This is a genomic window from Pectobacterium aroidearum (assembly GCF_015689195.1).
Classification (GTDB): Bacteria; Pseudomonadota; Gammaproteobacteria; order Enterobacterales; family Enterobacteriaceae; genus Pectobacterium; species Pectobacterium aroidearum.
In genome coordinates, this window is the sequence record NZ_CP065044.1 from 3,687,330 (window position 1) to 3,745,000 (window position 57,671).

47 protein-coding genes and 1 other RNA gene (1 of these 48 only partly in view) are annotated in these 57,671 nt (G+C 50.3%); 18 read left to right on the forward strand and 30 right to left on the reverse strand.

The features are described 5' to 3' along the window. Nucleotides 1-46: 46 nt before the first annotated feature. From I2D83_RS16525 to ushA, 5 genes are all read right to left on the reverse strand, one after another. Entirely contained in the window at nucleotides 47-2,200 is a 2,154-nt protein-coding gene (locus I2D83_RS16525) for a carbon starvation CstA family protein (RefSeq protein WP_015839379.1), read from the reverse strand. 292 nt (nucleotides 2,201-2,492) lie between these two features. Next, a complete protein-coding gene (locus I2D83_RS16530; protein WP_205946939.1) occupies nucleotides 2,493-4,502 on the reverse strand; it encodes a discoidin domain-containing protein in 2,010 nt (669 codons plus the stop codon). Between the two features lie 163 nt (nucleotides 4,503-4,665). Next, nucleotides 4,666-6,702 carry a discoidin domain-containing protein gene (locus I2D83_RS16535; protein WP_205946940.1) on the reverse strand — a complete coding sequence of 679 codons (2,037 nt, stop codon included), beginning with the start codon at nucleotides 6,700-6,702 and terminating at the stop codon, nucleotides 4,666-4,668. Nucleotides 6,703-6,865: 163 nt separating this feature from the next. Next, nucleotides 6,866-8,893, reverse strand: coding sequence for a discoidin domain-containing protein (locus I2D83_RS16540; RefSeq protein ID WP_205946941.1), 2,028 nt, complete (start codon nucleotides 8,891-8,893; stop codon nucleotides 6,866-6,868). A 236-nt stretch (nucleotides 8,894-9,129) separates the two neighbouring features. Beyond that, nucleotides 9,130-10,779 (reverse strand): bifunctional UDP-sugar hydrolase/5'-nucleotidase UshA, encoded by a 1,650-nt coding sequence (ushA, locus tag I2D83_RS16545; RefSeq protein ID WP_205946942.1) that lies wholly within the window; start codon nucleotides 10,777-10,779, stop codon nucleotides 9,130-9,132. A gap of 667 nt (nucleotides 10,780-11,446) precedes the next feature. Between ushA and ybaL the strand changes: the two genes are divergently transcribed. Further along, a complete protein-coding gene (gene ybaL / locus I2D83_RS16550) occupies nucleotides 11,447-13,132 on the forward strand; it encodes a YbaL family putative K(+) efflux transporter (protein WP_015839373.1) in 1,686 nt (561 codons plus the stop codon). Nucleotides 13,133-13,235: 103 nt separating this feature from the next. Here the strand turns inward: ybaL and hemH are convergent, their stop codons facing one another. From hemH to I2D83_RS16590, 8 genes are all read right to left on the reverse strand, one after another. Beyond that, nucleotides 13,236-14,198 (reverse strand): ferrochelatase, encoded by a 963-nt coding sequence (hemH, locus tag I2D83_RS16555; RefSeq protein WP_205948211.1) that lies wholly within the window; start codon nucleotides 14,196-14,198, stop codon nucleotides 13,236-13,238. A 347-nt stretch (nucleotides 14,199-14,545) separates the two neighbouring features. Next, nucleotides 14,546-15,190, reverse strand: coding sequence for an adenylate kinase (gene adk, locus I2D83_RS16560; RefSeq protein WP_180778298.1), 645 nt, complete (start codon nucleotides 15,188-15,190; stop codon nucleotides 14,546-14,548). Nucleotides 15,191-15,453: 263 nt separating this feature from the next. Then, nucleotides 15,454-17,337, reverse strand: a complete 1,884-nt coding sequence (gene htpG / locus I2D83_RS16565) for a molecular chaperone HtpG (protein WP_181830076.1) — start codon at nucleotides 17,335-17,337, stop codon at nucleotides 15,454-15,456. Between the two features lie 180 nt (nucleotides 17,338-17,517). Continuing rightward, nucleotides 17,518-18,123 carry a recombination mediator RecR gene (gene recR / locus I2D83_RS16570; RefSeq protein WP_014914551.1) on the reverse strand — a complete coding sequence of 202 codons (606 nt, stop codon included), beginning with the start codon at nucleotides 18,121-18,123 and terminating at the stop codon, nucleotides 17,518-17,520. Further along, nucleotides 18,123-18,452, reverse strand: a complete 330-nt coding sequence (locus tag I2D83_RS16575; RefSeq protein ID WP_010286242.1) for a YbaB/EbfC family nucleoid-associated protein — start codon at nucleotides 18,450-18,452, stop codon at nucleotides 18,123-18,125. The genes recR and I2D83_RS16575 overlap by 1 nt, the downstream gene beginning before the upstream one ends. 40 nt (nucleotides 18,453-18,492) lie before the next feature. Then, nucleotides 18,493-20,550 carry a DNA polymerase III subunit gamma/tau gene (dnaX, locus tag I2D83_RS16580; RefSeq protein WP_205946943.1) on the reverse strand — a complete coding sequence of 686 codons (2,058 nt, stop codon included), beginning with the start codon at nucleotides 20,548-20,550 and terminating at the stop codon, nucleotides 18,493-18,495. A gap of 74 nt (nucleotides 20,551-20,624) precedes the next feature. Beyond that, complete coding sequence (gene apt, locus I2D83_RS16585; protein ID WP_205948212.1) at nucleotides 20,625-21,179, reverse strand: adenine phosphoribosyltransferase; 555 nt, start codon at nucleotides 21,177-21,179, stop codon at nucleotides 20,625-20,627. 216 nt (nucleotides 21,180-21,395) lie between these two features. Beyond that, nucleotides 21,396-21,791 (reverse strand): DUF454 family protein, encoded by a 396-nt coding sequence (locus I2D83_RS16590; RefSeq protein ID WP_015839367.1) that lies wholly within the window; start codon nucleotides 21,789-21,791, stop codon nucleotides 21,396-21,398. 199 nt (nucleotides 21,792-21,990) lie between these two features. Here I2D83_RS16590 and priC point away from each other — a divergent pair, with 199 nt between their 5' ends. After that, a complete protein-coding gene (gene priC, locus I2D83_RS16595; RefSeq protein ID WP_205946944.1) occupies nucleotides 21,991-22,527 on the forward strand; it encodes a primosomal replication protein PriC in 537 nt (178 codons plus the stop codon). 36 nt (nucleotides 22,528-22,563) lie between these two features. Then, nucleotides 22,564-22,752: a pleiotropic regulatory protein RsmS gene (rsmS, locus tag I2D83_RS16600; protein WP_015839365.1), complete on the forward strand. Its 189-nt coding sequence runs from the start codon at nucleotides 22,564-22,566 to the stop codon at nucleotides 22,750-22,752. Nucleotides 22,753-22,789: 37 nt separating this feature from the next. Here rsmS and acrR read toward each other — a convergent pair whose 3' ends face one another. Next, nucleotides 22,790-23,431, reverse strand: coding sequence for a multidrug efflux transporter transcriptional repressor AcrR (gene acrR, locus I2D83_RS16605; protein ID WP_181844585.1), 642 nt, complete (start codon nucleotides 23,429-23,431; stop codon nucleotides 22,790-22,792). A 165-nt stretch (nucleotides 23,432-23,596) separates the two neighbouring features. Here acrR and I2D83_RS16610 point away from each other — a divergent pair, with 165 nt between their 5' ends. From I2D83_RS16610 to I2D83_RS16635, 6 genes are all read left to right on the forward strand, one after another. Further along, nucleotides 23,597-24,790, forward strand: coding sequence for an efflux RND transporter periplasmic adaptor subunit (locus I2D83_RS16610; protein WP_205946945.1), 1,194 nt, complete (start codon nucleotides 23,597-23,599; stop codon nucleotides 24,788-24,790). 28 nt (nucleotides 24,791-24,818) lie between these two features. Further along, nucleotides 24,819-27,947 carry an efflux RND transporter permease subunit gene (locus I2D83_RS16615; RefSeq protein ID WP_015839362.1) on the forward strand — a complete coding sequence of 1,043 codons (3,129 nt, stop codon included), beginning with the start codon at nucleotides 24,819-24,821 and terminating at the stop codon, nucleotides 27,945-27,947. A 234-nt stretch (nucleotides 27,948-28,181) separates the two neighbouring features. Continuing rightward, nucleotides 28,182-28,430, forward strand: a complete 249-nt coding sequence (locus tag I2D83_RS16620; protein WP_015839361.1) for a type B 50S ribosomal protein L31 — start codon at nucleotides 28,182-28,184, stop codon at nucleotides 28,428-28,430. Nucleotides 28,431-28,447: 17 nt separating this feature from the next. Beyond that, nucleotides 28,448-28,591, forward strand: a complete 144-nt coding sequence (gene ykgO, locus I2D83_RS16625) for a type B 50S ribosomal protein L36 (protein WP_005976091.1) — start codon at nucleotides 28,448-28,450, stop codon at nucleotides 28,589-28,591. Between the two features lie 596 nt (nucleotides 28,592-29,187). After that, nucleotides 29,188-29,556, forward strand: a complete 369-nt coding sequence (tomB, locus tag I2D83_RS16630; protein ID WP_005976089.1) for an Hha toxicity modulator TomB — start codon at nucleotides 29,188-29,190, stop codon at nucleotides 29,554-29,556. A 53-nt stretch (nucleotides 29,557-29,609) separates the two neighbouring features. Continuing rightward, nucleotides 29,610-29,813 carry an HHA domain-containing protein gene (locus I2D83_RS16635; RefSeq protein ID WP_005976087.1) on the forward strand — a complete coding sequence of 68 codons (204 nt, stop codon included), beginning with the start codon at nucleotides 29,610-29,612 and terminating at the stop codon, nucleotides 29,811-29,813. 463 nt (nucleotides 29,814-30,276) lie between these two features. Here I2D83_RS16635 and ffs read toward each other — a convergent pair. Next, an RNA gene (ffs, locus tag I2D83_RS16640) (signal recognition particle sRNA small type) lies at nucleotides 30,277-30,373 on the reverse strand. Nucleotides 30,374-30,559: 186 nt separating this feature from the next. On the opposite strand from ffs, the gene I2D83_RS16645 reads away from it, so the two are divergent. Beyond that, nucleotides 30,560-30,880, forward strand: coding sequence for an MGMT family protein (locus tag I2D83_RS16645; RefSeq protein ID WP_015839360.1), 321 nt, complete (start codon nucleotides 30,560-30,562; stop codon nucleotides 30,878-30,880). Nucleotides 30,881-30,899: 19 nt separating this feature from the next. Here I2D83_RS16645 and I2D83_RS16650 read toward each other — a convergent pair whose 3' ends face one another. Beyond that, nucleotides 30,900-31,481 (reverse strand): YbaY family lipoprotein, encoded by a 582-nt coding sequence (locus I2D83_RS16650; protein ID WP_015839359.1) that lies wholly within the window; start codon nucleotides 31,479-31,481, stop codon nucleotides 30,900-30,902. A 211-nt stretch (nucleotides 31,482-31,692) separates the two neighbouring features. On the opposite strand from I2D83_RS16650, the gene tesB reads away from it, so the two are divergent. Further along, the gene (tesB, locus tag I2D83_RS16655) at nucleotides 31,693-32,556 is read left to right on the forward strand and encodes an acyl-CoA thioesterase II (protein WP_015839358.1); all 864 of its coding nucleotides are present in this window, start codon (nucleotides 31,693-31,695) and stop codon (nucleotides 32,554-32,556) included. A 152-nt stretch (nucleotides 32,557-32,708) separates the two neighbouring features. Here tesB and amtB read toward each other — a convergent pair whose 3' ends face one another. From amtB to I2D83_RS16680, 5 genes are all read right to left on the reverse strand, one after another. Further along, nucleotides 32,709-33,995 carry an ammonium transporter AmtB gene (gene amtB, locus I2D83_RS16660; RefSeq protein WP_015839357.1) on the reverse strand — a complete coding sequence of 429 codons (1,287 nt, stop codon included), beginning with the start codon at nucleotides 33,993-33,995 and terminating at the stop codon, nucleotides 32,709-32,711. Nucleotides 33,996-34,032: 37 nt separating this feature from the next. Next, nucleotides 34,033-34,371 (reverse strand): P-II family nitrogen regulator, encoded by a 339-nt coding sequence (gene glnK, locus I2D83_RS16665; RefSeq protein WP_002208627.1) that lies wholly within the window; start codon nucleotides 34,369-34,371, stop codon nucleotides 34,033-34,035. A 359-nt stretch (nucleotides 34,372-34,730) separates the two neighbouring features. Continuing rightward, entirely contained in the window at nucleotides 34,731-36,506 is a 1,776-nt protein-coding gene (locus I2D83_RS16670; protein WP_205946946.1) for a SmdB family multidrug efflux ABC transporter permease/ATP-binding protein, read from the reverse strand. Continuing rightward, nucleotides 36,503-38,269 (reverse strand): SmdA family multidrug ABC transporter permease/ATP-binding protein, encoded by a 1,767-nt coding sequence (locus I2D83_RS16675; RefSeq protein WP_205946947.1) that lies wholly within the window; start codon nucleotides 38,267-38,269, stop codon nucleotides 36,503-36,505. Before I2D83_RS16675 ends, I2D83_RS16670 begins: the two co-directional genes overlap by 4 nt. Before the next feature lie 78 nt (nucleotides 38,270-38,347). Beyond that, nucleotides 38,348-38,809, reverse strand: coding sequence for an Lrp/AsnC family transcriptional regulator (locus I2D83_RS16680; protein ID WP_015839354.1), 462 nt, complete (start codon nucleotides 38,807-38,809; stop codon nucleotides 38,348-38,350). A 269-nt stretch (nucleotides 38,810-39,078) separates the two neighbouring features. On the opposite strand from I2D83_RS16680, the gene I2D83_RS16685 reads away from it, so the two are divergent. From I2D83_RS16685 to queC, 3 genes are all read left to right on the forward strand, one after another. Further along, nucleotides 39,079-39,522: a hypothetical protein gene (locus I2D83_RS16685; RefSeq protein WP_181844588.1), complete on the forward strand. Its 444-nt coding sequence runs from the start codon at nucleotides 39,079-39,081 to the stop codon at nucleotides 39,520-39,522. A 154-nt stretch (nucleotides 39,523-39,676) separates the two neighbouring features. Then, nucleotides 39,677-40,753, forward strand: coding sequence for a PLP-dependent cysteine synthase family protein (locus tag I2D83_RS16690; protein ID WP_205946948.1), 1,077 nt, complete (start codon nucleotides 39,677-39,679; stop codon nucleotides 40,751-40,753). Between the two features lie 125 nt (nucleotides 40,754-40,878). Next, nucleotides 40,879-41,574 carry a 7-cyano-7-deazaguanine synthase QueC gene (gene queC / locus I2D83_RS16695; RefSeq protein WP_205946949.1) on the forward strand — a complete coding sequence of 232 codons (696 nt, stop codon included), beginning with the start codon at nucleotides 40,879-40,881 and terminating at the stop codon, nucleotides 41,572-41,574. A 76-nt stretch (nucleotides 41,575-41,650) separates the two neighbouring features. Here queC and I2D83_RS16700 read toward each other — a convergent pair whose 3' ends face one another. The 9 genes from I2D83_RS16700 to bolA all read right to left on the reverse strand — a co-directional run bounded on the left by I2D83_RS16700 (nucleotide 41,651) and on the right by bolA (nucleotide 52,438). Continuing rightward, nucleotides 41,651-42,049 carry an acyl-CoA thioesterase gene (locus tag I2D83_RS16700; protein ID WP_015839351.1) on the reverse strand — a complete coding sequence of 133 codons (399 nt, stop codon included), beginning with the start codon at nucleotides 42,047-42,049 and terminating at the stop codon, nucleotides 41,651-41,653. A gap of 105 nt (nucleotides 42,050-42,154) precedes the next feature. Further along, complete coding sequence (locus I2D83_RS16705) at nucleotides 42,155-42,520, reverse strand: helix-hairpin-helix domain-containing protein (RefSeq protein ID WP_181844590.1); 366 nt, start codon at nucleotides 42,518-42,520, stop codon at nucleotides 42,155-42,157. A gap of 138 nt (nucleotides 42,521-42,658) precedes the next feature. Then, on the reverse strand, nucleotides 42,659-44,539 hold the full coding sequence (ppiD, locus tag I2D83_RS16710; protein ID WP_205946950.1) for a peptidylprolyl isomerase: 1,881 nt from the start codon (nucleotides 44,537-44,539) through the stop codon (nucleotides 42,659-42,661). Between the two features lie 355 nt (nucleotides 44,540-44,894). Next, the gene (gene hupB / locus I2D83_RS16715; protein ID WP_005976031.1) at nucleotides 44,895-45,167 is read right to left on the reverse strand and encodes a nucleoid-associated protein HU-beta; all 273 of its coding nucleotides are present in this window, start codon (nucleotides 45,165-45,167) and stop codon (nucleotides 44,895-44,897) included. Nucleotides 45,168-45,364: 197 nt separating this feature from the next. Then, nucleotides 45,365-47,746, reverse strand: a complete 2,382-nt coding sequence (gene lon / locus I2D83_RS16720) for an endopeptidase La (RefSeq protein ID WP_180778287.1) — start codon at nucleotides 47,744-47,746, stop codon at nucleotides 45,365-45,367. Between the two features lie 191 nt (nucleotides 47,747-47,937). Beyond that, the gene (gene clpX / locus I2D83_RS16725; protein WP_015839347.1) at nucleotides 47,938-49,212 is read right to left on the reverse strand and encodes an ATP-dependent protease ATP-binding subunit ClpX; all 1,275 of its coding nucleotides are present in this window, start codon (nucleotides 49,210-49,212) and stop codon (nucleotides 47,938-47,940) included. A gap of 163 nt (nucleotides 49,213-49,375) precedes the next feature. Next, entirely contained in the window at nucleotides 49,376-49,999 is a 624-nt protein-coding gene (clpP, locus tag I2D83_RS16730) for an ATP-dependent Clp endopeptidase proteolytic subunit ClpP (RefSeq protein WP_010282141.1), read from the reverse strand. A gap of 503 nt (nucleotides 50,000-50,502) precedes the next feature. Beyond that, nucleotides 50,503-51,807, reverse strand: a complete 1,305-nt coding sequence (gene tig / locus I2D83_RS16735) for a trigger factor (RefSeq protein ID WP_015839346.1) — start codon at nucleotides 51,805-51,807, stop codon at nucleotides 50,503-50,505. Between the two features lie 316 nt (nucleotides 51,808-52,123). Then, a complete protein-coding gene (gene bolA, locus I2D83_RS16740) occupies nucleotides 52,124-52,438 on the reverse strand; it encodes a transcriptional regulator BolA (RefSeq protein ID WP_015839345.1) in 315 nt (104 codons plus the stop codon). A gap of 337 nt (nucleotides 52,439-52,775) precedes the next feature. Between bolA and I2D83_RS16745 the strand changes: the two genes are divergently transcribed. The 4 genes from I2D83_RS16745 to cyoB all read left to right on the forward strand — a co-directional run. Then, on the forward strand, nucleotides 52,776-53,354 hold the full coding sequence (locus I2D83_RS16745; RefSeq protein WP_015839344.1) for a lipoprotein: 579 nt from the start codon (nucleotides 52,776-52,778) through the stop codon (nucleotides 53,352-53,354). Between the two features lie 59 nt (nucleotides 53,355-53,413). Further along, a complete protein-coding gene (gene ampG / locus I2D83_RS16750) occupies nucleotides 53,414-54,901 on the forward strand; it encodes a muropeptide MFS transporter AmpG (protein ID WP_015839343.1) in 1,488 nt (495 codons plus the stop codon). Nucleotides 54,902-55,323: 422 nt separating this feature from the next. Then, nucleotides 55,324-56,286, forward strand: coding sequence for a cytochrome o ubiquinol oxidase subunit II (cyoA, locus tag I2D83_RS16755; RefSeq protein WP_015839342.1), 963 nt, complete (start codon nucleotides 55,324-55,326; stop codon nucleotides 56,284-56,286). A 4-nt stretch (nucleotides 56,287-56,290) separates the two neighbouring features. After that, nucleotides 56,291-57,671, forward strand: partial view of a cytochrome o ubiquinol oxidase subunit I gene (cyoB, locus tag I2D83_RS16760; RefSeq protein ID WP_015839341.1) — the 5' portion only. 611 nt of this gene lie beyond the right edge of the window; only the first 1,381 of its 1,992 coding nucleotides appear in the window; the start codon lies at nucleotides 56,291-56,293; its stop codon lies off the right edge, out of view.

Below are 57,671 nucleotides of genomic sequence, written 5' to 3' on the forward strand. Positions count from 1 at the left end.
CGTTCAACCTTGCTAGCTGTCTCGCAAAATCAGACGGGCATGTGGCTTAGTGGCCGGAAGAGACTTTCACGCCACCTTCAGGAACCGGAACATACGGCGTTTCCTGATCGGTACGTTCAGCCACTTTACGTGCAGCCAGTGCCGCTTTGATACCGTACGCGATAATGCTGTACACCACGATCAGGAACAGAATGCTCAGACCGGCGTTGGTATAGTTGTTTGTCACGATATGGTTCATATTCGAAATCTGCTGTGCGCTCAGATCGGCACCGCCTTCTGCAATTTTGCCCTTGAACATGTTCGCCATGTAGAAGAAGCCTTCCAACTGTGGGTTGTCGCTGAACAATTTCAGCCCCAGCGCCCAAGTCGTACAGATCAGCAGCCAAATCGCCGGAAGCAGCGTGACCCAGATGTACTGTGTACGTTTCATCTTAATCAGAATTACTGTACCCAGAATCAGCGCGACGGCAGCCAGCATCTGGTTAGAGATACCGAACAGCGGCCATAGGCTCTTCACGCCGCCCAGCGGATCGACCACGCCTTGATACAGCAGGTAGCCCCACAGACCGACGCAGCCCGCCGTACCGATGATACCAGCAATCAGCGAGTCAGTTTTCTTCAGGAACGGAACAAAGTTACCCAACAGATCCTGCAACATGAAGCGGCCCGCACGCGTACCCGCATCCAGTGCGGTCAGAATGAACAGCGCCTCAAACAGAATACCGAAGTGATACCAGAAGCCCATGTCGGCACCAGGAATGATCTGGTGGAACACGTGTGCGATACCAACAGCCAGCGTTGGTGCACCGCCTGCACGGTTCAGAACGGAAGGTTCACCGATGTCTTTCGCCGTTTGCAGAATCTGCTCAGGAGAAATCACGAAGCCCCAGGAGCTAACGGTCGCCGCCGCGTGGGCGGACACATCCTGCAGTTGCGCCAGAATCATCGGCGCATCCGCCGTGCCCAGTCGGTGCAGGTCTGGCATCGTAATCCCCAGCGCCGCTGGTGGCGTGTTCATCGCGAAGTACAGACCGGGTTCGATAATTGATGCCGCAACCAGCGCCATCACCGCAACGAAAGATTCCATCAGCATGGCACCGTAACCGATGAAACGCGCATCGTTTTCGTTAGCCAGCAGTTTCGGTGTGGTACCGGATGCAATCAGCGCGTGGAAGCCGGATACGGCACCACAGGCGATAGTAATAAACAGGAACGGGAACAGCGTACCTTTCCAGACCGGGCCGGTGCCATCCACAAACTGCGTGACCGCTGGCATTTTCAGATCCGGGTTCAGGATCACGATACCAATCGCCAGACCGACGATGACACCGATTTTCAGGAAGGTTGCCAGATAGTCACGCGGAGCCAGAATCAACCATACTGGCAGCAGTGCCGACACGAAAGCATAGCCAATCAGCGTATAGGTAATCGTCGTATCTTTGAAGGTCAGCGCCGGGCCCCAGTACGGATCGTGGGCAACCACGCCACCGAACCAGATCGCCAATACCAACAGCACGATCCCCATCACCGAGACTTCACCGACTTTACCCGGACGGATAAAGCGCATGTAGATGCCCATAAACAGCGCGATCGGCACCGTCGAACAAACGGTAAAGACGCCCCATGGGCTTTCTGCCAGTGCTTTCACCACGATCAGCGCCAGTACGGCAAGAATAATGATCATGATCAGGAAGCAACCGAACAGCGCAATCGTACCCGGTACAGGCCCCAGCTCTTTCTTGACGATTTCGCCTAGCGACGTGCCATTACGACGGGTTGAAATAAACAGAACCATGAAGTCCTGTACTGCCCCCGCCAGCACCACCCCCGCCAGAAGCCATAAGGTGCCCGGCAAGTAGCCGACCTGCGCGGCCAGTACCGGCCCAACCAGCGGACCCGCACCTGCGATAGCGGCAAAGTGGTGTCCGAACAGGACGTTACGGTTCGTCGGCACATAGTTGAGGCCGTCGTTATTAACAACGGCAGGGGTTGCTCTGGTCGGATCCAACTGCATGACTTTTTGTGCGATATACAGGCTGTAGTATCGATAGGCCACGAGGTAAACGGCGACAGAAGCAACAATAATCCATAATGCACTGACATGCTCACCGCGACGTAGTGCGACTACGCCGAGGCAGGCAGCCCCAATGATTCCAAGAATCATCCAGGGGATGTGTTTAAGAATGGAACTGCTCTTCATAAGACATCCTTCAATTAAAAATGATAATCGTTTGATTTTGTTAGCTGTGGAAAAAGAAACCCTGGTAAAGCGTCGTGCGATCACGTGAGTCATCGCGTATTTCAGATAAGGAAGATAGTGGCGGCACAGTACGTCATCGCGTACGCGCGTGGGGCGGGTATTTGGGTAGGCGGCAGAATAGCGTGCTAAGCGGTTAGAATGACGCAGTGAGTGGCTGGGGAAAAATTGGGCTACATCAAAAAGAAAAGGCCGCGACATTCGCGGCCAGTAAAATGTTGAGTATCGTGAGCGATTACGGAACCTGATACGCCAGCTTGTAATTACCTGCCGTTACGGTGCGGAATGTCACACTGTCCGTGCGCCAGCGGATTTCTACTTCCGCGGGGGACTGCAGTTTCCAACTGGACGCATCGTTGACGTTCAACACCAGTCGGTCAATGGTCGCGACATCGGCCGCTGGATCGGTGATATCAAGCGCGAAGGCAAAGGCAAGCGAATCCGGCACGCCGTTATTGGATGAGAACAGTTGCGTCCACTGTGCCGCCGTAATAGCACCGAGTTCAGTTGGCGTCATGCCGTCTGCAATCAACGCCGTAGCCCCTGCCGTATTGGCTGACAGCGCGCCAATATCCACCCACGCCCCGTTGCGCAAGACATGCCAGTTCACCAAATCCCGCGTCACGGCAACACGCACTTTACCGTTGCCCGTCTGCGTTGCCGTTAACGTTGCGGCATTGATTTTTACCCATGCAGCGGACGTCAGTGATTTTTGAATGGCAATTTGTGTATAAGGAATATACGACGACAGTAAATCAAGTTGAGCATTACCAACAATCTTGATTGGTAACAAACCAGAGATTGATTCATTTGATATCCAACCTGAATTAATGAATCCGCTGTCAAAATCAGCCGAGGAAATCTCAGTCAATTCTCCATTATTTGCAGAATACCATTTATCATTGCTGCTAATTAAAACCTTTCCAGCCTGGAATAAGTTAAGTTTCTTTAATGTCAGGTAGTTATTGTTGTTGCCACCAGCGGTAACAAACAGTCGAAAGCTCTTATATTCTCCAGCGGGAGAGAAACTATAATTACGGACAGCACCGAGCGTATTATTGACATCATTATTTACAACATGTAAATCATCCCAACTTGCCCCCCCATCATTAGACCCCTGAAAAATCCAGTTTTTCGGGCCATTATTATAAATGACCGTCCTGTTAGCAAAGCTATAACCGGAAATTTTCGTCGGGACTGGTAGGTCAACTCTAATCCAATGGGGATTATCTACGGTCGCGGCATTTAACGCCCCCCAACAATCATATTCATTACTAGATAGATTATTGTCATTATCAAATGCAAAGTAGGGTAAAAATTGAGGTCTGGACATATCACTGGCACTAATAACATAGCCGACTGGATTTGTATTTGATGTCATTTTCGGAACAACAGATTTTTCAACAACGGAAAGATTAATCAACTTTCCATCAGCTCGAACTGGTGCAGAATAAATGCCGTCATGATTATCAAGTGTAAATATACCGCCGGTATATTCATGCATTGCGCCGTCCAAAACAACCGCACTCGTCGCGTTATAATTAGGCTCACTCGACGCATTAAAGTCATCAACGACATAAGTTTGGTTTGCTGCACCTGCTTCTTCTTTCAGCGCGTACGCCGCGAGATTAAACGTGCTTTGTGGGCTAATGCTGAACGCGTGATTTTGCCCTGCCGTTGCCCCCTGACGATCGGCAACGACATAGCCAGAGCCACCGCTACCGGAACCACCACCCGTAGCACTGATTACCGTTTTCTCACTCGCAGGGTTATAGCTCAGCGTGACGCCCGCCCCCGCTTCCAGCGAGGAATGAATAAGCTGTTTTGTTTTTTGTGTGTAATCGGTGATTTCCGCTGTGGTATGGGTGTGCCCGACAGCCGCAACACCCATTTGTGCTGGCGTTGGTGAAACATCACCGCTGCCCAGTAGCGACTGACCAAAGAGCGTGCGGATAGTGGTGCCAGAAATTAACTCACCCTGCTTTGCATTCCAGACCGCTTTTTCATCCGGCGTGGCAAATTTTCTGGTGGCCGTTTCAGTAATCTGATCGGCCGTATAGTCGCCAGGCTGTGCAGTGACGACCCCCGTCCGCCCAAATACGGAAGCAACGCCAGAAATTCCTGGCTCTTGCCCATTACCAGAATGACAGCAAGAGTGAGGATTAACCTGAATAGGAGGATGAGCGATACATGTTGATTTGCCTGTGCTGTCACAAACATTGATTTCAATATTGATGTCTTTCATGGTGTTGATGACTCCGTTAATAAAAGGCATAAGGAGTATCACTTATTTGACCGGGGTATTATTTTAAAGCGCTTTACTAATCTGCTATGTCCTTTTCTATAAAAGTCAGCATAAAAAAGGCCGCGATATACGCGGCCAGTGAAATAGGTAATCGGAAGACAAATTACGGAACCTGATACGCCAGTTTGTAATTGCCTGCCGTTACGGTACGGAATGTCACGCTGTCCGTGCGCCAGCGGATTTCCACTTCCGCGGGGGACTGCACTTTCCAGTTGGACGCATCGTTGACGTTCAGCACCAGTCGGTCAATGGTCGCGACATCGGCCGCTGGATCGGTGATATCAAGCGCGAAGGCAAAGGCAAGCGAATCCGGCACGCCGTTACTGGATGCAAACAGTTGCGTCCACTGTGCCGCCGTAATAGCGCCGAGTTCAGTTGGCGTCATACCATCTGCAATCAACGCCGTAGCCCCTGCCGTATTGGCTGACAGCGCTCCAATATCAACCCACGCCCCGTTGCGCAAGACATGCCAGTTCACCAAATCCCGCGTCACCGCAACACGGACTTTACCGTTGCCCGTCTGCGTTGCCGTTAACGTTGCGGCATTGATCTGGCTATAACTGGCTAATGACGTCAACGCTGACTGGGTCAGAATCTGTGAGTATGGCGTGTATTTCGTCTCAATATTCATTTCCGAATTGGAGATGACTTTCACAGGGCTAGTGAATAATGATGGCAGGTTATTAACGCCGCCAATTCCCTGTGAACTAATTTTTTCCGCGGTTAATTCACCGACAATCTCTTCCAATAATCCATTATTGACACCGTAATTTTTACCGCCGTAATTAATTACAAACTTATCCAAGGATTCATAAATTTCCAATTCATCAACACCGACGAATGATGATAATACTCCATAGTTCGCTAGCGTGATATGAATACGATAATATTGATAACTGATATCGTTATTAATAACATACGTACGTTTCTGCCCAGGAACATTCTGGGTATCATTTGTAATAGAGTGTAATACCGTCCATGTCACCCCATCATGACTCCCCTGAAACGTCCAGGTACGCGGCGAATTGGAATACCCGGACTGATTACGGGTCACAACGGAATAGCCTTTAGCAAGCACGGACGCAGGGAGCTTTACGCCGACCCATTGTGGCGATGACACGGAAGGTGCGCCATCGCTAGTCCATGAATCAGTCCCCCCAACCTGAGATCGGTTAAACGCTTTATATATTGCAGATCCGGCCTGCGGGTCTCTACTGTTTGAGCTTGCGATTGCTTCATAGCCCGATGGCGCGTTATTCGCTGTCATTACAGGAATGATGCTTTCCGCTGTAACTGGTGTTGTCGATGTTTTCTGAAGAATGCTTATCAACTCTCCATCCGCTTTTATTTCGGCAGAGTAAAATTCTCCATCTGGTGTTAACTGGTAATTTGAACCAGTATAAAGGCTGGCTATACCGTCAAAAATAACATCATTTGTTGCGTTGTAATTGGGCTCACTTGAGGCATTAAAGTCATCAACAACATAAGTTTGGTTTGCTGCACCAGCGACTTCTTTCAGCGCGTACGCCGCGAGATTAAACGTGCTTTGTGGGCTAATGCTGAACGCGTGATTTTGCCCTGCCGTTGCGCCCTGACGATCGGCAACGATATAGCCAGAACCACCGTTACCGGAACCACCGCCTGCAGCGCTGATAATGGTTTTCTCATTCACCGGGTTATAGCTCAGCGTGACACCCGCCCCAGCCTCCAGCGAGGAATGGATAAGCTGTTTTGTTTTTTGTGTGTAGTCGGAGATGTCCGCTGTGGTATGTGTGTGTCCAATCGCAGCAGCACCCATTTGCGCTGGCGTGGGTGAAACATCACCGCTGCCCAGCAGCGACTGACCAAAGAGCGTGCGGATAGTGGTGCCAGAAATTAACTCATCCTGCTTCGCATTCCAGACCGCTTTTTCATCCGGCGTGGCAAATTCTCTGGTGGCGGTTTCGGTGATCTGATCGGCCGTGTAGTCACCGGATTGTGCGGTTACGACACCGGTTCGCCCGAATACGGAGGCAACACCCGAAACACCGGGCTCTTGACCGCTTCCGTTATCTGAATGACAACAAACAGGGGGATGAACGGTACATGTTGCTTTACCTGTACTGTCACAAACATTGATTTCAATATTAATGTCTTTCATGGTATTGATGACTCCGTTAATAAAGGGCATAGGGAGTATCGCTTATTTGACAGGAGCATTATTTTAAAGCGCTTTACTAATCTGCTATATCTTTTTCTATAAACATCAGAATAAAAAAGGCCGCGATATATACGGCCTGTGGAATAGGTAATCGGAAGACAAATTACGGAACCTGATACGCCAGTTTGTAATTGCCTGCCGTTACGGTGCGGAATGTCACACTGTCCGTACGCCAGCGGATTTCCACTTCCGCAGGGGACTGCAGTTTCCAACTGGACGCATCGTTGACGTTCAGCACCAGCCGGTCAATGGCCGCGACATCAGTCGCCGGATCGGTGATATCAAGCGCGAACGCAAAGGCAAGTGAGTCCGGCACACCGTTATTGGATGCAAACAGCTGTGTCCACTGTGCCGCCGTAATAGCGCCGAGTTCAGCTGGCGTCATGCCGTCTGCAATCAGTTTCGTTGCGCTCGTCGTATCTACTGACAACGCCCCCACATCAACCCACGCCCCGCTCCGCCACACATGCCAGTTCACTAAGTCCCGCGTGACAGCGACACGCACTTTACCGTTGCCAGTTTGCGTAGCTGTCAGCACTGCGGAGTTGATTTGTGGCCATAACGCCGCACTCGACAGGGCTTTCTGTATTGCAATTTGAGGAGGCGGTGTATATAGCACTTTTGCATCAATATTTTTTGATGAAAAAATCGTTACTGGCTGTATTCCTGACAATGATGATTCAGGTATGACGCCAGATGACAAAAAACCATTATTATAAAAATCTTCCGCCACAGATGGTGCTGGGACCGATGTTAATACCCCATTATTCGCTGAATACCACTTACCATCACTGCCGTTAATCAACAGTCGCTCTCTGCGGAATATTTCAAGCTCCCCAATTTGAACGTGTGGACCAGCATTTTGCTCGGTTATTAAAATACGGAATGATGAATACGGCGTGTCATTGGTGAACGTATATTCTCGAACCGCCCCCTTCCCATCGCGAGTATCATTAGATACCGTATGTAACGTATGCCACGTTGTACCATCATTACTCCCCTGAAACATCCACGATTTCGGGCTGAGTGGCCCAGGATTCAGGTTTTCGTTTGTTATTCTGTATGTATCAATCAATGCAGGAGCCGCCATAGTAATACGCAGCCAATGTGGGTTAGCCACTGTTGGTACGGTTTTGGATGCCCAGTATCGATTTAACGTTCCGTTGAATGCTGTCCACGCCGCGTATTGCACTGAATACTCAGACGATGCGTCAACCGTGTAGCCAACTGCACTATTATTTGCTGTCATCACAGGAATCAGCGTTTTATTAACAGCATCAATTTCAATGCTTTCACCGTCTGATTTGATTGGTGACGAATAAAAATTACCGGATTGCACCAGATTATATAGCTTTCCGACATAGGGGCGTAATGTATTATCAAAAACAGCAGCATGAGTTACGTTGTAGTTCTCTTCGCTAGACACGCCGAAATCGTCAACAACATAAGTCTGATTCGCTGCGCCAGCGACTTCTTTCAGCGCGTACGCCGCGAGATTAAACGTGCTTTGTGGGCTAATGCTGAACGCGTGATTTTGCCCCGCCGTTGCGCCCTGACGATCGGCAACGATATAACCAGAACCGCCCGTACCCGAACCCGTACCACCGCCTGCAGCGCTGATAATGGTTTTCTCATTCACCGGGTTATAGCTCAGCGTGACGCCCGCCCCGGCCTCCAGCGAGGAATGAATGAGCTGCTTCGTTTTTGATGTGTAGTCGGTGATGTCCGCTGTGGTGTGAGTATGCCCAACCGCCGCGACACCCATTTGCGCTGGCGTAGGTGAAACATCACCGCTGCCCAGCAGCGACTGACCAAAGACCGTGCGGATAGTAGTACCGGAAATTAATGCATCCTGCTTTGCATTCCAGACCGCTTTTTCATCCGGCGAGGCAAATTTTCTGGTGTCCGTTTCCGTAATCTGATCGGCCGTATAGTCGCCTGATTGTGCAGTGACAACGCCAGTCCGTCCGAATACGGAAGCAACACCGGAAACACCAGATTGCGGTTCGCACTGATTATCCGTATCCACCAGGCAACAGGTGTGAGGATTGATCTGAATTGGGGGATTAACAACACACGTTGATTTTTCTGCGCTGCCACAGACATTGATTTCAATATTTACGCTTTTCATAGTACCGACTACTCCGTTAGTGAGGGTGCATCAGGAGTATCGTTTATTTGGCGGGTCTGTTATTTTAAAGCGCTTTACTAAACATAAGATTATTTAATCAATTAAATCAGCAAATTAGATTCGCTTCATTTTTGCAATGAAAGGGCTAAATGCCGCACAGCCACTAAGAACTCGTCCCAGAAAAAATGGCGGCTTAAGTCATCAGCAATAGAGACAAAAACCGCCATCATTATCCGTTATTTATAAACGATCTCACCTTTCGGCGCGTAGGCTTCTGCATCCAGCGGAGAATGCTTCTCGATGTACTGCTTCAGCACTTCAGCATCGACAAAACCGGTGTTCACATAGCCCGGCAGGTTATCAAGACGCGGGTAGCCATCACCGCCCATCGCATTAAAGTTCAGCGTTGCCATGCGGTAGACTTTATCTGCCTGCAACGGCTCACCTTTAATTTTCACGTTCTGTACGCCCTGTCCGTCCGCCGTCAGGCTGACGTTGAGGAATTGCGCATAGGCACCGGAATCCACCTTTTTATTCGCTGCTACGGCCAGGTATTTCTCGACATCGCTGCCTTTCATATCCACATAAACCAGCGTATTGGCAAACGGCTGAACCTTAAGGACATCTTTATAGGTGATATCGCCTGATTCAATCGAGTCACGTACGCCACCGCCGCTCATAATGGCAAAATCCGCCTCTGCACGCTCAAGCTGTGCCGACAACAGCACGTGTGCCAGATTGGTCTGACGGAAACGCACCTGATTACGATCGCCTTCCAGTTTGCCTTTCACACTACCGATCTTGATGCCCAGCTGCGCCTGTCCTTTCTCCTGGAACGGCGTTAGCATTTTCATGACGTCAGCATCCTGCGTGATTTCCTGCGTATAGAAAACACGTTCGGTCTTGCCGTCCTTTTCTACCTTTTTCTTCAGGTTGATTGGAATCAGCTGGTAATGCTCAAGCTTCAATTCACCATTGCGGAATGTGAAATCAGCACGGCCAACATATTTCCCCCACTCATGCGCCTGAACAATCCAGGTGCCGTTCTGACGATCGGGAGCACAAGGCGTGCCCGGCACATAATCCACCTGTTTTTTATTCTCCTGCGCCATACAGACCGGATCTTGCGAGTGCCCCCCGACAATCATGTCCAAATAGCCGGCTGGCAGGCTACGCGCCATTTCTACATCACCCGGTGCATTGGAACCGTGATTACCGTCGTCATAATGCCCCATGTGCGTCGCAGCAATAATCACGTCAGGCTTTTCACTCTTCCGTAATTGCTCAACAACCTGCTTCGCTTCCGTAGAAGGATTACGGAATTCGATATCGGAAAAATACTCAGGATTGCCTAATTTGGCCGTATCGTCCGTTGTCAGGCCGATAACCGCGATTTTCACACCTTGCTTGTCGAACAGGGCATAAGGCTTAAATAAGCGCTCATTGGTGCTTTTTTGGTAGATATTGGCCGATAACAGCGGGAATTTTGCCCATTTCTCCTGCTGGCGCAGGACAGACAGCGGATTATCAAATTCGTGGTTGCCAAGCGCCATCGCATCATAGCCAACCATGTTCATACCACGAAAATCGGGCTCCGCATCCTGCAGGTCGGACTCAGGCACGCCAGTATTAATATCACCGCCGGAGAGCAGCAACACGCTGCCGCCTTTACTCGCCACTTCCTGACGAATCTGATCGACCAGCGTTTTTTGCGCCGCCAGCCCATATTCACCGTAGTCGTTATGCCAGAAGTGGCCGTGGTGGTCATTCGTATGCAAAATGGTGATGGCGTATGTTTTATCTTTCTCCCAAGCCATTGACATAACAGGCGTTAGCGCCAGCGATACCGCCATCGCACATCCCAGAGCTTTTATTGAAAAGCGCATGATAAATCTCCGTTTATTTTAAAGACCCAGTGGAACCACTGAGAAATTCACCACACAAATTAGCACAGCAAGATGAACAATGCGCGAAGCACATTCGCGCCGTACATCAGCAATGTGTGATAGCCGACAAAATCAGATGAGGTATAGCCGCTCTAGTCATAGCTCGCTGACCCGACACTGTCGTCGTGCCGTCACGAACTCTTGCTAATATGAATGCTTCATCGGAATAACCCGGTATCACACCGTTTATCCTCTGTTTTCCGGTGTTTTACGTCAGTGGATAAAAATATTCCGCTGAATACACAGAAAAGCAGTAAGGCATTAGCACCAATAACATCACACTATCAGAATAATTACACATGTTTATCAATGCTTATCGCGAGAAACCATCACGAAATCTGTGTTACACTACCTTTAGCTGGAGAAACTGATATTTTTCATAAAATACCACTTTTACCCAAGCAACATTTCGCTATATGCAATAGAATTTGTGTATACCCAGAATAATTGGCGTTGCAGCCAGACAGCAAACGAACGGATCCAACACGCTTTTCGGTACATATATAAGAGTGATAAGGGTACGTAGCGCCGCTAACCACGCTGTAGCTTCAAGGCAAGAAGGGTAAATCCGCTCAATTATGTTTCACCTATGGCACAAGGAGTTGGGATGCATGCTGCAACACCGCTAATTTCTACTATCGCTGGAGGGCTGGTTCTTGCCTTCCTCCTTGGCATTCTGGCAAATCGCCTGCGAATCTCCCCCCTTGTTGGTTACCTTGCCGCAGGTGTCCTTGTCGGTCCTTTTACCCCTGGTTTTGTCGCTGATACCTCACTGGCATCAGAGCTGGCTGAGCTTGGCGTCATTCTGCTGATGTTTGGCGTTGGCCTGCACTTCTCGCTGAAAGACCTCATGGCGGTAAAGTCCATCGCCATTCCCGGAGCGATAGCCCAGATTGCCGTGGCGACGCTGCTTGGAATGGGATTATCCGCCATGCTGGGCTGGAGCCTGGCGAGCGGTCTGGTTTTCGGCCTCTGTCTGTCCACCGCCAGTACCGTGGTTCTGCTACGCGCGCTGGAAGAACGACAGCTTATTGATAGCCAGCGCGGTCAAATCGCCATCGGCTGGCTGATTGTGGAAGATCTGGCGATGGTGCTTACGCTGGTTCTGCTGCCAGCCTTCGGCGACATGATCGGCGCTGAGCATGCCGACACCAGCAAGCTGCTGGCCGATTTAGCCTGGACCATCGGCAAGGTGATTGCCTTTATCACCCTGATGATTGTCGTCGGTCGCCGTCTGGTACCGTGGGTGTTGGCAAAAAGCGCCAGCACCGGCTCACGCGAGCTTTTCACACTGGCAGTGTTAGCCATGGCACTGGGTATCGCCTTCGGCGCAGTGAAACTGTTTGATGTCTCCTTTGCGCTGGGCGCATTCTTCGCCGGTGTGGTGCTAAACGAATCAGAACTCAGCCAGCGTGCGGCGCACGATACGCTGCCGCTGCGCGATGCCTTCGCCGTCCTGTTCTTCGTTTCTGTCGGTATGCTGTTTGATCCGATGATCCTGCTGAACGACCCCATTTCCGTGCTGATCACTCTGGCCATTATCGTGTTCGGTAAGTCAGCCGCCGCTTTCGTGCTGGTTCGACTCTTTGGCCACTCAAAACGAACGGCATTAACGATTTCCGCTAGTCTGGCGCAGATCGGAGAGTTTGCCTTTATTTTGGCCGGGCTCGGCATTGTGTTGGGGCTACTGTCAGAAGAAGGTCGGAATCTGGTACTGGCCGGCGCCATTCTCTCTATCATGATAAACCCACTGTTGTTTACGCTGCTTGAACGCTATCTGGCGAAGCATGAAACCATCGAAGAGCAGATCGTGGAAGAAGCGATTGAGGAAGAGAAACAGATTCCTGTCGATATGTGCAACCATGCGCTGCTGGTCGGCTATGGTCGCGTAGGTAGCCTGATTGGCGCCAAATTGCATCAGGCAGGGATTCCTATCGTGGTCATTGAGAATTCACGTACCCGCGTTGATGCCTTGCGTGAGCAGGGTATTAAAGCGGTATTGGGTAACGCCACTAAGCCTGAAATCATGGACATTGCGCGGCTGGACTGCGCCCGCTGGCTATTGCTGACGATTCCGAACGGTTATGAAGCCGGAGAAATCGTCGCAGCAGCCCGTGAGAAACGCGCCGATCTGGAGATTATCGCCCGCGCGCACTATGACGATGAGGTCAGCTACATTACCGAGCACGGTGCCAACGAGGTGGTCATGGGCGAGCGGGAAATCGCCAACAGCATGATCACACTGCTGAAGCTGGATGAGATCCCTCCTGCACCTCAGGCGTGTCCTATCTAAACGGCTAGATGCAGAATACGAAAATGGCGGGCCCATAAGCCCGCCATTTTTTTGTGCTGTGCGATATGTTTTTAAACGCCGCCAGACAAAGGCAACCTCGCCTCTACTCTACCTTGCTCACTAACTGTTCCAGCAGATCGATATGCAGCGGATCGTCATTAAGTGCAGGAATATAGTGGAAAGCCTCGCCCCCCGCATGCAGGAAAATTTCACGGTTCTGTTCCTGAATCTCTTCCAACGTCTCCAGACAGTCAGCCGCAAAACCTGGGCACATAATCTGAATATGTTTCACGCCCTGCGCGGGCAAACCCTGCATGGTTTCATCCGTGTACGGCGTCAGCCAGGGTTCACGACCAAAACGCGACTGGAAGGTCATCATTATTTTCCCTTCCGGCAGCCCCAGCGCGGCAATCAGCGCCTCCGTGGTCGCCCGGCAGCGTTGCGGATAGTCATCGCCTTCATTGGCGTACCGCACGGGGATGCCGTGATAGGAGATGACTAATCTGTCTGGTTCACCATGTTCAGCAAAAGACCGTTCGACACGGTGCTTCAGCGCCGCAATATAAGCAGGATGTTCGGCATAATCACGGATAAAGCGAATCGCAGGCAACTGACGATTATCACGTAGCTGCGCCGCGAGCCCATCCCACACCGCTGCGGTTGTTGAGCAGGAATATTGCGGATACATCGGCAAGACCACTAGTTGCGTTACGCCCTGCGCCAGTAATTTATCCAGCGCTGAACGCAGGCTGGGCGAACCATAGCTCATGCCTAGCTCGACAGGCGTTTCCGGCATTCGCCCAGCCAGTGCCTGCTGCTGTCGACGGCTAATCACCAACAGCGGCGATCCGCCCTCCATCCACACCGATTGATAGAGTTTCGCCACTCGCGGAGAGCGGGTTGGCAGGATAATACCGCGCAGTAACGGCCACCATAGCAGACGCGGCGTATCCACCACACGGCGGTCGCTTAAAAACTCAGCCAGATAGCGCTTCACCGCCTGCGACGTCGGCGCATCGGGTGTCCCTAAGTTCACCATCAGCACACCGTATTTCTCTTGTTTCATCGCCGTCTTCCTTTTATGGAGAAGCAGGCTTTCTTTCAGCCCGCCCGTGCGTAACATCAAGTGTCTATACCCTAAATAATTCGAGTTGCAGGCAGGCGGCAACCGCACGAATCCCCAGGAGCTTACACAAGTAAGTGACTGGGGTGAGCAAGGGAAGCCAACGAACATGCAGCTTGAAGTATGACGGGTATATTGTAGCGAAAAAAAGCTAAACAAATACGGGTAGATACTAGGGATAACGCCGATGCTACCAATAGAGGAAATCAGGCGAATGGGGAATTCAGAACGGAAAAATGCCAGACCGTCGTCTGGCATTTCTGTGACTACGTGATATTCGCAGAGAAAAATTAGCCCAGAATCGTTTCCAGTTCTGCGCGAACCTCTTCCACTTTACGCGTGCCTTCTACTTTGAAATAGCGCGTATTACCCGCGTCAGCTTCTTTCTGATAGTAAGAAACCAGTGGCGCAGTCTGCTGATGATACTCAACCAGACGCTTACGCACGGTATCTTCGTGATCGTCTTTACGGATAGTCAGATCTTCGCCTGTCACATCGTCTTTGCCTTCAACTTTAGGCGGATTGAATTTTACGTGATAGACACGACCGGACGCCGCATGCACGCGACGGCCAACGATACGATCGATGATCAGTTCGTCAGGAACTGCGAATTCGATAACGTAATCCACATTGATGCCAGCATCTTTCATAGCATCAGCTTGTGGAATGGTGCGTGGGAAGCCATCCAGCAGAAAACCGTTACGGCAATCGTCCTGGGCGATGCGTTCTTTAACCAGAGCAATGACCAGTTCATCAGTGACGAGTTTACCTGCGTCCATGATTTCTTTAGCCTGTTTGCCCAATTCAGTACCCGCTTTTACCGCAGCACGCAGCATGTCACCCGTGGAAATCTGCGGAATACCGTATTTTTCCATGATGAATTGAGCCTGAGTACCTTTGCCTGCGCCCGGAGCGCCCAGCAGAATAATACGCATCGCGTAAATCCCCTTGCTATGTAATATTTATAAAATAAATTTGAAAAACGCTAAACCATACCATTCCAGACGCTTATGCTCAAGGAACGGGCTCGCTTCAGCAACGCGCAAGCAGATGAAAAAAAGCCAGATGCCTACAAATACGGTTTGCCGTCTGCCCAATGTTGCCATTCAGTGTAGACGAAGAAACGCTCAATAGCGGAAGGAAGCGCAAAAATCGGGGGAAGACCCCGGTGGTAACCGGGGTCTGGAGGGTATGACTATCAGGCACTTAGCAGCTGATTCATACGACGAATGAACAAGTTCGGGTCGTCCAATGTCCCACGCTCGGCCAGCAGAGCCTGATCCAGCAGCAGCTCAACCCACTCGCCAAACTCCGCTTCATCAGAAACGTCGGCAGCACGTTTAATTAACGCGTGTTCCGGGTTCAGTTCAAAAATGTACTTCACTTCCGGTGCCTGTTGGCCCGCTGCGGCGAACAGCTTCGCCATCTGCGTACTCATCTCGTCTGCATCTGTTACGACAATCGCAGGCGTATCGGTCAAACGGTACGTGAAGCGCACATCTTTGACACGCTCACCCAGCAGGGTTTTCACACGCTCAACAAACGGCTCCAGCGCTTTCTGTGCTTCTTTCTGTTCCTCGTTTTCTTCGTCGGCCAGTTTATCCAGCGCCTCGTCTGCTTTGCTGACAGACTGGAAGGATTTACCGTCGAACTCGGTCAGGTAGCTCATCATCCACTCGTCAATGCGCTCGGACAACAGCAATACCTCGATACCTTTCTTACGGAACAGCTCCAGGTGTGGGCTGCTCTTCGCCGCCGCATAACTATCTGCGGTGATGTAGTAGATCTTGTCCTGACCTTCTACCATCCGGCTAACGTAATCTTCCAGTGACACCGTCTGCGCGGAACTGTCAGATTGCGTGGTAGCAAAACGCAGCAGTTTCGCAATGGCTTCACGGTTGCTGCCATCTTCCGCCGGGCCTTCTTTCAGCACCAGACCAAATTGCTGCCAGAACGTCTGGTATTTTTCCGCGTCGTCTTTCGCCAGCTTATCCAGCATTTGCAGCACACGCTTAGTCAGCGCATTACGCAGATTTTGCGTCACACGGCTGTCCTGCAGAATCTCACGGGAAACGTTCAGCGGCAGATCGTTGGAATCAATCAGGCCACGAACAAAGCGCAGGTAGTTAGGCATGAACTGTTCGGCGTCATCCATAATGAAGACGCGCTGAACGTACAATTTCAGGCCGTGTTTATGATCGCGGTTCCACATATCCCACGGTGCACGAGCAGGGATATAAAGCAAGCTGGTGTATTCCTGCTTGCCTTCCACACGGTTGTGGCTCCAGCTCAGCGGATCGGTAAAGTCATGGGAGATGTGTTTATAGAATTCGTTGTACTCATCATCGCTGACTTCAGATTTACTGCGTGTCCACAGGGCTTGAGCCTTGTTAATTTTTTCCCAGCTAACCGTGGACTCGCCGCCTTCTTCTTCACTTTCTGTCTGAGATTCGATTTCTACCGGCAGCGCGATATGGTCGGAGTATTTGCTGATGACGGAACGCACACGCCAGTCATCGAGAAACTCGTCTTCACCTTCACGCAGATGCAGAGTGATTTCCGTTCCACGATCGTCTTTGGTGATGTCAGCAATGGTGTAATCCCCTTCCCCGGCGGATTCCCAATACACGCCTTGATCGGCATTTGCACCCGCTGCGCGGGTACGCACGGTCACTTTATCCGCCACGATGAAAGCGGAATAGAAACCCACACCGAACTGGCCAATCAGTTGGCTATCTTTAACCTGATCGGAACCCATGGATTCCAGAAACGCCTTGGTGCCAGATTTCGCAATCGTACCCAGATTATCAATCACTTCGTCACGGCTCATGCCGATGCCGTTGTCAGAAATCGTCAGCGTACGTTTTTCTTTATCCGTGGACACGCGTACACGCAGGTCGCCATCGCCCGCATACAATTCTGGCGTGGACAGCGCACGGAAACGTAGCTTGTCTGCCGCATCAGAGGCGTTGGAGATCAATTCACGCAGAAAAATTTCTTTATTGGAATAGAGCGAATGGATCATCAAATGCAGGAGTTGCTTAACTTCGGACTGGAACCCGCGAGTTTCTTGGCCTTTCATACTCATTGTTGCTTACCTCAATCCTAATATTATTCAGGCTGATTAAACTGACGATAAGTAACAGATGGGGATAAACTGCGGTGGTTTCAAGGGGTAAATTTTAGTGAAAAAAGAAAACGATGAGATGGGCACGGAAAGCAAGACTGCGGCAGCCAGAGAATGGCGCTGGCCGCCGACAGGTTAAAACCGGAAAGGCTGGCGTCCTGCGAGTGAATGGGACAGCGTGGTGCCATCGACCATTTCCAGCTCACCGCCAACGGGAACACCGTGAGCAATGCGGCTGGCCATCACGCCGTGTTGCGCGCACAGCTCAGCAATATAGTTCGCTGTAGCATCGCCTTCTACCGTCGGGTTAGTTGCCAGAATCACTTCGCTTATCGATTCCACTTGCAGGCGCTCTTCCAGGCGCCCCAAACCGATATCATCCGGGCCAATGCCATCCAGCGGCGACAAATGCCCCATCAACACAAAGTAACGACCGGCAAACTGCCCCGTCTGTTCAATAGCATGAATATCAGCCGGGCTTTCCACCACGCAAATCTGCCCATTTTGCTGGCGGCGCGGATTCGAACAAATCGCACAAACGTCCTGTTCAGTGAATGTCCGGCAATCGCTACAGTGGCCGATTTCGGACATCGCCCGCGTCAACGCCTGTGCCAAACGCATACCGCCGCTGCGGTTACGTTGCAGCAGTTGAAACGCCATGCGCTGTGCCGATTTGGGCCCAACGCCCGGCAGGCAGCGCAGCGCTTCCATCAATGATTCAAGAAGCGGACTGGTCTGCATCAGAACGGCATCTTGAAGCCTGGCGGCAGTTGCATGCCGCTGGAAACCGCTGCCATTTTCTCTTTCTGCGTTTCCGCGATACGGCGAGCGGCATCGTTGAACGCCGCAGCGATCAGATCTTCCAGCATCTCTTTATCGTCTTCCATCAGGCTTGGATCGATCTCAACACGACGGCAGTTATGCGCACCGTTGATCGTGATTTTCACCAGACCCGCGCCCGATTCGCCCGTGACTTCCAGATTTGCCACTTCTTCCTGCATCTGCTGCATTTTTTCCTGCATCTGCTGGGCTTGCTTCATCAGGTTGCCAATTCCACCTTTACCAAACATAGTTTTCTCTCTATCACGTCGGGCTGCGTACTCGCAGCGGTTAAACAGGGCGGATACTTTCTTCGTCCAGTTCCGCATCAAAGAAACGCCGCAGCGTTTGAATCGTTGTGTCGGCCAGAATCGACTGACGCGCCTGCGCCAGCTTCTCTTCATAGATAGCCTGACGCCACTCCAACGGCGTCCGCACCGCTGGGTTGTCGTCTTCCGTAATCCGTAATTCTACAGGATGCCCGTAGTGAGCCGTCAATGCATCCGCCAGCGTCTTTTGTGCCGCCGGCGAATTCAAATGCCGTTGCGATGAACGCAGATGCAGATGGACCTTGCCTGCCTCCTCGCTCTCCTTAAATGCATTGAGTGCCAGCTGTTGTACCAGCTTTGGCAGCGTCAGGCGATGGATTTCCGCCGCCCAGGCATCTCGTTTCAGTGACTCTTCCGCCAGCCGTGCCGCCAGTTCAGGCGTCTTTTCATGCTCTAATGCCGAACGCAGCGCTTTTGGTGTCGCCACATCGACCTTCTCTTCATCGACTTTGTTTTGCGCCCGCCAACGATAGGCTTCCGGCTTTTTAGGCTCGGAGGGAGACGTTTTCGCGTTTTGCCGTTGAATGCTGCGCTCAGTCACAGAAGCTAACCGCTCCAGCGCTGAGGTTGCCGGCCGCGTGTTGTCAGACGCTGCCGGTTCAGCCTTTTTTGGTGGCGTACTCCCCTGTTTTCGCAGTAGCTGACTGCGCGCCTGTAACAGCTGAGACGTCGCATCAGGCAGTTCACTCTCACCATGCTGCTCAGCAGAACCGACTGAAGCAGGCGGTTCTCCTAACGGCGGCGCATACGCGGATGCATCCATCGGTGGTTCGGGCGAATAAGATGGTGTCAGCACGTCAGCCTGAGTCTCACCGTACTGCGGCGCTGGCGTACGAATCTTCGCCGATGCCGTGGCAACGGCCTGCGGCACAGCGGGTTGAATAGTTGGCGCTTGTGCAACCTGAACGGGCGCTACTGGTTCAGCGATAATCTGACTGGGATGAAACGCCAGCGCCCTCAGTAGCGTCATTTCAACGCCCATCCGCCGATCTGGCGCGAAAGGCAGCTCTTTGCGGCCAATTAACATCGTCTGGTAATAAAGCTGCACGTCCGTTGGCGGCAGCGCACGCGCCAAATCCCGCATACGGGCTTCAACGGCCGCGTAATCATCTCCCAACGCCGCAGGCAGCAGTTGAACCATGGCAATACGGTGTAACAGCGTCTGGGTTTCTACCAGCAGCGATTCCCAGTCCACACCCCGTGCCGCGACCTGATCTAACAGCGACATGACCTGTGCACCATCGCCTTTTGCCAATGCCTCAATGAGTGCCAGCGGTTGCTCATCGTCCAATGTGCCCAGCATTTGGCTGACTGACGCCGTCGTGACCTGCCCCTGCCCCATGGCAATGGCCTGATCGGTCAGGCTCAACGCATCACGCAAGCTCCCATCGGCAGCGCGTGCCAGGAGTTGCAGCGCACGGGGCTCACTGACAAGGTTTTCGGCCTGTAATACCTGTTCCAGATGCGCGCGAATCTGTTCGGCATCCAGCGCTTTGAGGTGAAATTGCAGGCAGCGTGACAGAATGGTCACTGGCAGTTTCTGCGGATCGGTGGTCGCCAGCAGGAATTTAACGTGCGGAGGCGGTTCTTCCAGCGTTTTCAGCAGCGCATTAAAGCTGTGGCGCGATAGCATGTGTACTTCGTCAATCAGGTACACCTTAAATCGTCCGCGCGCGGGGGCGTACTGCACGTTATCCAGCAGATCGCGTGTATCTTCTACTTTAGTACGAGACGCAGCATCGATTTCGATCAAATCAACAAAACGGCCCTGTTCGATTTCGCGGCAGTTATCACACTGGCCACACGGCGTCGCCGTCACGCCCTGTTCGCAATTCAGCCCTTTTGCCAGCAAACGGGCAATCGACGTCTTCCCGACGCCACGGGTGCCAGAAAACAAATAAGCGTGATGGATTCTGCCTAAGGAAAGGCCGTTAGCCAACGCGGTCAGGACGTGTTCCTGACCGACAACTTGGGTAAAGGTTTGGGGACGCCACTTACGGGCAAGAACCTGATAGCTCATCAATACCGCAACAGTCGAGTTATTGAGGCGATCATGCTAACACAGCCACGCCGCTATCGGCGAGACTGTTATGATTAATGTCCGGGGAAGTCAACCAGACTATAGCAGGTGACACCCATCCCAGTCAGGCGTTGCTCGCCGCCCAGATCGAACAAGTTAATGATAAAAGCGGCATCGTTGACCATACCGCCCAGACGACGAATCAGTTTCACCGTCGCTTCGAGCGTGCCGCCCGTTGCCAGCAGATCGTCGATCACCAGCACATTATCGCCAGCAGAGATCGCATCTGAATGGATTTCCAGCGTATCTGAACCATACTCGAGTTCATAGCTTTCGCTGATCGTCGGACGTGGCAGCTTGCCCGGTTTACGCACGGGAACAAAACCCACGCCCAGCGCTAAAGCAACCGGTGCGCCAAACAGAAAACCACGCGCTTCCGTACCGACAACCTTCGTCACGCCGCTGTTGCGGTAACGGTTCGCCAGCATCTCAATACTGGCCGCATAGGCCACAGGATCTTCCAGCAGGCTGGTGACATCACGGAACAGTATGCCCGGCTTCGGATAATCGGGGATGCTTTTGATACTGTTTTTAATTAATTCTGCCTGCTGCTGCGCTGTTACGGTCATCATAGTTGTGCCTGATAAAACGTTCTGAACATACAAATGCCGGTCACCACAAGGCTTTCATCATCTCATAGCGTGATGAAGAGGCATTATGACAAAGAGGAAAATGGCGACCCGCGCACGAAAACGGTCAAATCTAGTCAAAGTGACGGACAAATGCAACTATCCGCACTCTGGGTGCGTATTTTTTGTATTTCCGTCACAGGACCGCCGCTTACGCTATCTTTTCGGATTCGCGCCCTGCGTTTGTTGTTCTGGATCAAGCACGGGTAAACGAAGCATAAAGGTCAACAAAATAGCCAAAATGACCAATAGCAAGATCCTGACCCAAACCAGCTTAACCAGCCAGAGCGAAAGCGCAAACGTTAACAGAATCATGGTGACTGCCTTCCATTTTGCCCCCGGCGGCAGAGCCCGATGTTGCTGCCAATGGCGCAGGTAGCTGCCAAACCACGAACGGTACAGTAGCCAGTCATGGAAACGCGGGGATGAGCGGGCAAAACACCAGGCGGCCAGTAACAAGAAAGGCGTGGTTGGCAATAAAGGTAACACGACGCCCAACGTTGCCAGCACAACGGAAACCCACCCCAATATAATCAACAACACGCGATACATATTCACCTTTACGCTTTGTTCACTACCAATATGCTTTGTCTACTCAGTATTTCTTGCCTACGACAATATCCATCACACTTTATCACCACCTTGCTCAATGGATTAGTTAAGATATCCTCATGCAAGGCAGCTCAAACTCACCATGCTGGTATACCACGCGCAGACGCTCTGAATCATCAACTTTACGGTAAGGAAAAAAGTGAACACGCATCGATTGCTGCAAGCGCTTGAACAACAAATTACCACGCTGGCAAAAGAGCTTGAACCGCTGGCGGATAAAGCCGTGCCGCAATCGCGCTTTGACCGCCAGCTCTTTAGCAGTTACGGCACCCGACTGCGGGATTATCGCGCTGAAGTTGAGCAAAATCTGCATGCAATAAAACAGCTGGTCGCCGAGCAACGCACCGAACGCGTAGCATTTCTGGCAGAAAAGCTGATCAGCCAAATAGCCGCACTGCAGCGCGAACTGGCGACGCAATCATTACGCAGGCAAGAGCAACGTGCTGCCCCGCAGCCGGAAGATGTGTACCACAAACTGGCAGAACATCAGGATTATGAACGCCGTTTGCTCTCCATGATTCAAGATAGAGAAAGCCTGCTCATCACACAGACACTTTTCAGCGAGCAACAGCGGTTACAAAAAGAGCTGGCGGCGCTGGAAGGACGACTATCACGCTGCCGTCAGGCGCTATCGCGACTGGAGCGTCAAATCGAACGCCGGGAGCAAGGGCTATAGCGCAGCGGTTCGTCGAGGAAAAAGAGGAATGACGTTATGTCACTTGAAAATGCCCCACCCGAAATCAAGCTAGCGGTCGATTTGATTATGTTGCTGGAAGAAAACCAGATCGAGCCACATATCGCACTGGCTGCTCTGGAGATTGTACGTACCGATTTTGAGAAAAAGCTCTCGCCAAAAGACGGCGACGCAGACCTCATCATCAAAGGGAAATCTCCCAGGTAATTAGAGGTGAGAGACGTTAGCGCCGTCGAGCGACGGCTTACTCAGCGGGTTTACGTAACGCCGGGCTAAAATGCAGCATATCGATAAAGGCATCCACAAGCGCCGGAGCTTCCTGATCGAGATCGAAACTTTCCGGCATAAATAGCCAGTTTTCCATCACACCGGAAAAATAGGCACGCAGCGCAATCGCAGCACGGCGGGAATGAATGTCCGTCGGCAACATGCCCAGACGAATACACTCAATCAGGTTTTCTTCAATATCGACATAGCAAGAAAGATAAAGCTCTTTGCGCGCATTATACGATTGCAACATTTCACCGACAAACTCACATTTGTGAAAAGCGATCTCCATAATGGATCGCCAGTGAGTATCACTAACTGTTAAACGCAGCATATAAATCAATAATTCACGCATCACGCAGAGTGGATTATCAGGGAATTTTGTCTGATACTCTATTTCAAACTCACTGATTTTCGACTCTGCCAACGCCCAGATCTCATCGAAAATTTCGGCCTTGTTCTTAAAGTGCCAATAAATAGCACCGCGGGTCACACCAGCAGCAGTCGCAATGTCGGACAATGAAGTCGCAGACACACCATGCTCAGAGAACACTCTTAACGCGGTATCCAGTATCTGTTGTCGGGTTTCCTGAGCCTGTTTTTTGGTTTTTCGTGCCATGATAATTTGGTTTTTCGTGCCATAACGCTGTATTTGAAGGAAAGTGAGATTTACATACATTCAAGTATGTATGTAACATAGCACGAACATAAGACTATAGCAGCAATGGGTTTTTGGGCTTGTGATCCATTGGTCAATTTCAAATCGGACACTTGAGGTTTATCTATGAACAAAAACAGAAGGCTAACGCCTCTGGCGGCAGTTCTGATGCTTTCTGGCGGCTTAATGCTCGCAGGATGTGATGGCGGCAATAATCAGCAAGGCGACACACAGCAGCAGATGCCTGAAGTGGGTATTGTCACGTTAAAAACGGAAGCACTGAATGTCATGACCGAGCTGCCGGGCCGTACAAGTGCTTACCGCATTGCTGAAGTTCGCCCACAGGTTGGTGGGATTATTCTCAAACGCAACTTCGTTGAAGGGTCGGACGTTAAAGCAGGTGCATCGCTGTATCAAATCGATCCGGCGACCTATCAGGCAAGCTACAACAGCGCCAAAGGTTCACTCGCTCAGGCTCAGGCTCAGGCAGAAATTGCCCGTCTGACCGTTAACCGTTATAAGCCACTGCTAGGCACCAACTACGTCAGCAAGCAGGATTATGACCAGGCCGTCGCCACGTCGCGTCAAGCTGATGCTGCCGTTCAGGCTGCCAAAGCGGCAGTGGACACCACACAAATCAATCTGGCTTACACCAAAGTCAGTTCACCTATCGAAGGCCGTGTGGGTAAATCCACGGTAACGGAAGGCGCCTTGGTGGCAACCGGGCAAGCAACTGCATTAACGACCGTGCAACAGCTTGATCCGATTTATGTTGACGTCACACAGTCCAGCAACGATTTCCTGCAACTGAAAAGAGAGTTGGAAAACGGTACGCTGAAACAAAGCGCAGGCAAAGCTAATGTCCGCCTGCTACTGGAAAACGGTACTGAATATGCCGAGGCAGGTACATTAGAATTCTCTGATGTCACGGTAGATGAAACCACCGGCTCCATCACACTGCGTGCCATCTTCCCTAACCCGCAGCACAACCTTCTTCCCGGTATGTTTGTACGCGCACGTCTCGATTCCGGCGTTAACCCGACGGCATTATTAGTGCCGCAGCAGGGTGTTACTCGCGACCCACGTGGCCAGGCTACCGCTATGGTGGTTGGGGAAGGCGATAAAGTGGAACCCCGTACGCTTACAACCAGTAAAGCAGTTGGTGACAAATGGTTGGTTACCGAAGGCTTGAAAGCGGGCGATCGCGTTATTGTTACGGGTCTGCAAAAAATCAGCCCCGGTGCGCAGGTGAAAACTCAAGAAGTCGCTCAAGAAAATCAGCAGGCACAGCAAGCGCCAGCAGAACCCGCGAAGTCTTAAGACGTTCTAACAGGAGCCGGTACAATTCATGGCTAAGTTTTTTATAGATCGACCCATTTTTGCATGGGTACTCGCCATCATGGTGATGCTGACGGGGTTGCTGGCAATTGTTAAATTACCGATTGCCCAGTATCCGACGATCGCACCACCTGCGATTGACGTAACAGCAACTTATCCAGGGGCCGATGCATCAACGCTGCAAGATTCCGTTACGCAGGTTATCGAACAGAATATGAACGGCATCGATAACCTGATGTATATGTCATCAAGCAGTGACTCTTCCGGTACAGTTCAGATTACGCTGACGTTTGAGGCAGGTACGGATCCGGACATCGCACAGGTTCAGGTGCAGAATAAACTGCAACTGGCCATGCCGCTGCTGCCACAGGAAGTACAACAGCAAGGGGTTAACGTCCAGAAATCCAGTAGCAGCTTCCTCATGGTTGCCGCCTTCATCAGTGAAGACGGTAAAATGTCACAGGAAGATATCGCTGACTATGTGGCCGCTAACGTTAAAGACCCTATCAGCCGTACATCCGGCGTGGGTGACGCTCAGCTGTTTGGTTCACAGTACGCGATGCGTATCTGGCTGGATCCAAACAAACTGAACAACTATCAGTTAACCGCAGGTGACGTCACCGCGGCAATTCGTGTTCAAAACAACCAGATCGCCGCAGGACAGTTAGGGGGCGCACCACCAGTTCCCGGCCAGCAATTAAATGCCTCGATCATTGCGCAGACCCGTCTGAATTCAGCAGAGGAATTTTCTAAAATACTGCTGAAAGTCAATGCTGATGGGTCTCAGGTTCGCCTTAAAGATGTCGCACGCGTTGAGCTGGGCGCAGAAGGCTACGACGTCATAGCACGTTTCAATGGTAAACCTGCTGCCGGTATCGGTATCAAATTGGCAACAGGCGCAAACGCGCTGGATACGGCAACTGCGGTAAAAGAGGCACTGACGAAAGCGGAAGAGTTCTTCCCTGCCGGCCTGAAAGTTGTTTACCCGTACGATACAACACCCTTCGTTAAGATCTCGATCAACGAAGTAGTGAAAACGCTGGTGGAAGCCATCGTGCTGGTATTCCTTGTGATGTATCTGTTCTTGCAGAACTTCCGTGCCACGCTGATCCCAACCATCGCGGTACCTGTCGTCTTGCTGGGGACATTTGCCATCCTCTCCGCGTTTGGCTATTCCATTAACACCTTGACGATGTTCGCAATGGTTCTCGCCATCGGGCTTCTGGTGGATGATGCCATCGTCGTCGTGGAAAACGTGGAACGTGTCATGGCGGAAGAAGGCCTGCCGCCTAAAGAAGCGACAAAACGTTCCATGGAGCAGATCCAGGGCGCGTTGGTTGGTATTGCGTTGGTACTGTCCGCGGTATTCGTCCCAATGGCGTTTACCGGTGGTTCCACAGGGGCAATCTACCGCCAGTTCTCCATCACTATCGTTTCTGCGATGGTGCTGTCGGTGATGGTCGCGTTGATCCTGACTCCTGCTCTTTGTGCAACGCTGTTAAAACCGATTGCCAAAGGCGATCACAGTGAGAAAACAGGCTTCTTCGGCTGGTTCAACAGGCTGTTTGAGAAAAGCACGCACCATTACACCGATAGCGTGGCAAATATCCTGCGTAGCACAGGCCGTTATCTGGTCATCTATCTGCTGATTGTTGTGGGTCTGGCGCTGTTGTTCTTACGTCTACCGACTTCCTTCCTGCCAGACGAAGATCAGGGGGTTCTCCTGAACATCGTTCAGTTGCCTTCAGGGGCAACGCAGGAAAATACCCAGAAAATCATGGACAGAATGACGCAATACTATCTCGAAAATGAGAAAGGCAACGTCAAGTCTGTGTTTACCGTAACGGGCTTTGGGTTCTCTGGTCGTGGGCAAAACGCCGGTCTGGCTTTCGCCAGCCTGAATGACTGGAGTGAACGAAGCGGCGCCGAAAATAAAGTTATGGCGATTGCAGGACGAGCAAACGCAGCCTTTAGCCAGTATAAAGAAGCTATGGTTTTCGCAGTCAACCTTCCTGCGATTATCGAACTGGGTACCGCAACAGGTTTCGACTTCCAGCTGATTGACCAGGCTAACCTTGGGCACGCAAAACTGACGGAAGCACGTAACCAACTACTAGGCATGGCGGCACAACGCCCTGATACCCTGGAACAAGTTCGTCCTAACGGGATGGAAGATACACCGCAGTTCCGTCTCGATATCGATCAGGAAAAAGCACAGGCGCTTGGCGTGTCGCTGTCGGATATCAGTTCAACATTGGCAACCACGCTGGGTGGTTCTTATGTAAATGACTTTATCGATCGCGGTCGCGTGAAGAAAGTGTACGTTCAGGCTGATGCGCCTTTCCGTATGCTGCCGGATGACATCAAAAACTGGTACATCCGCGGTAGCAACGGACAAATGGTGCCATTCTCTGCCTTTACGCAGAGCCACTGGGAATACGGTTCACCGCGTCTGGAACGTTATAACGGCCAACCATCCATGCAGATCCAAGGTCAAGCCGCGCCAGGTAAGAGTACTGGTGAAGCCATGGCATTGATGGAAAGTTTCGTGGCCCAGTTACCGCAAGGTATCGGCTACGAATGGACGGGTATGTCCTATCAGGAGCGGTTATCAGGCAACCAGGCACCGGCAATCTATGCGATTTCACTGATTGTTGTGTTCCTGTGTCTGGCAGCACTTTATGAAAGCTGGTCAATACCGTTCTCCGTCATGCTGGTTGTTCCACTGGGGATCATCGGCGCATTGATTGCGGCAAATATGACAGGTCTTGAAAACGACGTTTACTTTAAGGTGGGCCTGCTGACAACCATAGGGCTATCCGCGAAGAACGCCATATTGATCGTCGAATTTGCTAAAGATCTGATGGAAAAAGAAGGGAAAGGACTGATAGAAGCAACGCTGGATGCCGTTCGTATGCGTTTGCGCCCAATCCTGATGACATCACTGGCCTTTATCCTCGGCGTAATGCCACTGGTAATCAGTAGTGGAGCAGGTTCCGGTGCACAGAACGCCGTTGGTACTGGCGTAATGGGCGGGATGATTACCGCAACCGTGCTGGCTATCTTCTTCGTTCCCGTGTTCTTTGTGGTTGTCCGCCGTCGCTTCGGCAAAAAAGTAGACGACACAACAGCGCACTAAGACTGAACAAACACCGTTCTCAACTCTAAAAGGCCGCCTAGCGGCCTTTTTTATTTCCCTATGCCTTTCCCCTTTTCGATTGATTAACCCACCTCAGACAGCGCTGTTTACAGCTTTATCCGTATCTATAGTGACTTAGGGGATTCCGCGCTCTCAAAACAACATAATGGTTGATCCCGATGCCAAAAAAGCGCAACATAATGCATATGTTATAACATAACAAAAGAGGTAAGTATGAAAGCAGGTATTCATCCTGACTACCGCACGGTGGTATTTCACGATACCAGCGCAGATGTCTATTACAGGACGGGCTCAACAATTAAAACCGATCGAACCATTGAACTGGAGGGTACCAGCTACCCTTACGTCACCATTGACGTTTCTTCGGCATCGCATCCCTATTACACCGGGAAGCAAAAAGAATATTCCAAAGAAGGCAGCACAGCGCGCTTCCAGCAGCGCTTTGGGAACTTCTTCAAGTAATCAGAGAGGGTTATTAAATGCAGGTGCTTAGTTCGCTGCGTTCAGCAAAAAATCGTCACAAAGATTGTATTGTGGTTCGCCGTCGCGGGCGAGTTTACGTTATATGCAAATCCAATCCGCGCTTTAAGGCCGTGCAAGGCGGAAAAAAGAAAAAAGGTTAATCTTTCTCGACCCCATCCCGATACAGTCTGTGTTATGGCGTTAACAAGGCTGTACGGGATGCGCGCATGAAAAAACTTCTGAAACAATAAGATAACCCGCACCAATCTCGCTTATCTACTGCACAATTCCTTCGCATTCCTTCTGCCATTTCTCATATTTTCAGATAGAAATAATTAAATAATCAGCAGCCGAGTTTATTCTATGCTCATTGTTACAACAAAAAATATGAGGATTAATCAAAATAAATAGCGGTAAAAACCTTACCTATTATCAGCGAACTTTACGAACGCTTTTGCTATAGTCATATATAGAATGACGTAACCGTAACCAAGATGGTACAGCTATACTTAAGGTTAAGTCATGATAGATTGGTATTTACGCCAACCCTATTTCGCGACATAGTAGATAGTAGGAGGTATAAACATCTCTGTTGTCTCATTCATTGCGGAACAAATCACAATCGCTCAACGCTCTGTCTGTAACAACATGAATACGAAACAGCGTTAACGTTTTATCTTGCAAGTTTCATCAGTCTACCTGTTTACCAGGTGTTAACCGAAGTAACACTGAATAACGGCTTAACGGAGGGATTGATATGGATGAGTACACACCAAAACATTATGATATTGCCCAACTCAGATTCTTATGTGAGAATCTGTGTGACGAAAGCATAGCAACGTTAGGCGATAGCAGCCACGGCTGGGTCAATGATCCAACATCTGCGATCAATCTCCAATTAAATGAACTTATTGAGCATATCGCTACGTTTATTCTCACATTTAAAATAAAATACCCTAACGAAAGTGAGCTTTCAGAGCAGGTTGAAAAGTATTTGGATGATACTTACGTCTTGTTTAGCAACTATGGGATTAATGATGCTGAACTGCGGCGCTGGCAGAAGTCCAAAGCAAAATTATTCGGAATGTTCTCAGGGGAGAACGTCTGTACGCCTGCTAAAACTTAAGCAATAATTTATTTATATTTTTTAACCACCAGGTACTGTTTGCATAGGCCATTATGAAAAAAATCGACTATTTGATGCGTTTGCGTAAATGCACAACCATTGACACTCTCGAACGCGTTATTGAAAAAAACAAGTATGAACTCTCTAATGATGAACTGGAGATGTTCTTTTCCGCAGCCGATCATCGTCTGGCAGAACTGACGATGAACAAACTTTACGACAAAGTTCCTACCGCAGTATGGCGATACGTCCGTTAATTCCAAACGAAACGTATACAAAAACTGACATTAATACACTGCGCCGATAATATTATCGGCCTTTGTTTTTATTATCTTTTTAACGTATTAATTGAGTAATACTTGTAACAAATTGTATTTAGAATATTAAGCAAAAATGAATTACCCTTCAGACCTCCACGTTTATTTACTCCCCATTTATCATTTATAACAGCCGCATCTATAACATTACGAATAGTATATCCAGTGATAAAAACAGACGATGCAATAATTGGCACAATTATTACTCACCGAGCAAAGAAGCTCAGTATCCTTCCGGAGAAGCAAAGAACAATAAAACTGAAATGATGGTTCGGAGCTTATGTGTGCCAGAGAGCAGGCTCACGGTCAAAAATGGGTATGTGGCAGAAAGCAGCGTTTACGAGCAGTGGATGAAGATCGATCTGACGACGAAGCGGCGATAGAAGAACAGAAATGGTGGAGGCCCTGCCAGCTACATCCCGGCACACACGTCTCCTGCTGCGGCTGCTTCCTTCCGGACCTGACCGAATCCACAGGTTAGTGTTGCGGGAGAACCGACAGGGCCTCCATTGACGACTTTAATAACAGTTTGCACATGATAACCGCAGCGTGTCACAAAGCGGTGGGCATTATCGGCGATGGGATAGGCAATTGCAAGCTAACACAGACTAACCGTTGTTTTCTTACCCACTCCACTGTGCCACTATGATAGTAAATCGATTTAGGAACAGCAGGAACATCCGCTGATGTCAGAAGAAAACGATAATTTCCGCCAGCGTGTTTTTCAAATCGTCGCGGCGATTCCTTACGGAAAAATAGCGACTTACGGTGACATCGCTCAGCTTGCCGACTCCCCCAGAGCATCAAGACAAGTAGGAGGGGTATTAAAGCGCCTGCCGAAAGACAGCAAACTCCCCTGGCATCGAGTAATCAATCGTAAAGGTGAAATATCGCTGGTAGGTGGAGACTATGTGCGCCAAAAGTCAGCGCTGCAAGCGGAAGGGATTATTTTTAATCGTCAGGGAAAGATTGATCTAGCGAAATATCGCTGGCAATACGCGCCATAGCGGCGCGTATCCAGATGAATTACCAAGTTGTCTGTGGTGACATTGATGAGGATGCAGGTTGCCCCTGAAGCATATGAGGGGTCTCATTCGCCGGGTTGGATATCATCGATCCCTGATTTTTAGCCGGTAGAGGAACAGAGGCGACAGGAACCAGCACCAAATCGGCATTATTGACCCCGTTGCTAATGACCGGCAAGACGTTCTCCGTCACCATCACGACGCGATTATCAATTGCAACGGCTGCACTAAGTAAGATACGCGCGTTGGGCTGAATATCAGCCGGATTATACGGTAACTCGAATTGGAAAGGTGCCTGCTTTCCTTCTGTTCGCGTCACGCGCTGAGTAATGACTTTTGAAGGCGCATCTGCCAGCGATGCATCAGACACCGTAACGGTTAAGACTGCGTTGTGAGGGAGTGCAATGCGCTGACGAATATTCACCGTACCGGTTACCGCTGGCATCGCAACAGCCGGGCGCTGTGAAGAAGCACTGGTGACAGGTGCACCAGTTTGAGGAGAAACGCCATAATCACTCCTCTGTGCACATGCAGCCAGAGTCATCGATAACGTGATACCGCCTAAGATATGCCATAATTTCATTCGGTCAGTCTCCTTTATTATTGTCAGACTACCGGTATCGAAAACCGGCACTCATAAATAGTATGATTCACCCAACACAATAATGATGGTGCAAAATTCTGATATTTTCCTGAAATCCGCATATTTATTGCAGTAAGAAGTAATAAGAAGATATTTTACACCTTACAAAACAAATAGATAACTGCCATTCTCATCCATTGGGGCCGATACCATGAGTCAACCACTACAACACCTTCTCGACCTCCTGCATTTGGAGAAGCTCGAAGAAGGGCTATTTCGCGGACAAAGCGATGATTTGGGGCTGCGCCAGGTCTTTGGCGGGCAAGTCGTAGGTCAGGCCATGTCAGCCGCCAAACAGACCGTTCCCGTCGAGCGCAACATTCACTCTTTTCACAGCTACTTTTTGCTGCCCGGCGACAGCCAGAAACCGATTATTTATGACGTTGAAAACCTGCGCGATGGCAACAGTTTCAGCGCCAGACGCGTCAGCGCCATCCAGAATGGCCGCCCTATTTTTTATATGACGGCCTCTTTTCAAAGCCATGAAGAAGGATTTGAACACCAGAATGTAATGCCGGAGGTTGCGCCGCCAGAAGCGCTAAAATCCGAGCAGGAAATCGCGCAAGATATGCAGCATCTTCTACCGCCCCGCTTTCGCGACAAATTTATTCAGGCCAGCCCGATTGAGATGCGTCCGGTTAAATTCCATAACCCTTTAAAAGGCGAAGTGGACGAGCCGGTGCGACACGTCTGGTGCAAGGCCTGCGGCCCTCTGCCGGACGATAAGCGTATTCACCAATACCTGCTTGGCTATACGTCTGACTGCAACTTCCTACTCACAGCCTTACAGCCTCATGGCGTTGGCTTTTTGGAACCGGGTATGCAGGTCGCCACGATTGATCACTCGATGTGGTTCCACCGTGATTTCCGGTTAGACGACTGGCTGTTATACACCGTGGAAAGTACCTCTGCATCCGGCGCTCGTGGCTTCGTACGTGGGCAATTCTACACCCGTGAAGGTGTGCTGGTTGCGTCCAGCGTGCAGGAAGGCGTCATGCGTCGCCGCCAGCAGTAAACATTGCGGCAACGCCATAAAGTAAAAAACCACCTCCGGAGGAGGTGGCTTAAGAATCACAAGAGTTTAAGACTGATAAGAAAACAGGCATGAAGTTTCCCCCACGCCTGCTTGCTGTATTTGAGCACTCTTACTGATTGATGTAGTCGCTCTTATTGGTTGTAAGCACTCTCGCCATGGCTGTTGACATCCAGACCTTCGCGCTCTTGATCTTCAGGTACACGCAGGCCGACAATCATATCCGCTACTTTGAAGGCAACGAATGCCACCACGCCGGACCACACCAGACAAACAATGACGCTGAACAGTTGAACCCAAACCTGATGCGCCATCGTCACGCCTTCAGCATAGCCAGTACCGCCCAGAGAAGCCGATGTGAATACGCCTGTCAGGATACAACCAACGATACCGCACACGCCGTGAACACCGAACACATCACAAGGGTCATCCACACGCAGCCATCTTTTCAGTACCGTTACGCCCCACAAGCCTGCAACGCCACCAGCAAGACCGATGATCAGTGCACCACCCACGCCCACCGTACCTGCCGCTGGTGTGATAGCCACCAGACCCGCGATACAGCCTGAACATGCGCCCAGCAGAGAAGGTTTACCGCGTACCATCCACTCACCGCCAACCCATGCCAGAATCGCAGCAGCCGTCGCGACAACCGTGTTCAGGAAAGCCAGAGCAGCAATACCGTTCGCAGCACCGGCGGAACCAGCGTTGAAGCCAAACCAGCCGATATACAGAATCGCCGTACCGATAAATACCATTGGCAGGTTATGCGGTTTGAAGGCTTCTTTGCCAAAACCAGCACGTTTGCCCAGCAGGTAAGCACCAACCAACCCAGCCACTGCGGCGTTGATGTGAACCACCGTACCACCAGCGAAGTCCAGCGCGCCATCCGCAGCCAGATAACCGCCGCCCCACACCATGTGCGTCATCGGCAGGTAGGAGAACGTCAGCCACAGCGCAACGAAAATCAGCACAGCAGAGAAGCGGATACGCTCAGCAATCGCACCAACAATCAGCGCAACGGTGATACAAGCAAAGGAAGCCTGATACGCCACGTGCACGAACTGATAGAAGGTTCCGCTAATGGATTCAATTCCGATGCCTTTCAGCATAAACGTGCTGAAACCACCGAAGAAGGCGTTACCTTCGCTGAAGGCCAGGCTATACCCGTAAACCACCCACAGGATACAGACCATCGCGAACGTTACGCTCACCTGCGTCATCATGGACAGAACGTTCTTAGAACGGATCAGACCGCCATAAAACAGTGCAATGCCCGGTATAGTCATAAAGAGTACCAGTGCGGTACAAATCATAATAAAAGCGTTATCCGCTTTATCAATCGTCGGTGTTGCAGCCATTGCCCAGGACGGGAGTAATGCCGCCACACCGAGACCTAATGAAGAGAGTAATTTTTTCATTTTTCCATCCCTATTTACGTATCTACGTTAGGTGTTGTTAAAGTGCAGCTTCGTCAGTTTCACCCGTACGAATACGGATAACTCTTTGCAGCTCGGCGACAAAAATTTTGCCGTCACCAATTTTTCCGGTGTACGCGGCTTTACTGATAACATCGATCACTTCGTCCAGTTGGTCATCTGCAATCGCGATATCAATTTTTACCTTGGGTAAAAAGTTAACGCTGTATTCTGCGCCGCGGTAGAGTTCCGCGTGCCCTTTCTGACGACCAAATCCTTTCACCTCAGTGACGGTGAGCCCCTGGATGCCGACAGAAGATAACGCTTCACGTACATCTTCCAGCTTGAATGGTTTTATCACCACAGTAACCAGTTTCATTTGTCTTCCCCCTAGCCATTACGTTCAGGCTTTCGCCCGTCACTTGTTCGATTATGTGCTCTATGAAGTAGGTCTACGCCATAACTAAAGCAAAGGGTGTGCCATAAATGATTTATCTGGCATAAATCAGGAAAGAGAACGTGTTTAAAGATGAGAAAGGACAAAAAGCAAACACAGCAGGAAAGAAAGACAAGAAGATTTGGGCAAGAATTGCACTATTTTAGTGCGCAAGGAGTGTTTTCAGTGCAGTGCGGGTAAAAACCAGAATCATAATGCTTGCTGATGGTGCGAAGACATAAGAAGACTGTCAGTCTGCACCACTCTAGGCGGTGCAGACTATAGAATGACAAATAATAGAATTATGCCGTGCAAGGCTCAGTGCTGGCGGCCGCAAGATCCTCTCCGGCCAGTTGCAGTTGATACATCTGATAATAGCGCCCCTGCTGTTGCAGCAGTTGCTCATGCGTTCCCCGCTCAACAGTTTGCCCATGATGGAGCACCATTATCGTGTCGGCCTCAACGATGGTGGAAAGCCGATGCGCGATGATAATTAAGGTTGTCTGCTTCCTGATGATGCGCAGTGCCTTTTGCACCGCTTGCTCCGTACCCGAGTCAATATTCGCCGTCGCTTCATCGAGAATCAGGATTTTAGGCGTTTGCACCAGCACCCGCGCAATCGCTAACAGCTGTTTTTGTCCGGTGGACAGGTTGTTCCCTTGCTCGCCAATACGCGTATGCAACCCTTCCGGGAAATCCCGAACCAGTTCAGCAAGTTGTACTACTTCCAGCATGCGCCAGACCGCCTCTTCGCTGATATCACGCCCCAGCGTCACATTCACAAACATGGACTCCGCCAGCACAACGGGATCCTGCTGCACCATTGCCACATTTTGGCGCAACACTGCATGAGAAAGCGTCGATAGTGGCCGACCATCAAGCCGAATTTCTCCCTCATCCGGCGTGTAATACCCCATCAATAAACTGGCCAGGGTACTTTTTCCGCTGCCAGTATGCCCGACCAGCGCGACGAACCCGCGCTCTGGTATCGTCAGAGAAATATGCTGTAGTACGCGCTTTTCCGTGCCATACGAGAAAGAGACATCGTCAATATCGACGCGCCCGGTAGCCAGCGGACGCTCATCATTTCCATAGCCCTGCTTTGTACCATCCATCAGTTCAAAGATGCGCTCACCGGCAACGACAGCCTGCTGTAACATGGACTGCTGGGTTGTCAGCTCAATCAGCGGTTCATTCAGACGGCCAAGATAGTTGATAAACGCATACAATACCCCGACGCCAACCGACCCTACCGAGCTGAAACCAAATTGCATCAACAAACCACACAGCACCATCGCGGCAAATAAGCTCAGCAGCGGTCGCAACAGGAAACCTTCCAGACGCAACGCCTTCATTCGAGCTTCATAATGCGCGTGGCTGGAAGCCCCCAGTTTCTTGCCAAAGCGAGCCTGCTGGCGAAACTGCTGAATGACGCCCATGCCATTAATCACTTCGTTGAAACCGTCATTAATGTCGGCCAGATAGCTTCGCACCTTACGCACAATCGGCGTACTGAAACGATGGTACAGCCCCATGACTACTGCGACCGCAGGGAAAATCATCAGCGCAATCAACGCCATCTGCCAGCTGAGACTGAACATCGCCACCAGCATCGCACCAACCAGCGCCGCACTGCGTAATACCGTTGACACCACCATGACGTACAGATCTTTAACGACCTCGGTGTCATTAGTGACGCGTGAAATCAGTTGCCCAACGGGTTGCGTATCGAATGTACTCAGTGGCTGGCGCAAAGCCGCATCCATTACATCAATGCGCAGTTGCTGAACGACACCGACCGCTACGCGGTTAAACAACAATGTCTGAAAATAGTGCAGCAGTGCCGCCAGAACTTGCAGCAGGATGTAGGCCATCGCCAGACCCGCCGCAATCGCCAGCGGGAATTCACCTTTGGCCACCAGATCATCAATAAAATAACTCACCAATATAGGGCCAGACACTTCTGCGGCAGCAGCAACCCACAACATCAGCACACCTAACATCAGCGGTTTCCGCCAGGGTGAACCATAGGCCAACAAGCGTTTCAACGTTGGCCAAAACTGTTGAGAACTCTTCATCCTCTCTTTCCTTCCGCCTGCGGCACATCATCCAGTGCCGCCTCCAACTGTTGATAGCGGTACATATCCCGATACCAGCCGGGTTCTGCCGCCAGCGTCCGGTGTGTGCCACGCTGCACCGTTTGTCCTTGCTGCAACACCACGATTTCATTCGCTTCAGTGAGGGCCGACAGGCGATGTGCGCTGATGATCAGCGTCCGTTTTTCGCCCCATGTTTTAAGATTTTGCAAAATCTGGTGCTCCGTTCGCCCATCCACCGCAGACAACGCATCATCCAACACCAGAATTTCAGCATCCAGCAGTAACGCCCGGGCAATCGCGATCCGCTGTTTTTGACCGCCAGATAGCATCACGCCACGCTCACCCACCTCAGTCTGATAGCCCTGAGGCAAACGCAGAATATCGTCATGAACGCTGGCAAGCCGTGCCGCCTGTTCAATCTCTTGCTGCGTCGCATCAGGTCGACCCAGTGCGATGTTTTGCGCTACCGTGTCCGAAAACAAAAAGGGCATTTGCCCGACAACGGCAAAACGACTCCGTAGTTCATCCAGCCGAATAGCATTCAACGGGCGGTCGTGATAACGAATCTCTCCCGATGGGGTATCGAAATGACGCAAAATCAGCGCCAGCAGCGTACTTTTCCCCGACCCCGTCGGTCCACATAATCCCAACATATTGCCTGGAGCCAGCGTAAACTGAATATGCTGTAAGGCATCGCGGGCATTATCTGGATAGCGAAACGTGGAAATATTCACCGCCAACACGCCCCGTTCGGCAGGCAATGATTCCTCGCCGTCTTTCACCACAAGATCTTCCGCAAGTAGCTGACGAATACGGCTATATGCCGCGCTACCACGCTCAACAATATTAAACATCCAGGCCAGCGCCAGCATCGGCCATATCATCAATCCCAGATACATGACAAAACTGGTCAACGAGCCTAACGTCAGCGAACCGTTAATCACCATCCAACTGCCGCCGCCAATCGCCAGCAAATTCGACAGCCCGACAGCAATGTAAATAGTGGGGTCGAAGCGGGCATCAACTCGGGCAACGTGCATGTTTTTAGCCCCTGCATCCGCCGCAACCTGCGCAAAACGCGCAGATTGATAGTTTTCCAGTCCAAAGGCTTTAATCATGCGAATACTGGTCAAGCTTTCCTGCGCCTGATCGTTAAGAGAAGAAAACGCCGCCTGTGCGGATTTGAAACGGTTATGCAACTGGGTGCCGTAGCGTTTGATGAAAATCGCCATGACCGGCATCGGAAGCAGTGCCAGCAGAGTGAGTTCCCAGCTAATTTGAGTACACATGACAACTAGCACAGCACAGCCCATCACCATCGAGTCGACCAACGTCAACACCCCTTCCCCGGCGGCAAAGACCACGCGATCGACATCGTTAGTAGCACGCGCCATCAGATCGCCGGTACGGTGACGCTGGTAAAACGCCGGATGCTGGCGGCTCAGTTGACGGTAAAAATCCTCGCGTAACTCAACCGCTAACTGGTATGAGGCGCCAAACAGGAACACTCGCCACACGTAACGCAGCAGATAAACCATGACGGCAGTCAGCAGCATCACGCCAATCCACTTCATCATTTCGCCCATCGACATGCCGTGTTGCGTCACGCCATCGACGATCACGCCAACCAGTTTAGGAGGAAGCAATTGCAGAATGGCAATCACAATCAATAGCGCAATGGCACCCAGATAGCGCCGCCATTCACGGCGAAAATACCAACTCAGTTGAGCAAACAGTCTCACGCGGTTTTCATTCCAATAGCCAGACGGGTCATGACAGACTCAGACAAGTGATTATACAAAAGACGGATGAACGATAGATCACAGGGATAAGGGCAATGCCGTGGTATGTTTGATTCGTTCCATAGCAAAGCTAGATGTTACATCGACCAGCCCAGGAATACCATTCACCAACCGTTTATAGAAATTATCATAGCTTTTCATATCAGCGACCTGAACCTGCATCAGGTAATCGTATTCACCGGCCATACGATAAAAAGCCAACACTTCCGGCATGTCGGACACCACGCGAGTGAAGGTCTGATACCAGTCGCGGTTGTGCTGCTGCGTCTTCAATAAGACAAACGCCGTCAGTCCTAATCCCAGACGCTCATTATCCAGCAGCGCCACCCGAGCCCGGATAATCCCTTCTTCTTCCAGACGCTTCAGGCGTTTCCAACACGGCGTTGACGTCAGATTAACCGCATCGGCCAGCGTCTGTAGCGAGAGCGTGCAATCCTGTTGCAGCATATTTAACAATGTGCGATCAATTTTATCCAACATAGGGCCACTCCATAGAAAACTTTTCTCTACTTTCCGCCATTGGGAGAGAAAATCAATGTTCTTTCCGCCCCAAATTGGTTTCAACACTCACTGACGACATCAGAAAACCACATCACCACTCGATAATGAAAAAACATAACAAACTGTATAATATGGTAATTCATTACCTTTTACAGAGAGTGATACGATAAACAGGCTGGTTGAATTCTACGATTTGTGGCGATATCGACCAACAGCGTATTTTATGCCAATCAGGAGTGGCGAAAATAATGACAACAGATAAAAAGAGTAAATTCAGTACGATTGGGATGGTGCTTGGTGCATTAGCACTGCTTGTTGCCGTTTCCTACTTTTGGGCAGGACCATCAACGCCCGAAGTCACCATTGAAGAACAAATCGCAGAGAAAATTGTTTCTATCCGAGACACAACCCTAAACAGGCTGATGGGGAAAGCCCCCCCGACACAACAAACCGAGTCCCCCTTTAATGAACGACGCGTCGTTATTGCTGCAACATCAGCATTAGGCTGTCTCGCGATTATTTTCGCCATTTTCGGCTTCTCTCGCCGTGAAGCTGCCAGGCCTTGCATAAGCGCGGCAATGCTCGGCATCGCAGTAATCGCATTCCCTTTCATTATTAGTGCCATCAATATGGCATTTACTTTAATGGCTATCATAGTAATAGCCACCGCGATTGTTATGATTTTTGGGTAACGAGGTCATCTGCCTTAATAGAAACATAATCCCCAAAAATAAATAAAAAGGGTTATTTTTTCTATAAAATTGGTCATGAAGAGATAAAAAGATAATTTTTTTATCCTGAAAACTCGTTAATCTATTCGAATATTTATCTAACCGAGTTTTCATCATGACCAATGCCTGGGTTAAAAATGCCATCAGCGCCATCGAAGCAGATTTTCAGCGTTCGGCTGATACGCATCTTATCCGTTTGACCCTTCCGGATTATCCCGGTATTTATTTTTACCTTAAAGATGAAAGCACACACCCCAGCGGCAGCCTGAAACATCGTCTGGCGCGTTCTTTGTTTCTCTATGGGCTGTGCAACGGTTGGATTAAAGAAGGCACGCCGATTATTGAAGCGTCATCCGGCAGCACAGCGGTATCAGAAGCTTATTTTGCCCGCCTGCTTGGCCTGCCGTTTATCGCCGTCATGCCCTCCTGCACTGCAAAAAGAAAAATTGAGCAAATCGCGTTCTATGGTGGACGCTGTCATTTTGTCGAACAGGCGGGGCAAATCTATGCGGCATCAGAACAGCTCGCACAAGAGATGAACGGCCATTATATGGATCAGTTCACCTACGCAGAACGCGCCACCGACTGGCGCGGCAACAATAACATTGCCGACAGCATTTACCGCCAAATGGCACGAGAACCGTATCCTGTACCGGACTATATCGTGATGAGCGCCGGAACGGGCGGTACATCGGCAACACTCGGGCGCTACATTCGCTATCAGGGGCTGGATACACAACTGGTCGTCGTCGATCCAGAAAATTCAGTCTTCTACGATTGCTACCAGCAGCGGGATCGCTCAATCACAGGTCCGTGCGGTAGCCGGATAGAAGGTATTGGTCGTCCGCGTGCAGAACCTTCTTTTATTCCTGACGTCATTGATAGCATGATCAAAGTACCTGACGCCGCCAGCATCGCAACGCTGTACTGGCTGGAAAGTGTATTAGGCCGCAAAGCAGGGGCCTCTACCGGTACGAATGTTTGGGGTATGCTGCAATTAGCCAAAGAAATGATGAGCCGCGGTCAAAAAGGAGCGATTGTAACTCTGCTGTGTGACAGCGGAGAACGCTATCTGGATACCTACTACAACAGTAGTTGGGTAGAAAAAAATATCGGCGACATTAGCCCGTACCTTGATGCACTAAACACCCCAGAGATGTCCCATCTCATACCTGAACCCAGTCTGGCGTAAGGTTGGTATATCCAGCACGCAGCCGCAGCGCTGAATATGGGCTATTTTTCAGGTAAAATAGCGATTTTATACCGCACTGCGTTACAGACGCAGTGCGGTTAACGTCGCGTTAAGGTGAATGAAGAATGAAGCGTGCTGTTGTCGTTTTTAGCGGTGGACAAGATTCCACAACCTGTCTGATTCAGGCTCTGCAACACTATGATGACGTCCACTGTATCACCTTCGATTATGGACAACGCCACCGTGCAGAAATTGACATTGCCCGGGAACTCAGCCTGAAACTGGGTGCAACGGCGCATAAGGTTCTGGACGTAGGCTTACTGAATGAGCTCGCCACCAGCAGCCTGACGCGCGACAGCATCCCAGTTCCTGATTACGATGCGAATGCGCAAGGCATCCCCAACACCTTCGTTCCGGGAAGAAATATTCTTTTCCTGACGCTCGCCTCTATCTACGCCTATCAGGTTGGTGCAGAAGCCGTCATTACTGGCGTGTGTGAGACTGATTTTTCCGGCTACCCTGATTGTCGCGACGAATTCGTTAAGGCGCTAAATCAGGCTATTGTATTAGGTATTGCCCGCGATATTCGTTTTGAAACGCCGCTGATGTGGCTCAATAAGGCGGAAACCTGGGCGTTGGCGGATTACTACCAGCAACTCGATACGGTGCGCTATCACACGCTAACCTGCTATAACGGCATCAAAGGTGATGGATGTGGTCAATGTGCCGCCTGTCATTTACGCGCAAACGGACTCACACAATATCAAAACGATTCCGCGGCTGTCATGGCATCACTGAAGCAGAAAGCAGGGCTACGCTGATACGTCACAACACAGAGACATCACGCAACGCGAAAAACAGCAGGCCACGTCGTACAACCGTGGCCTGCTGCTTCAATTAACGGCGAATCTCGTTTAGGTGTTCCAGCAGTTCTCCCTCCAGCGGCAGTGCTTTTTGCGTCAATAAATCGATGCAGACAAACGTCAGCGTGGCATCAGCCACGTCGCTTTCATCAGACACTCGGGTTATTTTCTGGCTGATCACACCGCTTTTTGTATTCATCTGCAGTAATTCGCTATCAATACGCAGCACATCACCGAGAACGGCAGGTCTGCGGTAGTTGATATTGATGTTCACCACAACGAAAGCAATATTGTTGCTGTGCATCCAGCCAAAAGCAGGCAACGTCTCCAGCCATTGCCAACGCGCTTCTTCCAGAAACTCCAGATAGCGCGCGTTATTAACGTGCTGATAAACATCAATGTGATAACCACGAACGGTAATGAAAGTCTGCATAGCCGTAATACTCCTGTGACAAAACCAATAACTGGTATGACCTGATAATTAGCCTAGCAGAGGTTCGCAGCCCAGAGGAAATGCTCAACCGAGCTGCGACTGGTATCACAGTTTCAAACGAGAGAGATTACGCTCAACCAATGCCGCCCCAATTCCTGATACCTCAGTTAATTGCTCAATCTGGGTAAAAGGACCATTTTGCTCACGGTAGTGCACTATCGCTTCTGCTTTTTTCAGCCCGACGCCGTTCATTATCTCGGCCAACTCGGCAGCGCTTGCCGCATTGATGCTCACCTTATCCTCATCGCCATCAGGAAGCGTTGCTTTTTCCACTTTCTGATCTGCTGGTGCAGACTTCACCGCCGTCGCCGTACCGTCGGCGGCTTTAGGCGCAGCCTGCCCTAATAATGGCAACCCAGATAAACTCATCCCAATGATTAAGCACAGTGCTTTTATTCCTGATTTTTTCATGCTGTTTCCTCCATGTGTTTGACAGCACGGCTACCTTGCCGCAGGCCAGTCAACATCGCAAACAGCAGAATTTAAATGTGGAAAAGGCCGCGAAAGCGGCCTTTGGTTGTTGCAACGATTTGCAAATTTTTGCGGGGCTTATTGCTGTTCCTGCGCCGCATTGCCCATCTTGATTTTCGCTTCACTACGCAAGCTGGACAGCAGAGAATCAAACAGTGCGCCCAGAGAACCTTGCTGAACCTGGCTGGCAAACTGTGTTTTCTGCTCATCGTTTAGCTGATGTGGCGTCACGCTATCCAGCGCCACCAGCACGACATTGCCCGCTTGATCCTGAGCAATCGCATAAGACGACTTATCCTTCTCTGGATGCGGCATAGCAAAAATAGCTTCAGCCGTTGCATCACCCTGAGAGATAGAAGACATCGTTTTTGCTTCACCAAAGCTCAACCCTGCCGCTTGCAGCGCGTCGTCTTTACCTTGCTTCAGCTCAGCCAGAATTTTTTCAGCGTCCAGACGAGCCTGCTGTTCAGCTTTCTGACGTTTCAACGTCTCTACGATCTCGGTACGAACCTGATCCAGAGGGCGAGTGCTTTCAGGTTTGTGCTCAGTGATACGCAGAACGAAAGCACGGTCACCGTCAACGTTAATCACATCAGAGTTGTTGCCTGCAGTACCGTTCTCCCCCAGCAGCGCGCCACTAAAGATAGCCTGCGTGACCGGTTGGAAATTCAGCGCGGCAGGGACCTTCTCACGCGTAAACCAGTCGGTCTGCGTGGCTTTCACACCGGCCGCTTCTTCTGCTGAAGCCAGAGATTCGTTGTCATTGCTGGCCGCTTCGCTGACTTTTTGCTGCAGCGCATAGTAACCATCCTGCGCTTTCTCATGCTTCACTTTCTCAGCGATTTCGGCACGCACTTCGCTCAGCGGTTTAATCTGCTGTGGCTGAACATCATCAAGACGCACAATCAGGTAGCCAACAGAAGATTTAATTGCTGCGGAAATCTGGCCTTTCTCTGTCAGTTTTGCCTGCTTCAGCTCATCAATCATGCTGTTTTCGTCCATCCATCCCAGATCGCCACCGTTACGGCGCGAGATGATGTCCGTTGATTTTTCTTTCGCCAGCGTAGCGAAATCACCGCCTTGCTTCAGCGCGTCCAGAACAGACGTTGCATCGGCCTCATTCTTCACCTGAATAACGCTGAATTTTTTGCGCTCAGGTTGGGAATAGTCGTTCTTGTTCTGCTCGTAGAAATCGTTAATGGCAGCATCGTCTACTTTCACGCCGTCCATGATGCTCGCCGCATCCAACGTGATATAGCTGACTTTGAATTCTTCCGGTGCGATGAAATTGCCTTTGTTTTGATCGTAATAGCTCTGGACTTCATCATCAGCCACCGTCTGGGCTTTCGCTTTGGCGGCAATATCAATGGTTGCCACACGGACAACGCGATCTTGTGCAGCCAGTTTCACCAGATTATCGATCTCCTGCGGCAGCAGGAACGATGAATTGCCAAAACCGCGAATCAGCTGTTGTGATGTCAGTTGCTTACGCAGCATCTGAGCATACATATCCGGCGTTACGCCAAGGCGGCGAACCTGATCCAGATACTTTTCATTATCAAAACGGTTGTTTGTCTGAAACGCGGGAACGTCAAAGATCGCCTGTTTGATTTGCTCATCACTGATGTTTAACCCCAGCTTGTTGGCATACTGATCCAGCAAGGTTTCATCAATGAGTTGGGAGAGTGCCTGCCTACGCAATTGCTGCATGTAACCGTCATTGCTCGCCAGAAGAGAGAAATTCTCACCCAAGGCTTCCTGCTGACGACTGCGTTCGTTCTGTACCGCCTGCTCAAGCTGTGCGCGGGTAATTTCCTGCCCGTTCACCTTTGCAGCGTAATCTCCTGAACCACCAATAAGATAATCACCAACGCCAGTTAGAACGAATGATGCGATGATCAAAGCAAGAATAATTTTGAGCACGACGTTATTTGCGGCCGTACGTAAATTGTCCATCATAATGTGACAACACTCCGCTGTAGAATGGATAAAACTCCCTGCGCTGGCCGAAGCCATGCATCCTTGCGATTGCTATAGCCCAATACAAGGCTAGGGCGCACTTAAGCTTATTACCCGCCACCAAAACGACCAGCAGCGATGTTTAGAAAGCAATATCGATGTTTAGTTAAAAACAAAGTTTGCCGTTCTCACGTCGCCTTCGCCACGTTCTGCCGTGTGTCGGGTAGGTATAGTCCTATATAAATAAAAGGCACATCATAAAATGATGCGCCTCGTATCTTACCCTACCAATATCATTGCGTCAGGTATTGTTTGGCACCCAAAGTAGTTATCAGCCAAACCTGTGACGTAATAATCAGTTAACGGCGTCTTTCAGTGTCTTACCAGCACGGAATCCTGGTACTTTTGCTGCAGGGATACTGATTTCCTTACCAGTTTGCGGGTTACGGCCGGTACGAGCAGCACGTTCACGCACTGAGAAAGTACCAAAACCAACCAAAGCAACATCATCCCCTTCTTTCAGGGATTCGGTAACGGAACCAATAATTGCATCTAACACACGCCCTGCTGCCGCTTTGGAAATATCAGCATCTGCGGCAATTTTGTCGATCAATTGTGACTTGTTCACTCTGTCATCCCCTCTGGAATTCTCTTATCGCGCTTCAATGTCCCAAGACGCGACACGTAACTTATTATCAATACTGTCATGCTCAGCCAGTTACGGCTAAAACTAACAGTGCTCTAACTTAGCGGTACAAAAAAAAGCTGGCAAGCACGATTTCACTCACCAGCCCTGATTTTCTCAAGGGTTTTTGCGACAGGTCACTATTTTGCCTTGGCTTTGGTCTTTGCTTTAGGCGCAGAGACCACTTGCATGCCAGAAGGCGAATTCTGCAACGCTAACGCCAACACTTCCTCGATACGTTTCACCGGATGGATTTCCAGATCCGCAATCACGTTCTGTGGGATATCCTCCAGATCGCGTTTGTTGTCATCAGGAATCAATACTGTCTTGATTCCACCACGGTGTGCGGCCAGCAATTTCTCTTTCAGACCGCCGATCGGCAGTACCAGACCACGCAGGGTAATTTCCCCCGTCATCGCCACATCGGCACGCACCGGATTTCCGGTCAAACAAGAAACCAGCGCGGTACACATCGCGATACCCGCACTTGGCCCATCTTTCGGCGTCGCACCTTCAGGAACGTGAACGTGGATATCACGCTTCTCGTAAAAATCAGCATTGATGCCTAATTTTTCCGCACGGGCACGAACTACGGTGAGCGCAGCCTGAATCGACTCCTGCATCACCTCGCCTAACGAACCAGTATAGGTCAATTTACCCTTGCCCGGCACACAGGCGGTTTCGATCGTCAGCAGATCGCCGCCAACTTCCGTCCAGGCCAGACCGGTCACCTGCCCTACGCGATTTTCATCGTCCGCGCGGCCATAGTCAAAGCGCTGTACCCCAAGGAAATCCTTAAGGTTATCGCCCGAAACCTGAATATGCTTAGTGGATTTATCCATCAACAGCGTTTTTACTGCTTTACGGCACAGCTTGGAGATTTCACGCTCCAGGCTACGTACGCCAGCTTCACGCGTGTAATAACGGATAATGCCAACAATCGCGCTGTCTTCTACCGACAGCTCACCGTTCTTCAGCGCGTTACGTTCGATCTGTTTCGGCAACAGGTGCTGTTTGGCGATGTTCAGCTTTTCATCTTCGGTATAGCCGGAAAGACGAATGACTTCCATACGGTCAAGCAACGGCGCCGGGATGTTCATGGAGTTAGACGTCGCCACAAACATGACATCAGACAGATCGTAGTCGACTTCCAGATAATGATCGTTAAACGCCACGTTCTGCTCAGGATCGAGCACTTCCAGCAATGCAGAAGCCGGATCGCCACGCATGTCGGAAGACATCTTGTCGATCTCATCCAGCAGGAACAGCGGGTTTTTCACGCCAACTTTCGCCATTTTCTGGATCAGTTTGCCCGGCATGGAGCCAATATAGGTACGGCGGTGTCCGCGGATTTCCGCTTCGTCACGCACGCCACCCAGCGCCATACGCACATACTGACGTCCGGTCGCTTTGGCAATGGACTGACCGAGCGAGGTTTTACCGACGCCAGGAGGCCCTACCAGACACAAAATCGGCCCTCTGATCTTGCTGACACGACTCTGTACTGCGAGATATTCGAGGATGCGTTCTTTCACACGATCCAAACCATAATGGTCGGTATCCAGCATTTCCTGCGCTTTCAGCAAGTCTTTCTTCACTTTGCTACGCGCATTCCACGGAACCTGCACCATCCAGTCGATATAACTGCGCACTACCGTCGCTTCCGCCGACATCGGCGACATCATCTTCAGCTTTTGCAGTTCAGCTTCGGCTTTCTCACGTGCATCTTTCGGCATTTTTGCCGCTTCAATCTTACGCTTTAACGCTTCGTGTTCATCCGGCGCGTCGTCCATCTCACCCAGCTCTTTCTGAATGGCTTTCATTTGCTCATTCAGATAGTACTCACGCTGGCTTTTTTCCATTTGCTTCTTAACGCGACCACGGATCCGTTTTTCTACCTGCAGCAGGTCGATTTCGGATTCCATCATCGCCATCAGATACTCTAAACGCTCGGTAATATCGAACATTTCAAGTACCGACTGCTTATCAGCCAATTTCAGCGGCATGTGTGCGGCAATGGTGTCGGCTAAGCGCGCGGCATCATCAATACTGTTCAGTGATGTCAGTACTTCCGGCGGGATCTTCTTGTTCAGCTTGATGTAACCCTCAAACTGATTGATTGCCGTGCGCATGAGCACTTCCTGCTCGCGTTCATCAATCGCCGGAGAGTCAAGATATTCGGCTTTTGCCGCGAAATGCTCGCCACCGTCAGAAAGCGTCGTAATACGGGCACGCTGCAACCCCTCGACCAGTACCTTTACCGTACCGTCAGGCAGTTTCAGCATTTGAAGAATTGAGGCTACCGTCCCTACCGAGAAAAGATCGTTAATACTTGGCTCATCCGTTGAAGCTTCTTTCTGTGCCACCAGCATGATCTTTTTGTCATGATCCATTGCGGCTTCAAGGCACCGAATCGATTTCTCCCGACCAACAAACAACGGAATGACCATGTGCGGATAAACCACCACATCGCGCAATGGCAATACGGGGATTTCTATGCGTTCGGAACGCTCAGGGTTCATAGAGCTCTCTCTTAGTTTCGTTTCCGCCAGGTTATGGGAATATCGTGAAACGCGGTTTTCGCGGGTTTCATCAAATAGGTATTTGAGTATATGGGGATAAATATCTCACATTCAACGACCAGCATGCGTGTAAAAAACAAATGGGGGATAAAATCCCCCATTTTTATTTTTCGATACGCTTAATTGATTACTTATTCGCCAGAAGCTTGCTGGGTTTCATGCTTGCCATAGATCAGCAATGGCTCGGATTGACCCGCAATAACAGATTCGTCAATGACGACTTTGTCCACGCTTTCCAGCGATGGCAGGTCATACATGGTATCCAGCAGAGCGGCTTCAACGATAGAACGCAGGCCACGTGCACCGGTTTTACGCGCCATCGCTTTCTTGGCAATCGCCGTCAGCGCTTCATCGCGGAATTCCAGTTCAACGCCCTCCAGGTTGAACAACGCCTGATACTGTTTGGTCAGCGCATTTTTAGGCTCACGCAAAATCTGAATCAACGCTTCTTCGCTCAGCTCTCTCAGCGTAGCAACCACTGGCAGACGGCCGATAAACTCAGGAATCAAACCGAATTTAATCAAGTCACCCGGTTCAACATTGCTTAACAGCTCGCCTTCTGTTGCTTTGTCAGCCGATCCTTTAACCGTTGCATTAAAGCCGATGCCGCGACCTGTATCGGTACGTTGCTCGATCACTTTGTCCAGCCCTGCAAACGCGCCGCCGCAGATAAAGAGGATCTTAGAGGTATCAACCTGCAAGAACTCCTGTTGCGGATGCTTGCGCCCACCCTGCGGCGGAACAGCAGCAATCGTCCCTTCGATAAGCTTCAGCAGCGCCTGCTGTACACCTTCACCTGAAACATCGCGGGTGATCGACGGGTTGTCTGACTTACGAGAAATCTTGTCGATTTCATCGATGTAGACAATCCCACGCTGTGCTTTCTGCACATCGTAATCACACTTCTGCAACAGCTTCTGAATGATGTTTTCAACGTCTTCACCGACGTAACCTGCTTCGGTCAGCGTCGTGGCATCCGCCATGGTGAATGGTACATCCAGGAAGCGCGCCAGCGTTTCAGCCAGCAGCGTTTTACCGCTCCCGGTAGGACCGATCAGCAGGATGTTACTTTTACCCAGTTCGATCCCGTTGCTGCTGTCACCATTACGCAAGCGTTTGTAGTGGTTATACACCGCAACGGCCAACACCTTCTTGGCCTGCTCTTGACCAATAACATAATCGTCAAGGTGGCGGCGAATTTCGTGTGGCGTCGGCAACGCACTGCGCTCACGATGGGGCGCCACTTCTTTAATTTCTTCGCGAATAATGTCGTTACACAAGTCAACACATTCATCGCAGATATACACCGACGGCCCGGCAATCAGCTTACGCACTTCATGCTGGCTCTTGCCGCAAAAAGAGCAGTACAGTAACTTTCCTGAACCGTCTTTGCGCTTATCTGTCATGAGTTAAACCTCTTTTTCGTCTTTTGCCCGCAGGCCAACCACAGCGATACCGCTACAACGAACGCCGATACTTATAGCCAATACGCGTAAAATAACCCCGCACAACAGACTATCGGTCGAACACTGATTTTTAGCCACACCAGACCGCTACTATGGCGAGTGATTACCCGCGGTTAGTGAATACGGAGTCTACCAAGCCGTAGTCTACTGCCTCACTGGCAGAGAGGAAACGATCGCGCTCGGTGTCTCTCTCTATCGCTTCAAGAGGCTGACCCGTATGTTTAGCCATCAGTTCATTCATTTTGGCTTTCACTTTCAAAATTTCTTTGGCATGGATTTCAATATCCGTAGCCTGCCCCTGGAAGCCGCCCAACGGCTGGTGAATCATAACGCGCGAGTTAGGCAGACAAATACGTTTGCCTTTGGCACCCGCCGTCAACAGGAATGCGCCCATTGAGCAAGCCTGTCCCATACAGATCGTGCTGACATCTGGCTTGATAAACTGCATGGTGTCGTAAATGGACATACCGGCAGTGATGACGCCACCAGGAGAGTTAATGTACAGATAAATGTCTTTTTCTGGGTTTTCGGCTTCCAGAAACAGCATCTGTGCAACAACCAGATTCGCCATATGATCTTCAACCTGACCGGTCAGGAAGATTATCCGTTCTTTTAGCAGACGGGAATAGATATCGTAAGAACGTTCCCCACGCGAGGTCTGTTCAACCACCATCGGCACTAACGCCATATGAGGTGCTTGTCTTTCTTGTTCGCCACTGTATGACATTCACGTCTCCTAGATAAAATGCGTCCGGCACTCTTGTTACGTTGTTCAAGCATTGCATTCAATTCTACTAGAGATAGGGGGGGATGACTATGGAACCCTATCCCTTCACTGCTGAACAACCTATCGGCCGAGAATCCTTACCTGCTGTGCCTACTTTTCCTCTTCAGTGAGTGGGGGCACACGCATTGTATTTCAAGCTTACACTATCAATCGTTCTCTATTAAAGAACCAATTATTTTATTATTAACACGTTATCGGCACGGCAAACCTGAGGTTTAACCCCTTGCCTGACCTCATAAATTCTTTGTCTGCTTTAATAATAGTGCAATTTCAGACCGCCATTCCTCGTCTATACGCTAATGGGGCTGAGAGGGTAAACACCAGAGATAAAGTACAATCGAAACAATAACCATCTACATCGCACAAACCTATAAGCAAAAAGCCCGCGCCATAAGGCACGGGCTTTTGATAGGGAAAGTTCCCTGCTACGCCATCAACAATGTTTATGCTGTAGCAGTTTGATTCATCAGCTCGTTGAAGCTTACTGATTTCTCAACAACTTTCGCTTTAGCAAGTACGGTTTCTACCGCTTGCTCTTCCAGAGCGACGTTACGCATGTTGTTCAACAGCTCTTTGTTTTTGCCGTAGAACTCGATAACTTCCTGCGGATCTTCGTACGCAGAAGCCATCTCTTCGATCAGTGCGTTAACGCGAGCTTCGTCAGCTTTCAGCTCATTGCTGCTGATGACTTCACCCAGCAACAGACCGATAACCACGCGGCGTTTAGCCTGCTCTTCGAACAGCTCACGCGGTAATTCCTGCGCTTGCTTCTCGTTGCCGCCAAAACGCTGTGCAGCCTGACGACGCAGAACATCGATTTCGCCATCGATCAGTGCCGCTGGCACGTCGATTTCGTTTGCATTGATCAGTCCGTCCAGAACCTGAGTTTTCACACGGTTACGCACCGCGCCTTTCAGCTCACGTTCCATATTTTTACGGACTTCAGCACGCAGACCTTCCTGAGAACCATCAGCCACGCCGAAACGCTTGATGAATTCTTCAGTCAGTTCAGGCAGTTCACGCTCTTCAACTTTCTTCAGGACGATAGCGAACTGAGCCGCTTTTCCTTTCAGGTTTTCAGCGTGGTAGTCTTCAGGGAAGTTCACATCGATAGTGAATTCTTCACCGGCTTTGTGCCCAACAACGCCATCTTCAAAACCTGGGATCATACGATTCTGGCCCATTGCCAGAACGAAGTCAGAAGCTTTGCCGCCTTCAAAGACTTCACCGTCGATAGAGCCAGTGAAATCGATAGTGACACGATCTTCCGCTGCCGCAGCACGGTCAGTTTCTTTCCAGGTCGCCTGTTGCTTACGCAGCGTTTCCAGCATGGTATCAACATCAGCGTCAGTCACTTCAACAACCGGTTTTTCAACTTCGATCGCATCCAGACCTTTCAGTTCAACTTCCGGGTACACTTCAAACTCAACAGAGTAAGTGAAGTCGCCGCCTACAGCGTATTCGCCAGGGATGTAGTTAGGCGCGCCAACCGGATTAATTTTTTCTTTGATGATAGCGTCAACAAAGTTGCGCTGCATCAGGTCGCCCAATACGTCCTGACGCACAGAGGCACCATAACGCTGAGCAACAACATTCATCGGCACTTTGCCTTTACGAAAACCGTCAATACGTACTTTTTTGGCCGCGTTGACCAGCTCGCTCTTCACCGCACTCTCAATGATGTCAGCAGCAACGGTAATCGTTACGCGACGTCCCAGACCTTGAGTGGTTTCAACTGAAACTTGCATCTTGTTACCTCAAAAAATCACAGTGATCGGTCAACCCCAAAACTATTCTCGCGACGAAAAATCTCACGACAGCAAGGCTGATTCAGAACTGGCACCAAGGCACACAGACTTAAATAAACCTCGCAGAACCGGGAAATTGCCAACCCCGTTCCCTGTAGTCAGAAGCGTCCCGAATACATTCAGGAAAAAATAGACGCGGCATTATAGCGGTATAGAGAGGATGAGTCGAGAACGGAGGGCCGACTATTACAGCAACAGATTCACACTTTTGGTCAGTAACCCGCCCCGATATGTCTGGAACGGGCCATATTAATGATTACGAAAGGATGCCAGCGCCGCCGCAAGGTGGTGAAGAAGGGACGGCATTTTGCAAACTGGCCCACTCTTTTGTCGAATACGTATGTAATGCTAACGCATGCACTGAACCCGCTAACTCTTCAGCCAGTACGGCATAGACGGCGCGGTGTCGACCAATCACGCGTTCTCCCGTGAATTTATCGCTGACCAGCACGACTTTAAAATGACTTTCCGCTCCCGCAGGCACGTTGTGACGATAGCTTTCATCGATCACTTCTAAATGAATGGGCTCAAAGCCCACACGCAGCTTTTCTTCTATCGTTTCACGCATCATACGACTACCCTTTTCGGCTTGGGGGGGAAATTTGATATCAACGCGACATAACTGCCACTCAACTGCAACTCACCGATGTCCGAATCATTATAACCTTAGCGTTTTTTCAACCAGTTATGCGTAAAAGCCGCCAGACAAAGCAGAAAATTTTCTCAACGCATTGATATATCATCGACGGTCTTGATGTGATAAAAACGGTTTTTCTGGCTCATGGCACGAAAAAGATGAATTTCAGAACAATTTACCTGCTATCGGCTCTTTTTCCTGCCTGTGGCGATGATATGATATCAACAATATTTATCGGCTCACCACACTAATCATTATTGAGAAAATACGAATGTTAAAAAAATTATTTTTCCCTCTACTGGCCGTAATTCTGCTTGCAGGCTGTGCAGCAAAAAGCAACACGCTGAACATCACGCCTAAAATTAGCCTGCCTTCTCAGGATCCGACGCTGATGGGCGTAACGATTAGCATCAACGGTGCAGACCAGCGCGCCGACCAGGCTCTGGCAAAAGTGAATCGCGACGGCCAGCTGATTACGCTGACGCCTTCCCGCGATCTGCGCTTCCTGTTGCAAGAAGCGCTGGAGAAACAAATGACCGCGCGTGGTTATATGATCGGCACGGGCGGCCCGGTCGCTTTACAGATTGTGGTTAACCACCTGTACGCCGATGTCTCTGAAGGAAACCTGCGCTACAACATCACGACCAAAGCAGATATCTCCATCATTTCTCAGGCAGCAAATGGCAACAAGCAGGTGAAAAACTACCGCTCAACCTATAATGTTCAGGGCGCTTTCACCGCCAGCAACGACAAAATTACCGATGCGGTTAACACGGTGCTAGGCGATGTTATCAACGACATGGCGCAAGACACCAGTGTAAGTAGCTTCGTCAAAGAAAACGCCCGTTAATTTCTGTATGCCGCTTCCCTTGCTCCTGAACGCTCTCGGAGTAAGGGAAAGGACTCTTCATGTTTAGTCGCATCATTGCTTTATTCAGCCAACGTAATTCGCTTTTTATGCTGTTGCTTGGCTTCGCTTCCGGTTTACCACTGGCATTGACATCAGGCACATTGCAAGCCTGGATGACTGTCGAGAATGTCGATCTGAAAACCATCGGTTTTTTCTCTTTGGTTGGTCAAGCCTACGTATTCAAGTTTCTGTGGTCCCCCCTCATGGATCGCTATACCCCACCGTTTCTTGGCAGACGCCGTGGCTGGCTAATTCTCAGTCAACTTCTGCTGATTGCTGCGATTATTGGTATGGGATTTATGAACCCAGCACGCGATCTCTGGTGGCTGGCGGCGCTGGCCGTGATGGTTGCATTCTGCTCGGCTTCTCAGGATATTGTTTTTGATGCCTATAAGACGGATTTACTTCCCCCTGAGGAACGCGGTACGGGTGCGGCCACCTCAGTATTAGGTTACCGTCTGGCCATGCTGGTTTCAGGCGGACTCGCTCTGTGGATGGCGGATCGCTATCTCGGCTGGCAGGCAACGTATTGGCTCATGGCAGGACTCATGCTGATCGGTGTGTTCGCAACCCTATTAGCACCGGAACCGCTAAATAGTCAGCCTGCGCCGCGCACCATGGAACAAGCGATTGTTGCCCCACTGCGTGATTTCTTCGAGCGTAACAACGCCTGGCTCATTCTTCTGTTGATCGTGCTATACAAACTCGGTGATGCCTTTGCGATCAGCTTGACGACCACTTTCCTGATACGCGGCGTTGGTTTCAATGCCGGTGATGTTGGGCTGGTTAACAAGACGCTTGGACTCTTCGCCACCATCGTGGGGGCGATTTACGGTGGATTATTGATGCAGCGACTCTCATTATTCAGAGCGCTGATGCTGTTTGGCATCCTTCAGGCCGTATCCAATGCGGGGTACTGGCTACTGGCGATTACCGCCAAAAGCCTATTCACCATGGCTACCGCGGTTTTTCTGGAAAATCTCTGTGGCGGCATGGGGACAGCAGCGTTCGTCGCGCTCTTGATGACGCTGTGTAATAAATCATTCTCAGCCACACAGTTTGCCCTGCTTTCCGCCCTTGCAGCCGTCGGACGGGTGTACGTCGGCCCTATCGCAGGTTGGTTTGTCGAATCCTACGGCTGGGCATGGTTCTATCTGTTCTCGATTTTGGCTGCATTACCGGGCCTGGCAATTCTAATGATTTGCCGTGAGACGCTGGAATTTACTCAGAAAACGGACACCTTCCAGTTACGCACACACTTCCAGAATTATTACAGAAAGGCCTTACATATACTGGGGTCAGGGGTGGTATTACTGGCACTGTGGCTTATTCTGCTCATCAGTAATGCGTTGGAATGGTCTTCATTGCCCTTACTGGCAGAATACCTGCTCATCGCAGGCGGTACGCTCGCGCTGCTGGGCATTTTCTTCGGTAGCTTGCTGGACTATCTGTCACTCAAACGCGCGTCCAGACCGTCTGTGCACTAACGATATTCGTTCAGGTAGCTCTCATCGGTTGCCTGAACCAATTCCATTCCTTTATTTAATTATTTTTTTCATAATTATCTTGCTAGAGGAAATTTTATTTCCTCGTAGAATCTCTCCAGAACTAATTTCATTCGTTATCAAAAACACATGTTGAGCAAAAAATTTCACCAAACTAAAAATAGAAAATAAGCGTTATGGTAAGTTGTAATTTCTTATTATCCATCCATACTCTCATCGGGGTAGCCACTTAATTTGCTGTTTTTCAAAACCATTTTTATTTTGGCTATCTTTGTGACATTAAGGGCAAAAACCAGCAACAATCGGCTGACATAACCTTAATCATGTTTACAGTGCAGTAACCTTCCCGTAAAATGCCCGCTCGCATGAAATGACAATAGAGCCCTTGTTATTGAGGTCGCTAGATGAGACTCAAGAAATACAATAAAATTTTTGGGATGCTGTCTTTATTTGCAGCCACTGTTCTACTGAGCGGTTGCGATATGGCGCTGATGAACCCCAAAGGAGAGATCGGGTTAGAACAAAGATCGCTAATACTGACTGCCATCGGGCTGATGTTGATCGTTGTGATTCCCGTTATCGTTATGACGATAGCTTTTGCCTGGAAGTTCCGTGCTTCCAATGAAAAGGCAAAATATACCCCGAACTGGTCACACTCCAACAAGATAGAAGCTGTAGTCTGGACTGTACCAATTATCATTATCGTTATTCTTGGCACGATTACCTGGAAGACGACCCACTCGCTTGACCCGTACAAGCCACTGGTATCAGACGTCAAACCAATCAATGTCGAAGTCATTTCGCTTGACTGGAAATGGTTGTTTGTTTACCCAGATCTTGGTATCGCTACGGTTAACGAATTGGCTTTCCCTGCCAACGTGCCTGTTGCATTCAAGATCACATCCGACTCTGTGATGAACTCCTTCTTCATTCCTCGTCTTGGTGGACAGATTTACGCAATGGCCGGAATGCAGACGAAGCTCCACTTGATCGCTAACGAACCGGGCAAGTATGACGGTATCTCTGGCGGCTATAGTGGTAAAGGCTTCTCTGGAATGAAGTTCACCGCGATTGCCACACCAACTCAACAAGAGTTCGACCAGTGGGTTGCGAACGTTCGTGCGTCCTCCAAAACACTGAATACTATGGATGAATTCAACACGTTGGCTAAGCCAAGTGAATTCCATCCTGTCGAATACTTCTCCAGTGTCCAGCCGGATTTGTTCAATAATATTATTCGCAAATTCATAGGCAACGACATGAACATGCAACATCATGGTGAAGGCATGAAGCCTGACGAAAACATGCAACATGGTGAGGGTATGAACATGGGCGAGCATAGCTCGCACAAAGGAGCCGAGGGATAATACGATGTTCGGAAAACTTACACTCGATGCGGTTCCGTACCACGAACCCATTATTATGGTCACCGTGGCGGCGATCATCGTTGGCGGCCTTGCGCTGCTGGCGGCAATAACCTATTTAGGCAAGTGGAAATGGCTGTGGGCCGAGTGGTTCACCTCCGTCGACCACAAGAAAATCGGTATCATGTACATCATCGTTGGTCTGGTGATGATGATTCGTGGCTTTGCCGATGCCATCATGATGCGCGGCCAGCAGGTTCTGGCCTCTGCCGGGCAAGAAGGCTTCCTAAACGCTCACCACTACGATCAGATTTTCACCGCGCACGGTGTAATCATGATCTTCTTCGTGGCGACACCGTTCGTTGTTGGTCTGATGAACCTTGCGGTTCCTTTGCAGATCGGTGCGCGTGACGTTGCTTTCCCATTCCTGAACTCCCTCAGCTTCTGGCTGTTTGTCGTCGGCGTTATCTTGATCAACCTCTCTCTCGGGGTCGGTGAATTCGCGCAGACTGGCTGGGTGGCGTATCCGCCGCTTTCAGGAAAGGAGTACAGTCCCGGCGTCGGGGTCGATTATTGGATATGGAGTCTACAAATATCCGGTATCGGTACCACGCTGACTGGCGTTAACTTCTTCGCGACGATTCTGAAGATGCGTGCGCCAGGCATGACACTGATGAAAATGCCGGTATTTACTTGGACAGCACTGTGTACCAACGTGCTGATCATTGCCGCATTCCCAATTTTGACCGTTACTATTGCGCTGCTGACGCTTGACCGTTACCTCGGCACCCATTTCTTTACCAACGATATGGGTGGCAACATGATGATGTACATCAACCTGATTTGGGCATGGGGTCATCCTGAGGTTTACATTCTGGTACTGCCGATATTTGGCGTTTACTCCGAAGTGGTTGCCACCTTCTGTAAAAAACGTCTGTTTGGCTACACCTCACTGGTATGGGCTACTATCGCGATTACGGTTCTGTCGTTCATCGTTTGGTTGCACCACTTCTTTACCATGGGGTCCGGCGCGAACGTCAACGCCTTCTTTGGTATAGCCACCATGATTATTTCAATCCCAACCGGGGTTAAAATCTTCAACTGGCTGTTCACCATGTATCAAGGTCGCATTCAGTCTCACTCCACGATGCTGTGGACCACGGGCTTCATCATCACCTTTACCATCGGTGGGATGACCGGGGTACTGCTGGCCGTACCGGGCGCAAACTTTGTCCTGCACAACAGTCTGTTCCTGATTGCTCACTTCCATAACGTGATCATCGGCGGCGTAGTGTTTGGTTGCTTCGCAGGTATTACTTACTGGTTCCCGAAAGCCTTTGGTTTCACCCTGAACGAAACCTGGGGTAAACGCGCGTTCTGGTTCTGGA

What these genes read in the sequence shown, in the direction of transcription:
- I2D83_RS16685 (WP_181844588.1), top strand. Translation starts at nt 39,079, where the DNA reads ATGACAACAGATAAAAAGAGTAAATTCAGTACGATTGGGATGGTGCTT.
- hemH (WP_205948211.1), bottom strand. Translation starts at nt 14,198, where the DNA reads ATGAAACAAGAGAAATACGGTGTGCTGATGGTGAACTTAGGGACACCC.
- I2D83_RS16610 (WP_205946945.1), top strand. Translation starts at nt 23,597, where the DNA reads ATGAACAAAAACAGAAGGCTAACGCCTCTGGCGGCAGTTCTGATGCTT.
- ampG (WP_015839343.1), top strand. Translation starts at nt 53,414, where the DNA reads ATGTTTAGTCGCATCATTGCTTTATTCAGCCAACGTAATTCGCTTTTT.
- clpX (WP_015839347.1), bottom strand. Translation starts at nt 49,212, where the DNA reads ATGACAGATAAGCGCAAAGACGGTTCAGGAAAGTTACTGTACTGCTCT.
- tesB (WP_015839358.1), top strand. Translation starts at nt 31,693, where the DNA reads ATGAGTCAACCACTACAACACCTTCTCGACCTCCTGCATTTGGAGAAG.
- acrR (WP_181844585.1), bottom strand. Translation starts at nt 23,431, where the DNA reads ATGGCACGAAAAACCAAAAAACAGGCTCAGGAAACCCGACAACAGATA.
- tomB (WP_005976089.1), top strand. Translation starts at nt 29,188, where the DNA reads ATGGATGAGTACACACCAAAACATTATGATATTGCCCAACTCAGATTC.
- I2D83_RS16535 (WP_205946940.1), bottom strand. Translation starts at nt 6,702, where the DNA reads ATGAAAGACATTAATATTGAAATCAATGTTTGTGACAGTACAGGTAAA.
- I2D83_RS16700 (WP_015839351.1), bottom strand. Translation starts at nt 42,049, where the DNA reads ATGCAGACTTTCATTACCGTTCGTGGTTATCACATTGATGTTTATCAG.
- I2D83_RS16650 (WP_015839359.1), bottom strand. Translation starts at nt 31,481, where the DNA reads ATGAAATTATGGCATATCTTAGGCGGTATCACGTTATCGATGACTCTG.
- tig (WP_015839346.1), bottom strand. Translation starts at nt 51,807, where the DNA reads ATGCAAGTTTCAGTTGAAACCACTCAAGGTCTGGGACGTCGCGTAACG.
- I2D83_RS16635 (WP_005976087.1), top strand. Translation starts at nt 29,610, where the DNA reads ATGAAAAAAATCGACTATTTGATGCGTTTGCGTAAATGCACAACCATT.
- ppiD (WP_205946950.1), bottom strand. Translation starts at nt 44,539, where the DNA reads ATGATGGACAATTTACGTACGGCCGCAAATAACGTCGTGCTCAAAATT.
- I2D83_RS16745 (WP_015839344.1), top strand. Translation starts at nt 52,776, where the DNA reads ATGTTAAAAAAATTATTTTTCCCTCTACTGGCCGTAATTCTGCTTGCA.
- ushA (WP_205946942.1), bottom strand. Translation starts at nt 10,779, where the DNA reads ATGCGCTTTTCAATAAAAGCTCTGGGATGTGCGATGGCGGTATCGCTG.
- I2D83_RS16540 (WP_205946941.1), bottom strand. Translation starts at nt 8,893, where the DNA reads ATGAAAAGCGTAAATATTGAAATCAATGTCTGTGGCAGCGCAGAAAAA.
- I2D83_RS16525 (WP_015839379.1), bottom strand. Translation starts at nt 2,200, where the DNA reads ATGAAGAGCAGTTCCATTCTTAAACACATCCCCTGGATGATTCTTGGA.
- clpP (WP_010282141.1), bottom strand. Translation starts at nt 49,999, where the DNA reads ATGTCATACAGTGGCGAACAAGAAAGACAAGCACCTCATATGGCGTTA.
- I2D83_RS16645 (WP_015839360.1), top strand. Translation starts at nt 30,560, where the DNA reads ATGTCAGAAGAAAACGATAATTTCCGCCAGCGTGTTTTTCAAATCGTC.
- adk (WP_180778298.1), bottom strand. Translation starts at nt 15,190, where the DNA reads ATGCGTATTATTCTGCTGGGCGCTCCGGGCGCAGGCAAAGGTACTCAG.
- dnaX (WP_205946943.1), bottom strand. Translation starts at nt 20,550, where the DNA reads ATGAGCTATCAGGTTCTTGCCCGTAAGTGGCGTCCCCAAACCTTTACC.
- I2D83_RS16615 (WP_015839362.1), top strand. Translation starts at nt 24,819, where the DNA reads ATGGCTAAGTTTTTTATAGATCGACCCATTTTTGCATGGGTACTCGCC.
- htpG (WP_181830076.1), bottom strand. Translation starts at nt 17,337, where the DNA reads ATGAAAGGCCAAGAAACTCGCGGGTTCCAGTCCGAAGTTAAGCAACTC.
- bolA (WP_015839345.1), bottom strand. Translation starts at nt 52,438, where the DNA reads ATGATGCGTGAAACGATAGAAGAAAAGCTGCGTGTGGGCTTTGAGCCC.
- queC (WP_205946949.1), top strand. Translation starts at nt 40,879, where the DNA reads ATGAAGCGTGCTGTTGTCGTTTTTAGCGGTGGACAAGATTCCACAACC.
- cyoA (WP_015839342.1), top strand. Translation starts at nt 55,324, where the DNA reads ATGAGACTCAAGAAATACAATAAAATTTTTGGGATGCTGTCTTTATTT.
- I2D83_RS16590 (WP_015839367.1), bottom strand. Translation starts at nt 21,791, where the DNA reads ATGTATCGCGTGTTGTTGATTATATTGGGGTGGGTTTCCGTTGTGCTG.
- apt (WP_205948212.1), bottom strand. Translation starts at nt 21,179, where the DNA reads ATGACCGTAACAGCGCAGCAGCAGGCAGAATTAATTAAAAACAGTATC.
- I2D83_RS16670 (WP_205946946.1), bottom strand. Translation starts at nt 36,506, where the DNA reads ATGAAGAGTTCTCAACAGTTTTGGCCAACGTTGAAACGCTTGTTGGCC.
- ykgO (WP_005976091.1), top strand. Translation starts at nt 28,448, where the DNA reads ATGCAGGTGCTTAGTTCGCTGCGTTCAGCAAAAAATCGTCACAAAGAT.
- I2D83_RS16530 (WP_205946939.1), bottom strand. Translation starts at nt 4,502, where the DNA reads ATGAAAGACATCAATATTGAAATCAATGTTTGTGACAGCACAGGCAAA.
- ybaL (WP_015839373.1), top strand. Translation starts at nt 11,447, where the DNA reads ATGCATGCTGCAACACCGCTAATTTCTACTATCGCTGGAGGGCTGGTT.
- recR (WP_014914551.1), bottom strand. Translation starts at nt 18,123, where the DNA reads ATGCAGACCAGTCCGCTTCTTGAATCATTGATGGAAGCGCTGCGCTGC.
- amtB (WP_015839357.1), bottom strand. Translation starts at nt 33,995, where the DNA reads ATGAAAAAATTACTCTCTTCATTAGGTCTCGGTGTGGCGGCATTACTC.
- I2D83_RS16690 (WP_205946948.1), top strand. Translation starts at nt 39,677, where the DNA reads ATGACCAATGCCTGGGTTAAAAATGCCATCAGCGCCATCGAAGCAGAT.
- I2D83_RS16620 (WP_015839361.1), top strand. Translation starts at nt 28,182, where the DNA reads ATGAAAGCAGGTATTCATCCTGACTACCGCACGGTGGTATTTCACGAT.
- I2D83_RS16575 (WP_010286242.1), bottom strand. Translation starts at nt 18,452, where the DNA reads ATGTTTGGTAAAGGTGGAATTGGCAACCTGATGAAGCAAGCCCAGCAG.
- glnK (WP_002208627.1), bottom strand. Translation starts at nt 34,371, where the DNA reads ATGAAACTGGTTACTGTGGTGATAAAACCATTCAAGCTGGAAGATGTA.
- lon (WP_180778287.1), bottom strand. Translation starts at nt 47,746, where the DNA reads ATGAACCCTGAGCGTTCCGAACGCATAGAAATCCCCGTATTGCCATTG.
- I2D83_RS16680 (WP_015839354.1), bottom strand. Translation starts at nt 38,809, where the DNA reads ATGTTGGATAAAATTGATCGCACATTGTTAAATATGCTGCAACAGGAT.
- I2D83_RS16705 (WP_181844590.1), bottom strand. Translation starts at nt 42,520, where the DNA reads ATGAAAAAATCAGGAATAAAAGCACTGTGCTTAATCATTGGGATGAGT.
- rsmS (WP_015839365.1), top strand. Translation starts at nt 22,564, where the DNA reads ATGTCACTTGAAAATGCCCCACCCGAAATCAAGCTAGCGGTCGATTTG.